At 45.5% G+C, this 57,671-nt stretch carries 48 protein-coding genes (1 of these 48 running past the window's edge); 22 read left to right on the forward strand and 26 right to left on the reverse strand.

The annotated features are described in order from the left end of the window. The coding region (locus tag GC093_RS15765; RefSeq protein WP_216624658.1) for a hypothetical protein at nucleotides 1-182 on the forward strand (182 nt) is incomplete at its 5' end. A gap of 316 nt (nucleotides 183-498) precedes the next feature. On the opposite strand, the gene GC093_RS15770 is transcribed toward GC093_RS15765, so the two are convergent. The 3 genes from GC093_RS15770 to GC093_RS15780 are packed head-to-tail and all read right to left on the reverse strand — an operon-like array spanning nucleotide 499 to nucleotide 3,839. Next, a complete protein-coding gene (locus tag GC093_RS15770; protein WP_312886543.1) occupies nucleotides 499-2,391 on the reverse strand; it encodes a CotH kinase family protein in 1,893 nt (630 codons plus the stop codon). Between the two features lie 14 nt (nucleotides 2,392-2,405). Next, the gene (locus GC093_RS15775; protein ID WP_171652854.1) at nucleotides 2,406-3,122 is read right to left on the reverse strand and encodes a DUF4956 domain-containing protein; all 717 of its coding nucleotides are present in this window, start codon (nucleotides 3,120-3,122) and stop codon (nucleotides 2,406-2,408) included. A 3-nt stretch (nucleotides 3,123-3,125) separates the two neighbouring features. Further along, entirely contained in the window at nucleotides 3,126-3,839 is a 714-nt protein-coding gene (locus GC093_RS15780; protein ID WP_171652855.1) for a polyphosphate polymerase domain-containing protein, read from the reverse strand. A 247-nt stretch (nucleotides 3,840-4,086) separates the two neighbouring features. Here GC093_RS15780 and GC093_RS15785 point away from each other — a divergent pair, with 247 nt between their 5' ends. Both GC093_RS15785 and GC093_RS15790 read left to right on the forward strand, forming a co-directional pair. Beyond that, a complete protein-coding gene (locus GC093_RS15785) occupies nucleotides 4,087-5,343 on the forward strand; it encodes a purple acid phosphatase family protein (RefSeq protein ID WP_171652856.1) in 1,257 nt (418 codons plus the stop codon). A 104-nt stretch (nucleotides 5,344-5,447) separates the two neighbouring features. Further along, nucleotides 5,448-6,170 carry a DsbA family oxidoreductase gene (locus GC093_RS15790; protein WP_171652857.1) on the forward strand — a complete coding sequence of 241 codons (723 nt, stop codon included), beginning with the start codon at nucleotides 5,448-5,450 and terminating at the stop codon, nucleotides 6,168-6,170. Between the two features lie 173 nt (nucleotides 6,171-6,343). Here the strand turns inward: GC093_RS15790 and GC093_RS15795 are convergent, their stop codons facing one another. Further along, nucleotides 6,344-7,651: a uracil/xanthine transporter gene (locus GC093_RS15795; RefSeq protein ID WP_171652858.1), complete on the reverse strand. Its 1,308-nt coding sequence runs from the start codon at nucleotides 7,649-7,651 to the stop codon at nucleotides 6,344-6,346. Next, nucleotides 7,652-8,113, reverse strand: a complete 462-nt coding sequence (locus GC093_RS15800) for a nucleoside deaminase (RefSeq protein WP_171652859.1) — start codon at nucleotides 8,111-8,113, stop codon at nucleotides 7,652-7,654. It lies immediately after the preceding gene. A gap of 210 nt (nucleotides 8,114-8,323) precedes the next feature. Here GC093_RS15800 and GC093_RS15805 point away from each other — a divergent pair, with 210 nt between their 5' ends. The 4 genes from GC093_RS15805 (at nucleotide 8,324) to GC093_RS15820 (ending at nucleotide 11,655) form a co-directional block, all read left to right on the forward strand. Further along, nucleotides 8,324-9,199, forward strand: a complete 876-nt coding sequence (locus tag GC093_RS15805) for a LysR family transcriptional regulator (protein WP_171652860.1) — start codon at nucleotides 8,324-8,326, stop codon at nucleotides 9,197-9,199. A gap of 268 nt (nucleotides 9,200-9,467) precedes the next feature. Then, entirely contained in the window at nucleotides 9,468-10,259 is a 792-nt protein-coding gene (locus GC093_RS15810; protein WP_171652974.1) for a transporter substrate-binding domain-containing protein, read from the forward strand. Nucleotides 10,260-10,280: 21 nt separating this feature from the next. Beyond that, complete coding sequence (locus tag GC093_RS15815) at nucleotides 10,281-10,940, forward strand: amino acid ABC transporter permease (protein WP_171652861.1); 660 nt, start codon at nucleotides 10,281-10,283, stop codon at nucleotides 10,938-10,940. Next, nucleotides 10,933-11,655, forward strand: a complete 723-nt coding sequence (locus GC093_RS15820; protein ID WP_171652862.1) for an amino acid ABC transporter ATP-binding protein — start codon at nucleotides 10,933-10,935, stop codon at nucleotides 11,653-11,655. Before GC093_RS15815 ends, GC093_RS15820 begins: the two co-directional genes overlap by 8 nt. 60 nt (nucleotides 11,656-11,715) lie before the next feature. Here GC093_RS15820 and GC093_RS15825 read toward each other — a convergent pair whose 3' ends face one another. From GC093_RS15825 to GC093_RS15840, 4 genes are all read right to left on the reverse strand, one after another. After that, on the reverse strand, nucleotides 11,716-13,221 hold the full coding sequence (locus tag GC093_RS15825) for a tripartite tricarboxylate transporter permease (RefSeq protein ID WP_171652863.1): 1,506 nt from the start codon (nucleotides 13,219-13,221) through the stop codon (nucleotides 11,716-11,718). 9 nt (nucleotides 13,222-13,230) lie between these two features. Then, entirely contained in the window at nucleotides 13,231-13,692 is a 462-nt protein-coding gene (locus GC093_RS15830) for a tripartite tricarboxylate transporter TctB family protein (protein WP_171652864.1), read from the reverse strand. A 54-nt stretch (nucleotides 13,693-13,746) separates the two neighbouring features. Next, on the reverse strand, nucleotides 13,747-14,718 hold the full coding sequence (locus GC093_RS15835) for a tripartite tricarboxylate transporter substrate binding protein (RefSeq protein WP_171652975.1): 972 nt from the start codon (nucleotides 14,716-14,718) through the stop codon (nucleotides 13,747-13,749). A 279-nt stretch (nucleotides 14,719-14,997) separates the two neighbouring features. After that, entirely contained in the window at nucleotides 14,998-17,286 is a 2,289-nt protein-coding gene (locus GC093_RS15840; RefSeq protein ID WP_171652865.1) for a helix-turn-helix domain-containing protein, read from the reverse strand. A gap of 303 nt (nucleotides 17,287-17,589) precedes the next feature. On the opposite strand from GC093_RS15840, the gene GC093_RS15845 reads away from it, so the two are divergent. The 6 genes from GC093_RS15845 (at nucleotide 17,590) to GC093_RS15870 (ending at nucleotide 28,671) form a co-directional block, all read left to right on the forward strand. Then, nucleotides 17,590-18,309 (forward strand): 3-ketoacyl-ACP reductase, encoded by a 720-nt coding sequence (locus GC093_RS15845; protein ID WP_171652866.1) that lies wholly within the window; start codon nucleotides 17,590-17,592, stop codon nucleotides 18,307-18,309. A gap of 26 nt (nucleotides 18,310-18,335) precedes the next feature. Further along, nucleotides 18,336-19,376 (forward strand): LLM class flavin-dependent oxidoreductase, encoded by a 1,041-nt coding sequence (locus tag GC093_RS15850; RefSeq protein ID WP_171652867.1) that lies wholly within the window; start codon nucleotides 18,336-18,338, stop codon nucleotides 19,374-19,376. 397 nt (nucleotides 19,377-19,773) lie between these two features. Next, on the forward strand, nucleotides 19,774-21,087 hold the full coding sequence (locus GC093_RS15855; RefSeq protein WP_171652868.1) for an ABC transporter substrate-binding protein: 1,314 nt from the start codon (nucleotides 19,774-19,776) through the stop codon (nucleotides 21,085-21,087). 166 nt (nucleotides 21,088-21,253) lie between these two features. Next, the gene (locus GC093_RS15860; RefSeq protein WP_246314509.1) at nucleotides 21,254-22,186 is read left to right on the forward strand and encodes a carbohydrate ABC transporter permease; all 933 of its coding nucleotides are present in this window, start codon (nucleotides 21,254-21,256) and stop codon (nucleotides 22,184-22,186) included. Between the two features lie 20 nt (nucleotides 22,187-22,206). After that, entirely contained in the window at nucleotides 22,207-23,019 is an 813-nt protein-coding gene (locus GC093_RS15865; protein WP_171652869.1) for a carbohydrate ABC transporter permease, read from the forward strand. Nucleotides 23,020-23,253: 234 nt separating this feature from the next. Beyond that, nucleotides 23,254-28,671 carry a glycerophosphodiester phosphodiesterase family protein gene (locus GC093_RS15870; RefSeq protein WP_171652870.1) on the forward strand — a complete coding sequence of 1,806 codons (5,418 nt, stop codon included), beginning with the start codon at nucleotides 23,254-23,256 and terminating at the stop codon, nucleotides 28,669-28,671. Between the two features lie 94 nt (nucleotides 28,672-28,765). Here GC093_RS15870 and GC093_RS15875 read toward each other — a convergent pair whose 3' ends face one another. The 4 genes from GC093_RS15875 to GC093_RS15890 all read right to left on the reverse strand — a co-directional run bounded on the left by GC093_RS15875 (nucleotide 28,766) and on the right by GC093_RS15890 (nucleotide 32,548). Continuing rightward, a complete protein-coding gene (locus tag GC093_RS15875) occupies nucleotides 28,766-29,128 on the reverse strand; it encodes a response regulator (protein ID WP_171652871.1) in 363 nt (120 codons plus the stop codon). 103 nt (nucleotides 29,129-29,231) lie between these two features. Then, nucleotides 29,232-30,929, reverse strand: a complete 1,698-nt coding sequence (locus GC093_RS15880; protein WP_171652872.1) for a response regulator — start codon at nucleotides 30,927-30,929, stop codon at nucleotides 29,232-29,234. Beyond that, a complete protein-coding gene (locus GC093_RS15885) occupies nucleotides 30,929-31,480 on the reverse strand; it encodes a heme NO-binding domain-containing protein (protein ID WP_171652873.1) in 552 nt (183 codons plus the stop codon). Before GC093_RS15885 ends, GC093_RS15880 begins: the two co-directional genes overlap by 1 nt. A gap of 27 nt (nucleotides 31,481-31,507) precedes the next feature. After that, nucleotides 31,508-32,548: an HD-GYP domain-containing protein gene (locus tag GC093_RS15890; protein WP_171652874.1), complete on the reverse strand. Its 1,041-nt coding sequence runs from the start codon at nucleotides 32,546-32,548 to the stop codon at nucleotides 31,508-31,510. Nucleotides 32,549-33,109: 561 nt separating this feature from the next. Here GC093_RS15890 and GC093_RS15895 point away from each other — a divergent pair. Further along, complete coding sequence (locus tag GC093_RS15895; protein WP_171652875.1) at nucleotides 33,110-34,081, forward strand: acetylxylan esterase; 972 nt, start codon at nucleotides 33,110-33,112, stop codon at nucleotides 34,079-34,081. 143 nt (nucleotides 34,082-34,224) lie between these two features. Here the strand turns inward: GC093_RS15895 and GC093_RS15900 are convergent, their stop codons facing one another. Next, nucleotides 34,225-36,849 (reverse strand): SLC13 family permease, encoded by a 2,625-nt coding sequence (locus GC093_RS15900; RefSeq protein ID WP_171652876.1) that lies wholly within the window; start codon nucleotides 36,847-36,849, stop codon nucleotides 34,225-34,227. Between the two features lie 191 nt (nucleotides 36,850-37,040). Beyond that, entirely contained in the window at nucleotides 37,041-37,319 is a 279-nt protein-coding gene (locus GC093_RS15905) for a hypothetical protein (protein ID WP_171652877.1), read from the reverse strand. A 131-nt stretch (nucleotides 37,320-37,450) separates the two neighbouring features. On the opposite strand from GC093_RS15905, the gene GC093_RS15910 reads away from it, so the two are divergent. The 5 genes from GC093_RS15910 (at nucleotide 37,451) to GC093_RS15930 (ending at nucleotide 41,564) form a co-directional block, all read left to right on the forward strand. After that, the gene (locus GC093_RS15910) at nucleotides 37,451-38,443 is read left to right on the forward strand and encodes a TRM11 family SAM-dependent methyltransferase (protein WP_376768658.1); all 993 of its coding nucleotides are present in this window, start codon (nucleotides 37,451-37,453) and stop codon (nucleotides 38,441-38,443) included. A gap of 34 nt (nucleotides 38,444-38,477) precedes the next feature. Next, on the forward strand, nucleotides 38,478-39,263 hold the full coding sequence (locus GC093_RS15915; RefSeq protein ID WP_171652878.1) for a helix-turn-helix transcriptional regulator: 786 nt from the start codon (nucleotides 38,478-38,480) through the stop codon (nucleotides 39,261-39,263). Nucleotides 39,264-39,440: 177 nt separating this feature from the next. Beyond that, a complete protein-coding gene (locus GC093_RS15920; protein WP_171652879.1) occupies nucleotides 39,441-40,301 on the forward strand; it encodes an AraC family transcriptional regulator in 861 nt (286 codons plus the stop codon). A gap of 172 nt (nucleotides 40,302-40,473) precedes the next feature. Then, nucleotides 40,474-41,085, forward strand: coding sequence for a TetR/AcrR family transcriptional regulator (locus tag GC093_RS15925; protein WP_171652880.1), 612 nt, complete (start codon nucleotides 40,474-40,476; stop codon nucleotides 41,083-41,085). Between the two features lie 17 nt (nucleotides 41,086-41,102). Then, the gene (locus GC093_RS15930; protein WP_171652881.1) at nucleotides 41,103-41,564 is read left to right on the forward strand and encodes a DUF2269 family protein; all 462 of its coding nucleotides are present in this window, start codon (nucleotides 41,103-41,105) and stop codon (nucleotides 41,562-41,564) included. 103 nt (nucleotides 41,565-41,667) lie between these two features. Here the strand turns inward: GC093_RS15930 and GC093_RS15935 are convergent, their stop codons facing one another. From GC093_RS15935 to GC093_RS15945, 3 genes are all read right to left on the reverse strand, one after another. Then, nucleotides 41,668-43,119, reverse strand: a complete 1,452-nt coding sequence (locus GC093_RS15935) for a DEAD/DEAH box helicase (protein WP_171652882.1) — start codon at nucleotides 43,117-43,119, stop codon at nucleotides 41,668-41,670. Nucleotides 43,120-43,237: 118 nt separating this feature from the next. Continuing rightward, nucleotides 43,238-44,239, reverse strand: coding sequence for an RCC1 domain-containing protein (locus tag GC093_RS15940; RefSeq protein ID WP_171652883.1), 1,002 nt, complete (start codon nucleotides 44,237-44,239; stop codon nucleotides 43,238-43,240). A gap of 18 nt (nucleotides 44,240-44,257) precedes the next feature. Continuing rightward, complete coding sequence (locus tag GC093_RS15945; protein WP_246314511.1) at nucleotides 44,258-45,217, reverse strand: phosphotransferase family protein; 960 nt, start codon at nucleotides 45,215-45,217, stop codon at nucleotides 44,258-44,260. Between the two features lie 257 nt (nucleotides 45,218-45,474). On the opposite strand from GC093_RS15945, the gene GC093_RS15950 reads away from it, so the two are divergent. After that, nucleotides 45,475-46,536, forward strand: coding sequence for a copper amine oxidase N-terminal domain-containing protein (locus tag GC093_RS15950; protein WP_246314519.1), 1,062 nt, complete (start codon nucleotides 45,475-45,477; stop codon nucleotides 46,534-46,536). Nucleotides 46,537-46,618: 82 nt separating this feature from the next. On the opposite strand, the gene rlmN is transcribed toward GC093_RS15950, so the two are convergent. From rlmN to GC093_RS15975, 5 genes are all read right to left on the reverse strand, one after another. Then, entirely contained in the window at nucleotides 46,619-47,698 is a 1,080-nt protein-coding gene (gene rlmN / locus GC093_RS15955; protein WP_171652885.1) for a dual-specificity RNA methyltransferase RlmN, read from the reverse strand. A 122-nt stretch (nucleotides 47,699-47,820) separates the two neighbouring features. Further along, nucleotides 47,821-48,657 carry a YitT family protein gene (locus GC093_RS15960; RefSeq protein WP_171652979.1) on the reverse strand — a complete coding sequence of 279 codons (837 nt, stop codon included), beginning with the start codon at nucleotides 48,655-48,657 and terminating at the stop codon, nucleotides 47,821-47,823. Between the two features lie 209 nt (nucleotides 48,658-48,866). Next, nucleotides 48,867-49,097: a TM2 domain-containing protein gene (locus GC093_RS35495; protein WP_216624661.1), complete on the reverse strand. Its 231-nt coding sequence runs from the start codon at nucleotides 49,095-49,097 to the stop codon at nucleotides 48,867-48,869. Nucleotides 49,098-49,385: 288 nt separating this feature from the next. Then, complete coding sequence (locus GC093_RS15970; RefSeq protein ID WP_171652887.1) at nucleotides 49,386-50,120, reverse strand: hypothetical protein; 735 nt, start codon at nucleotides 50,118-50,120, stop codon at nucleotides 49,386-49,388. 2 nt (nucleotides 50,121-50,122) lie between these two features. Continuing rightward, entirely contained in the window at nucleotides 50,123-51,268 is a 1,146-nt protein-coding gene (locus GC093_RS15975; protein ID WP_171652888.1) for an SPFH domain-containing protein, read from the reverse strand. A 196-nt stretch (nucleotides 51,269-51,464) separates the two neighbouring features. On the opposite strand from GC093_RS15975, the gene GC093_RS15980 reads away from it, so the two are divergent. Beyond that, nucleotides 51,465-51,914: a Crp/Fnr family transcriptional regulator gene (locus GC093_RS15980; protein ID WP_171652889.1), complete on the forward strand. Its 450-nt coding sequence runs from the start codon at nucleotides 51,465-51,467 to the stop codon at nucleotides 51,912-51,914. Nucleotides 51,915-52,004: 90 nt separating this feature from the next. Then, entirely contained in the window at nucleotides 52,005-52,739 is a 735-nt protein-coding gene (locus GC093_RS15985; RefSeq protein ID WP_171652890.1) for an SDR family oxidoreductase, read from the forward strand. Nucleotides 52,740-52,783: 44 nt separating this feature from the next. Here the strand turns inward: GC093_RS15985 and GC093_RS15990 are convergent, their stop codons facing one another. From GC093_RS15990 to GC093_RS16000, 3 genes are all read right to left on the reverse strand, one after another. Beyond that, nucleotides 52,784-55,459, reverse strand: coding sequence for a YhgE/Pip domain-containing protein (locus GC093_RS15990; RefSeq protein WP_171652891.1), 2,676 nt, complete (start codon nucleotides 55,457-55,459; stop codon nucleotides 52,784-52,786). Nucleotides 55,460-55,809: 350 nt separating this feature from the next. Further along, a complete protein-coding gene (gene opp4A / locus GC093_RS15995) occupies nucleotides 55,810-57,579 on the reverse strand; it encodes an oligopeptide ABC transporter substrate-binding protein (RefSeq protein WP_171652892.1) in 1,770 nt (589 codons plus the stop codon). A gap of 17 nt (nucleotides 57,580-57,596) precedes the next feature. Beyond that, nucleotides 57,597-57,671: the 3' portion of an ABC transporter permease gene (locus GC093_RS16000; RefSeq protein ID WP_171652893.1), read on the reverse strand. 771 nt of this gene lie beyond the right edge of the window; 75 of the gene's 846 nt are visible here — the last part of the coding sequence; its start codon lies off the right edge, out of view — the gene reads right to left on this strand; the stop codon is at nucleotides 57,597-57,599.

Consider the following 57,671-nt stretch of genomic DNA (forward strand, 5'->3'; position numbering starts at 1 on the left):
CTCTTGCTCTTGCTCTTGCTCTTGCTCTCGCTCTCGCTCTTGCTCTTGCTCTTGCTCTTGCTCTTGCTCTTGCTCTTGCTCTTGCTCTTGCTCTTGCTCTTGTTCTTGCTCTTGCTCTTGTTCTTGTTCTTGCTCTTGCTCTTGCTCTTGCGGAACGTCAGTGCGCTATTTTTCTTGCATAGCACCAAATTCATCATGTCACGGAAGTACGATGCTTTATTTCGTCTCACATTAGGCTAAAATGCCACATTTCAAACAAATAAGTGATTGTACTTCCGTTTCACTTGAATGTTCACGTGTGCACATCAAAATAGCGTATCCCAGTTCCTCATACCCCTGCCCATTTAGAGAATCGTAGGGAAAGCTCCTCGGCAGTTCAAAATGGGGGGAAGATTAGCCTACACCAAACCTCAAAACATAAATCATATATACCAAAAGAAAGAGGAGCTTTCGCCCCTCTTCTCTTTATATGACTTTAGTTATTAAATTGAGTCTGGCTTACAGCCGTTTGCGCTTGTAGAAAACAACAACTAAACAGCCTAGTAAGAGAACCAAGAGTGCAACACCGGATGCGATAGCTTCCGTTGCACTTCCCTGCTGCGTGGTTGGCCCGCCCGGGCCGCCTCCGAAGCCTCCCGGCCCACCGCCTGGGTCTCCTTGACCGCCCTGGCGATCCGGCGGCATCTGCCCAGCTTGGCCATTCGGCCCTTGCTGCACCCCGGCCTGGCCCGCTTGACCCTGCTGCGCCACGGCCTGGCCCGCTTGACCTTGCTGCGCCGCGGCCTGGCCCGCTTGACCTTGCTGCGCCGCGGCTTGGCCCGCTTGCCCTTGCTGCGCTGCGGCCTGGTCCGCTTGACCCTGCTGCGCAACGCCTTGGCCCGCTTGACCCTGCTGCGCAACGCCTTGGTCCGCTTGCCCTTGCTGCGCCGCGGCCTGGCCCGCTTGACCCTGCTGCGCTGCGGCTTGGCCCGCTTGCCCTTGCTGCGCCGCGGCCTGGCCCGCTTGCCCTTGCTGCGCCCCGGCTGGTGCAGCAAAAGCCTGCACCCTATCCTTCTGCTTGCCATCCTGCGCACCATTGCCACCGCCGCGCATACCGCCTCCACCCATTCCGCCGCCGCTTCCAGAGCCATCGCCGGAGGATGGGCTCGTTCCATCCAGCTGCTTAGTAATATTGCTAACCTGTGTAGACATAAATGTTGTTAGCTGAGACAGAGCCTGCTGATATTGAGCATACGTATAGAAAGCTGTAGGGTCCTTCTCCACATGAGTAGAGATCATGTCCGATAACTCCTGCACACGGGCTGCGAATGCTTCATTTGATAAATAACCACCAATGGCTTCTGCGATCAGTTGGTGATATTTTTCCTTGTAAGCATCAACCTTGAGCAGTTTATCTACTAAAGGACGGTCCGACAATGTGCCTTGAGTTGGCTCGTCGATCAGTAGGCTTGATCCACCAAGACCACCAAAAGCCATATTATAATCCCATGGCAATACAGAGAATTTACCATCATTCTCATACAGATAATAATTATGTTTATTGCCGCCCAAGTAGCTATCCATATTCGCTGTAACCGCATTGAGAACGATAAACTTCAACGCTTCATCGACATCCAGAACCTTTTCATAATCGGTTCCATTATTTAATTCATTGACCATATCAAGCAATACATTATCGTTAGTGGATTCAGATTTAAGCGTAAGTCCTGTGTAAGAATCGATGGTTTCCAGCCAATTCAATTCACTTCCGGTTCCTCCGTTGGCTTTATACAAAGCTCCGTAAGCATTGCCGAAATTACGTTTCAGGTATTCATCCCCTATTTGTTCTACAGCCAGGTAGAAGCCCTTAAGCTCATCATTGACATAAACATTAACGAAAGAATATTTGGGTGTAGGCAAGCCCATGCTTTCTGCAAGCTCATAGGCCAGAAATTCCCGCATATAAGAAGCATCGCTGTAATTGTTATTCAAATTAATCTTGGAAATACCATACAGTGTTTGGCTTGAAATATTTTCGTCAAAAGCTATTTTAAAGCTGTACCGGTCTGAGTCCGAGCTAACCACGCTTCTTAAGCTAAGATTGCCTTTCGTCCGCACAGCGACATTGTCGAAATGCTGTCCGTTGTAGTCAACAGAAGCCGTCTTGAATTCTTCGTTGCTGGCATTGTCCAGCATATCTTGAAAATCATCCGGGTCCAGCGTAATCTTTACATCCACTACTTTATCCTTAGGAAATACCTTCTCTTCTATATTCTGTGTGTTCTTCGAGACAGCTGAGCTCGCCTTGGCTGAAGTTTGAAAGCTCGCCAGATTATCAGTCAGCACACAACCTGTTACTCCAAAGATCAAGCAGATGCACAGAAGAAGCACAGCAGCTTTCGTTTTCATCATGAGCACCCTCCGTCTTAGGACACATAGTCGCCGCTGTAGCTGATGAGCACGGCATTTTTAACACCATTAAGTCCTGAAATTTGGTTAACAAAATTACCTTCATTGTCGTTAAGACGAACCTCCAAGGTAGTTTCGATGTTGCCATTTGTCACTGTTTTTTGCTTCACATTATATCTTTTCACCATTTTTCCGACTACGGCATGAATTTCTTTTTCACTGTCATCCCCATCGCAGTTGATAACGAGTAAATAAGGAGTTTCGAAGGATGTTTTTTTAATAAAGAAGAACATAATTAAGCCGATAATTACGGAACCTACTAGAGCCAGTGTATAGAAACCCGCCCCTGATACGATACCTGCGGCAGCAGCCCAGAACAGAAAGATCAGATCTGTCGGGTCCTTGATAGGTGTTCTAAACCGGACAATCGAGAGGGCGCCGACCATACCAAGTGACAATACAAGATTAGAATTGACAGCAATAATAACCATCGCAGTAACCATCGTCATGCCGATAAGTGAAATGTTAAAGCTTTTGGAGTATAGAACTCCGCTAAACACCCTTTTATAGAGCAGATAAATAAAGAATCCGATAAAAAAAGCAACCGCCAATGAAATGAGCATCTTGGATAGATCAATATCCGAAACAAAATTTTTAACGACCGAATTCTTTAGAATATCGGTAAAATTAGTTGTTGTGGCCGTCGTTGCGGCAGCAGCAGTAGTAGTATCCATAAATTAATAATCCTCCCACGTGTTGAATTTAAGAAATTTGCGGCAAATTACATACTTGGAAGCCGATTGGCGGTTCAGTCCTTCGAGTTGAAGGGCTACCCTTATATACTCCGGAATGTACTCGTCATACTTGACCTCAAGAATGATTAGGTTGTCATCGATCGCCCTCACCGGGTCCAAATTCTTATTGAATATATCAACCGAATGGAGACCAGTTCGCAGCTCCTTGTCAAAAGTGATTCTGACATTGCCGTTGTAGCAGACGTACGGCTCTCGGACATAGTCCACGATCACCTTGGGCCGCAGCAGATTATGGTTCATTTCATGGTATAATTCCATAAACAGCGGTTTATCCGGGTCATTCAATACCTCGAAGTTGCCTGCAACTATGGCTTCGTACATGTCTCTGGAAAGCGGCTCCTTCACTTTAGCGATAAAATCATTGCGTTTAATCTTTTTTTCAAAATGAATGACGTTATCTTGAATGTTGTAAATCCGAATCCGATACTTAAGCCGATCTCTGACTCCGCCCAGCTTCTCATGCAGCGCTTTGTTGCTGATATCATCAAAGTACAAGCTTCGAATATGGTATTCCCCACTCGGGCCAACATTCTCGTCCTGCTTCATCAAGCTTTTGAGTCTTTGGCGAATAATGTGGAATTGATGCTGGTTGATGAAAAATTTCAATTCATGTCGGTACTTTAGCGGCTTGCTCATCCCACACCTACTTTCTCTATGAAAAATGCGGATTATCCATTCCGTAGATTATTAGGAAGCTTTCACTTTGTTTGTTGTTCTGCCTTACAAACACATTGTATGATGTTTTCCTGAGGTCCTCCTTAGGAGGGACTGAATACGACCTGAATGTTTACACTGCGTTTACAATGTAAAGGGAATGTAAAAATCTAAGGGAGCTTCGCACTTCGCACGCAATTCCATCTACACAACCAAGGAGGTGCCGAGCATGAGAACGCGCAAAAAGTTTTCGCTGTATGCAACCCTAGCCGTTCTCGCAATAATGATTGCTGCCGCCGTTGGATTGCTATGGTATAAAGCACAGCAGACAGAGCCAATGAGTCAGCCCAAATCTTTAGTTACCACAATAAATGGGGATGCTCACACAAGTAGGTCATTTACTTGGTACACGGACAACCCGAACATGGCTACTGTCCTACAGCTGGTCAAGGGAGCTGAGGTAACCAGCTTTGACGGCAGCACTCATGTCCAAACCGTAATAGGCTCAACTACAACAATTGAAACGGGAAAGGGACAGGCTCAAGGTGTACATAAAGTGACCGTAACCAAGCTTGAACCAGGGACAGAATATTCATACCGGGTTGGCAGCGGCGAGGACAAGGGCTGGAGTGCGCCCGCTCAATTCCTTACAGAAGCTGTTGGCGTCCCTGCGTTTACTTTCCTTAATGTTACCGATTCTCAAGGGGTTGCTGAAGCTGATTTCACACTATGGGGACAAACCTTGGATCAGGCTTTCACCAAATTTCCAAATGCACGATTCCTTGTACATAATGGCGATCTAACGGAGGAACCGGAGGATGAGAAAGCATGGGACGCTTTTTTCGGCAAAACGCAGCACTGGTTGACGCGGATTCCACTTATGCCGGTTACCGGCAACCATGATGAAGTGGATGGCAAAGCCGATCGTTACACAGCCCACTTTAACTTACCGGATAACGGGGCAAAGGGATCTATTCCAGGCACCACTTACTCTTTCGATTATGGAGCGGCTCATATTGCTGTCCTGAATACAGAGTCGAATATAGACAAACAAACCGCCTGGCTCCGCAAAGATCTCGCCAATACCGATAAACCATGGAAGATTGTTGCCATGCATCGGGGTGCTTACGGGGGCAACAGCTACAAGAAGGTGGATAAGTGGGTAGAGGTCTTTGACGAGTTCCAAGTAGATCTGGTGCTGCAAGGTCATAATCATGAATATTCAAGATCATACCCTTTACGAAAGGGGAAAAAGACGGGGGATGGCGAGGGGATCACGACAAACCGGCAAGGGACGGTATATGTTGTAACCAATACGGCTGGACCCAAGTTTAATGATAAAAAAGAGGATCAGTTTTATCATAAGGTGCATTTTCAGAACAATAAACAGATGTTTGCGGGAGTCACGATTGAAGGGGATACCCTTACTTATCGAGCCTATGATGTAACAGGAATGAAGTTGGATGAATTTGCTCTCAAGCATTAAGTTGACTTCATATTCAGTTGTAACTATAATGATTACATCGAACAAATTAAACAGAACTGGCTCAAGGATTTGAGCTGATAATTATACTAATGGAGGTGTTTATTATGAAGGTTGAAATTTGGTCTGATATCATGTGTCCATTTTGCTATATTGGAAAGCGTAAATTTGAAGCGGCCCTTGAACAATTTTCGAATAAATCGAATGTGGAGGTTGTCTACCGCAGCTTCGAGCTGGACCCGAATTCCCCACGGGATGTGAATCATGACGTACATCAGATGCTCTCATCCAAGTACGGCATGAGCCGCGAGCAAGCTATTTCGATGAATGCAGATGTGGCTCGTCAAGCTTCCGCTGTGGGTCTTACCTTCAACTTCGACAGCATGATTCTGACCAACACATTCGATGCTCACCGTCTGGCACATTACGCTGCCCAGCATGGTAAAATGCACGAAATGACAGAACGACTGCTTCATGCCTACTTCACGGAATCGAAGCATATCGGCGATCACGAAGTATTAGCTGATTTAGCGGCAGAGGTAGGTCTAGACAAAATTGAGGCTGCTAAGGTGCTGGCTAGTCAGGACTATGCGAAGGAAGTCCGCGCCGATGAGCAGGAAGCTTCCACACTCGGCATACGCGGTGTTCCCTACTTCGTCATCAATCGTAAATATGCGATTTCAGGCGCACAGCCGAGTGAAGTGTTCCTTGGAGCGCTGCAGAAGGCTTGGGATGAGGACCAACCGCTCATCGTTCTGGGCGAATCGAACAGCCCTACGGCAGATGCGGCTTGCGCTGACGGGGTATGCACTCCAAACCCCAAAATATAAAGTATAGGTTCAGCCAAAGCTCCCCGCTGTGCCGTCCTCAAGGACGGTCATATCAAGGTGGAGCGAAGCAAAAAACACCATAGAGAAGAACCTGGACAAATGGCCAGGTTCTTCTCTATGTTATACCTCGAACGTTGAAGCATATAAGCTACGTGATTCAGACTCGCTGGCCCTTATTCGGGAGGGCTGACCAGCTTCTCTTTTACCCGTGACCTATTCGCGATCAATTCCAAAAAGACAGAAACAAGAATACCGATAACCAATCCGTTACTCGCCAAGGGCTGTATGTAAACCGGAAGCTCCGTGAACGTAATCGGAGGGGTATTCATAATGCTGACTCCAAGCAGAATAGGCAAAGCGAGACGGTATATACTTTTTGAATCGAATACATTTCCTTGTAAGGAACGAACCGCCGTGCCAAACATTTGGAGATACGCTACAAACAACACTGCGCTCCCGACACTAAGTGGAAGCCTCGCGAACAATTCTCCTAACGGAGGAATCAACCCGAGCATAAGAAACAAGCCACCCCCAATGGCCAAAGCCGAACGCTGCAAAATTTTTGTGCTTTCCAGCAGACCCAATGAGGAAGCAAATGTACCAAATGGGATCAGGCCAAAAATAGGCGAGAGCATGGTAAACAAGCCCGTTATAAGAAACGATCTCCGGTACTGCTTCTGTGTCGTCTTCTGACCATACAGCTTCTCAGCGGCGGTCAGAGCCGTCACCGTATTGGACATATTGATAAAACCAACGATAAACGAAGTCAACGCAATTCCGAAATCAAGCCGTGGCGGTCCCCATGGAAATAGAACCATCGGAGTATCGGTAAGTACTTGGGGGCTGCCTGATGAAGGAAAAATAAGGGCATAACCAATCCACCCAAACACTATACCTAACAGCAATGCAAAGTTACTGACCCAGCCCCGGCCTTTCAAAAAGGCAATACCTACAAACAAAGCTATGCCAATGGACAAGGCTGCAACGGGTGGGTCCATGAGACCATTTTCTTTAATTCCAAGCATACCTGTAAAAAAGTGCATCATCAGCTGGGCCGATAAAAGAAATAAGGAGACACTGATAACGATTGAATTGAACAGCTTCGTCAATACCTTAGCAAAGCCCAGACTGCCCAGCACAATCATCATAAGGCCAGACAATATAAACCCTGCAGCAAGACCACCTCCTACAGCGGTCAGGCTGCTTCCACCAAGTGCTGCCGAGGCTGCCAGGCTGAGCGTACATCCCCACCAAACCCCTGATGGACCATCCATTACTGCGTATCGATGACCCCAAAGAGCTTGAATGATACAGACAGCTCCTGTAAGCAAGAAAGAAAGCTGCAAGGTAAAAGCGATCTGACCGGAAGACAGATGAAACAGCTGACCTAGCGTGAGCGGTACTACAACCGTGTTCGTGAGAATGAAAAACATCCATTGAACACCGGCAAGCCCTATTTGAGGAGTAAGCTTCTTCTCCATTTATCGGCTTCGTTCCGCCCATAGAGTGTAGGGATGCTTGGATCCTTCTCGGCTAAGACGAATTAGCTTGATAGCCCTTTCTTCCGAAGGAAGCGCCAGCTGCTCATAGACGTATCGGGTGCTCATTCCGATTCGAGCGGCCTCCTCCTCAGTGAAGGCATGATACACCTCTTTGAACTTAGCCCAATAGATGGCACCCATGCACATGGGACAAGGCTCGCCGCTTGCGTACAATTCGCAGTCCGACAAGTCGGAGGTTTGCAGCAGCTCGCTCGCCTTGCGAATAGCTTGCATCTCCGCATGCGCCGTTGGATCATGAAGGGCCAGTACTTCATTGACGCCTTCGGCGATGATCTTCCCGTCTTTAACGATTACCGCTCCAAAAGGTTTTCCATGATCAATCTTCGTATTCTCATAAGCGATATCAACCGCACGTTGAATGAATGTTTCCGTATGCTTCATGCAATCGTTTCCTCTCCATAGGACAGATTAGGTTATTGTTTCCCGTCCCCATCCGTCTATCCTCCATGTTAGTAAATTAAAAGCAGCCAAGTAGGTGTTGAACAAGATGCTCAACTTATGTTATCACGAGAGTAGGTATATGAAAAATATCTAAATTCTCTGTCAATGATATAATTATCATATGGATTAAACAAGGAAGGAAGACCTGCCATGGACCTTAAGCAATTACGGTATTTTATGGTGATCGCAGAGGAGGGGCAGATCACTGCGGCAGCCAAAAGGCTGCATATGGCTCAACCACCTTTAAGCCAGCAGCTAAAAACGATGGAGAGCGAGCTCGGAGTTCATTTGTTCGAAAGAGAAGGCCGTGGAGTGCTGCTAACCGAAGAAGGAAAGGCACTTTACAGGCATGCGGTTAAAATCACTTCCTCGATGGAAGAAGCCCAAGAAGAAATCCGTGCCATCCGCAACGGCTGGTCAGGAAAGCTGACTATAGGGATTAATACATTGTCAGACGAGCGTCTTCCCCGTATATTAATGGCGTTTCGTCAAAGGCACCCTCAGTTCACTTTCAAAATTCAACAGAATGAATCAACCATGCTCTGCCAGCTGCTCAAGGATCGAACCCTGGATTTGGCTATTGTGCGCATGCCCGTACCGTTGGATGATTTTACAGTTTATGATATCAAATCGGAACCTTACTATTTCGTAACCTCGAAGAACAATCAGGATGAGAGCAGTCCGGTATCCTTTGAACGAATTCAAAATTACCCTTTGATCATCCCAAGCACCGAGGGTCTTGGCTTATATAATATGATCCAGGAAGAGTTCGCTAAGCGAGGGCTGGTACCGAACATTATTTGCGAATCCTCGGACATAACGACTCTCCTTCAGCTTGTATTGTCCGGCTTCGGTGCCACCATCATTCCGGGTGCTGTACTGAAGCTTCATCAAGCAGTCCCGGTGCGGCATCTTGAGATTGAAGGCAATTTGCCGTCCGCCCTATCCGGGGTAATCGGGCTTCGTAATGGCTGGCTGTCCAAAGCCTCCCAATTATTCATCGATACCTACCGAGGCGACATGTAATTCTCAGGTTGCAGCAACTTTATCACGTTTATTCAGAAAATTTCGAAGACATGACGCAGGTCAGTATAGAGATAGGTCCTTACAGAGCAAATTATAGATATTATTATGGAAAAGAGCCTTACGAATAGGGCTCTTTTTCTATATTCAGATATCTGCCGCCATTGGTACAAGAATATATTTCCATTAGAAGTCCCCTTATACTTTTTGATATATTTAAGCTTGCATGTTTTGCAGCACAGAACCTATACAACAGGAGTGAACTACAATGATGAAAAAAAATGGATTACAGCTTCTTGTAATATTACTTATCGGACTCATTACGCTTGCCGGATGCAGCGGAGGTAAAAGTCCTGCCGCTTCAGATTCTAAAGGATCTCAAGCCCCTGCCGCAGAGGGCAAAAAGACCCTCGTTATGGGAACATCGGCAGATTACCCACCCTACGAGAGTATAGATGCCAAAAATAACGGTGAGATTGTAGGCTTCGATATCGATATCGCTAAGGCTGCAGCGGCCCAACTTGGCTATGAGCTCAAAGTTCAAAGCATGGATTTTAACGGCTTGATTGCCGCCCTTCAATCCAAGCGAGTGGATTTCGTTATGTCAGCGATGTCAGTTACGGATGAACGCAAGCAGAATGTAGATTTCTCCGATGTTTATTTTGTAGCGAAAAACACCATTGTTTCGAAGAACTCAGCACCTTTTACAACGCTAGACGAAATCAAAAACAAACGGATCGGCGTTCAGCTGGGATCTACGCAAGAGCAGGTTGTTAGTGAATTAAAGGAAGCTCAAATTAAGAAGCTAAACCGGATCCCCGAGATCATTCAAGAGCTCAAAGCCAACCGGATCGATGCGGCCATCATTGAAGATGCGGTGGTTCAAGGATATGCGAAGAGCAATACGGATCTGAAATTTCAAGTGATCCCCGCTGATAAAGAAGAGGGTTACGCTGTAGCTTTTCCTAAAGGCTCCTCATTGGTAAGTGAGTTTAACAAAGCCCTGAAAGAGATCAGCAGCAACGGTAAAAAAGATGAGCTGATTAAAAAATGGTTTGAATAAGAAAGCAGGGATGGTTGAGAAATGAACTTAGATTTTAGTGTTCTTAACGGATATATTCCCTATGTAATGAAAGGGATTACGATCACTCTTATGTTTACGTTCGTATCCGCCTTATTCGGATTTGTATGGGGCACCGTGCTATCGCTTTTTAAGCTCTCAAGTATCGGTCCGCTCCGATGGTTTGCGACTGTGTATACTTCAATTTTCCGCGGGACACCGCTGCTGCTTCAGCTTTTTGTCATCTACTATGCTACCCCTCAGCTATTTAATTACGATATTTCTCCTCTGATGGCTGCTGGGCTTGCATTTGGACTTAACTCGGCCGCTTATTTGTCAGAAACGATCCGCGGCGGTATTCTATCTGTGGATCAGGGACAGCGTGAAGCAGCCTTGTCTTTAGGAATTCCTTATAGGACGATGATGATCAGCATCATTCTGCCGCAGGCGGTTAAAAATATTTTGCCAGCTCTTGTGAATGAATGCATTGCTCTACTTAAGGAGTCATCGCTCGTTTCGGTTATCGGGGTAGAAGATTTGATGCGCCGAGCCAATGTCGTAGGTGCCGATACATTCAAATATTTCGAACCGCTGGTTTTTGTCGGCGTCATTTATTATATCCTGGTGCTTCTGCTTACACTTCTTGCCCGACTTCTCGAAAGGAGGATGCGCCGTAGTGATTAAAGTAGACAATTTATCCAAATCCTTCGGAAAGCACAAGGTCTTGCATGACATTTCTACGACCATTAATCAAGGTGAAGTCGTAGCCGTCATCGGTCCATCCGGATCGGGTAAGTCCACGTTCCTTCGCTGCCTGAATCGGCTAGAAACGCCTTCCAACGGCCACATCACGATTAACGGCAAGGATATCACAGATCCGAAAACGAACATTGCGCAGGTCCGCCAACAGATCGGAATGGTGTTTCAGCATTTTCATTTGTTCCCGCATATGAGCGTGATAGATAATATAACTTTCGCTCCCATGAAGGTAAAGGGCTGGACTCAAGAGCAAGCCCGCCGCAAGGCTACGGAGCTCTTGGAACGGGTTGGGCTTGCCGACAAGGCAGATGCCTTCCCGAACAAGCTCTCCGGAGGACAAAAGCAGCGTGTGGCTATCGTAAGAAGCCTTGCGATGGAGCCGGAAATCATGCTGTTCGATGAACCAACCTCAGCACTCGACCCAGAAATGGTCAAAGAGGTGCTGGATGTCATCCGCGGCCTTGCCCAAACAGGCATAACCATGGTGATCGTTACTCATGAAATGAGATTTGCTCAGGAAGCTGCGGATACTATCTACTTCTTGGATAATGGCCGTCTCGTTGAGAAGGCTTCCCCTCAGCAATTTTTCAATAGTCCTCAGAACGAGCGCGCACGACAATTTCTGGAGAAGGTGCTTTAAGACAAAAAAAGCTGGATGGGTTATCCCATCCAGCTTTTTTGTCTGCTTGCTCACTCATTCTTACATTTCTACATCGGCAGCAAAGCCGCTGCGTTTTTTCCTAAGTCCCGAGATCAATCCAAGCAGGATAATGACTAGTGCCACGCTAAGCAGCGTACCGGAAATCGGCCGATGAAACAATCCCATGAACGATCCGTCAAGCAGTTTTAACGATTGCAGCAAAGAGCTCTCCATCATCTTGCCCAATACAAACGTCAATACAATCGGTGCCATTGGAATATCCGCTTTCTTCATCAGATAGCCAAGCACACCAAAAACAAACATGACGCCAATATCAAACAGATTATTGTTAGCCGTATAGGCACCAAGCGCTGAAATAATGAGAATGATCGGATACAGCAGCTTAGGCGGTACCATAGCTATCTTCGCCCACCAGCCAGCCAAAGGCAAGTTCATGAATAAGAGCATCAAATTACCTATAAACATGCTGCCGATAACGCCCCATACAAAAACCGGATTCTGCTGAAACAGCATCGGTCCCGGTGTCAAACCATGCATCATGAATGCCCCGAGTATAATAGCTATTGTCGGTGAGCTTGGAATACCTAATGTAAAGAGCGGTATTAAAGCCCCTCCGCAATACGCGTTGTTAGCCGTCTCCGGTCCTGCAACACCCTCGATTGCTCCCTTACCAAAACGCGAAGGATCCTTCGCCAGCTTCTTCTCCATCGAATAGGAGAGCATAGCCGGAATAACCGAGTTCGTACCAGGAATCAAACCGATGATAAATCCTAGCACAGTCCCTCTTCCAATTGATTTCATGCTGGGACCCCACTCATCTCTACGGGGCAGCATGCCCTTGACCTTCGGAGGCTTCTCCGACGTTGCCATATTCTCGATGCCCAGCAATATTTCAGATAAACCGAACAACCCCATCGCTACAATGGTGAAATCGATACCGTTCATCATATTCATCTGGCCGAACGTAAATCGTACCGCGCCTGATACCGGATCCATGCCAATCATAGCCAGATTCAAGCCTAGAAAAGCAGAGATCAATCCCTTAATTACGGATTTGCCCATGAGACCAATTACGGTTGATAAGCCCAATACCATCAGGGCAAAAAACTCCGGAGGTCCGAAACGCAGAGCCCATTCCGCAAGAGGCGGTCCGACAAAGATAAGACCAAGAATCGAGAAGGTCCCCCCAATAAAGGAGCCGATACCCGCAATACCTAGCGCAGCGCCTGCCCTTCCTTGCTTCGCCATTGGACTTCCATCCAGACAAGTAATAACAGAAGCCGCTTCTCCCGGCGTATTTATTAGAACAGAGGTAATCGTTCCCCCGTACATAGCGCCGTAATAAATACCGCACAGCATAATGATAGCGGAGACCGGCTCCATCCCAAATGTAATTGGAAGAAGAACAGCTACTCCGGTTGTCGGTCCCAATCCTGGAAGTACACCAACGAGCATCCCGATGGATACCCCGAGCAAACAATATAATAAGTTGTACCAAGTAAACGCCGTTTCAAACCCTTGTGCAATTACATCAAATGCTGGCATACGCAGTCATCACCCCATCCAATCCCATAAATCGCCAGTCGGCAGCGGAACATCCAATCCCATACTAAACGCCACATACAAAACCGCACTCGTTCCGACAGCTATAACCGCCGCCATGTACCAAGCATAGGAACGCATCAGCAGCAGCATCAACATGACAGAGCCTGCCACTATGAACCCTACCTGATCCAACAGCACCATAAATAGTACCACCGCGACCAATACCATAATGACATTTAGCAGGTCTCTGCCTTTGGGCAGCACCTCGCCCCACCGCACTTGTAAGCCACGAAGTGAGCTCGCAATGTACAGTACCGATAGCACCATTAGCGATGCGCTCAACCAACGAGGGAACAATCCTGGACCAGGTCCAAGGTCGCTATAGTAATCAAAAGAGAACGATTGCCAGAATATGATGCCTGAGACGATCAGGAAAAGGCTCCCTAGCCCTACGCCTACCTTGTTAAACATACGAATCCTCCCCATTTGAAAAAAAAGAAAGGCTGGGAAACCAGCCCTTGCTGCTTATTTTTTGCCAAGTCCAAGCTCTGGAATCAGCTTTCCGAATTGTTCATGGTTATCTTTCAAATGCTGTCCGAACGCTTTGGAATCTTTAACTTCAATCCCTAGCCCGTTTTTCTTCATATAATCCTTGAAGTCTTGCTCACCTGCACCTTTACTGAAGGCATCTGTCAGTACTTTCACAATGTCATCAGGCGTATCCTTCGGTACAGCCAGTCCTCTCCATGTTCCGGCAATATTGATGGACAAGCCTGTTTCCTCTTTCAATGTTTTGACACCAGGCAGCGCCTCGGAAGGCTTGCTGTCATTAATAGACAGCGTACGCAGTTTACCCGTGTCTACTTGTGCTTTTACTTCTGCAGGACTAACCGGTACAGCATCTACGTGACCTCCTAGCAGTGCTGTTATTGCAGGACCCGCTCCTTCAAAAGGAATATGGTTGAATTTCACGCCTGCACCCTTCTCCAAAGTAACGGCTCCCAGATGCCAGATAGCGCCTGTACCGGAGTTACCCAGCTTAAGCTCGCCTGGATGTGCTTTGGCGTAGTCTAGAAACTCTTTCATCGTTTTCCATTGGCTATCAGCCCGTACTGTAATCGCGGCAGGATCATAATTGATGAGTGCTACCGGTTTGAAATTTTCATAGGTTACTGGAGATAACCCCAGATGAGGTAAGGTTGTCAGTTCTACTGTAGCCATAGTAACGGTATAGCCGTCGTTCTTAGCATTTGCCCCTTCAGTCATACCTACAGCTCCGCCACCGCCCGTTTTGTTCACTACTGTAATCGGTTGGCCCAAATGCTTCTCCGCAGCTTTGGCAAGAGCCCGTGCCGTCGAATCCGTTCCGCCACCTGCTGCATAAGGAACTATTAACGTAACCGCTTTCTTAGGAAAGTCTACTTTCTTCTCTACTGGTGCTGCAGTTTTATCTGTCTTGCCTCCACAGGCTGCTAAAGTTGCTACACTAACAATCATCGAAACTGCCAATAATGTACGCCATCCCCGTTGTTTCAAAACCTATTCCCCATTTCATATAAAGTTATATTTTGCTGCCGGCTTCGTTTAAGTCAGTATTGTTGTGTGTGTCGGCTTCCCAAAGTATAGGCTGCCCTTGAGATACAGACAATCATCCGTTCTTCTAAAAAATCCACACATCCGCCAAAATCAAGGGAATTGGCCGAATTGAATACCTGTTGTCCGATTTGTAGATCAGCAAAAAGAGAGCTTCCCCCCTCATCAGAGGAAACTCCCTGCTCAGTATTGCTTATTAGCATCTCTGTACTTCCCTGGTGTCACGGACTTAAGCTTACGGAAGCTGCGTATAAAGCTGTTTTCATTCTGGTAGCCAACCTGAAGGGCAATATCCGCGATTCTCCGATCTGTCGTTGATAGCAGGTGGCAGGCGTGATCGATTCTCATCTTGGTCAAGCATTCGTAGATCGTATTGCCCGTTTCCATTTTGTACACGCTGCTGACAGATGATGTGCTAAGATTCATAAAATCAGCGACTTCCTGGAGGCCGATTTGCTCATGCAAATGCTCCTCCATAAATCGGGTAATACGCTGGGCTAAATGATATTCTTTAGTCGTTTTGTGAAGCTGGATTCCGCTAACAATAGCTTCCGCCACATGGAGCAGCAGCTGATGCAGATCATCCAAATCCATCATTCTTAATTGATGCTCCGTATAATTATCCAGCATAGTGGGTCTGCTTATTCCACGAAGCGCAATAATACGCGAGAAATCTCCAATCAGTTGATTCACGAAGGTATAGATCGACTCCGGAGCAAACTGCCGCTCACGGACCCACTCGGCCCAGCGCCCAAGCACCTGGCTGCTCATACTCACATCTGTGCTCTCCAGGCTTTCCATAATCTCTGCCTTCCATACATCAACATCCGTATCAAGTAGACTCTCTCTCTGCGTTACATCAGTGAAACGAATGGTCTTGTCATATCCTTCATACAGCCGATTTGCCAAAGCTGCCTTAGCTTCCTCGAACGAGTGGTGTAGGCTTGATATGGATTCGCAAGGCTGTCCGATTCCGACGGAAAGACTCATTTTCAAATACTTCGTGGCCGTCTTTGTCATTGTGCTAAGAGCATCCTGTAAGATCTCCCCTGAAGCTTGCTTACCGCCTTCCTTAGATTGAATCACAAGCATCAGATTCTCCTTGTCCAGCGGCACGCAATGGATGCGCCACTTCGTTTCCAGAAGCTCCGACACGATATTGACCAGAGCATACTTTAGGAGCAATTGATCCTCTTCACTATAACCCGAAGTCGAGAACCATTCCGTATAGCGGTTTATAGAGACAGCGGCTGCTATCAATTCATCGTTGGTCCATTGTACGAAATATGTTTCCCATTTGTTATGAAGCTCTTTGGAGCCTATACGGCCCATCAGCACATCTTGAATATACTTGGATCGAAGCTCCGGCAAGCTTCGCTCTGCAACGGAGGAGGTGGAATCGAACTCTTGGAGCAGCTTCTTCACCACAGCCTCCAGGTCATGCAAGTCAGTGTCAGAGCCCGATGAAACGGAATCATTAGATGCGAGCAGCTGCCGAATACGCTTGATCGGTTTGAATGCTGCAAAGTTGTAGAAGAAAATAGCCGCACTACCCACAATAATCGAGGCCAGCGACAGCAGAAATACAAGGTCCCGAACACGTCTTACATCCTTCAGCAGCTCATCCAACGGAATTAATGAAACCCAGCGCCAACCCGTCATATCGGAGAAGGCTTGATTCCCCAGATACGACTGCCCCTCCAGCTTTACCTCCGCGAAAGGTCGCACTCCCATCATTTCCACCGCTTTATAAAGCTCCTGCAAAGGCACTTCAGTCCCCAGCTTAGGGTATATAACATCACCTTCCAAACTGAAAATATACTGCGGGGTATCTAATTGAGGATAGATTTTAGAGAAAAAGCGGTCATAGTCCACATTCACGATAACAACACCGATAAGCTCATGGTCTTTTATGATCGGCCGATATAACGAGATCAATTCCACCGTGCCTTGTTTGTTCTCACTTCCTAAGCTCCGTCTTTTAATGAGCAGCGGCTTCGTCTTCATAGTTTCCACCCATGGTGCCCAAGTCTGATCAGGGAAGCTCGCCCAATCCAAACTCTGTGCCGATTTATCAGAAACGAGCAGCTTGTTCTTCAAATCTAATACATAGATGGAATAGATGTCTTCATTTAAAGCAATCGTATTCAAATAGGAGGACAGAAGAGACGCATCCTTCTGCTTAGCCGCGAGCTCTCCTTGAACATAATTAAGCGTGCTGGAATGGAAAGAGACCTTAACCGCTTGATCATCCGCTTCGCGAAAGGCACGATTGGTCACACCCAGATTGATTTGCAGCAGCTCCGTGTAGGGCTGATTCAAGTCTCTATCCAGAATGCCCTTATAATTTTCATATAAAAATAAACCTACAGACGTAATGAATATGAATACGAAAAACGTCAGGTAGATTATCAATTTTGTCTGTTTATTAGAAAATAATATTTTTGCCTTAACCCAAAATAAGTTATTCATCCTGTCACCCGGTCTATAAATTGCTGTCGACTTGCATTAGAAGAATACCACAAAATGAGCTTAAAATGAAAAAAGTTATTTTTGGTCACGACCTCCCGACATTTTACATACATAAATATACTAACTTACTAAAAGGTTAGGACTTGTTTTTAATCACAAAATAACTAATAATTATTAATAGTGACTTATTAATTGTTTAGTCATTCCATTTTTGAGGAAGCCTATACTGTGCTAATAAATGGGTAATCAGATAGCAAGGCTGCCCTACGAGATTAAAATAAAATTCAGATTGGAGAGATAACAATGGAATTGAAAAATAAAACGGCCATAATAACGGGAGCCGGAAAAGGTATCGGGAAAGCCACAGCCATCGCCCTGGCCAAAGAGGGCGTACACCTGGGATTAGTGGCAAGAAACAGTGCCGATTTGGAGTCCCTTCAAGCATTATTGACGGATACCTATGGAATCAAGGTTTATTACATATCTGCGGATATCTCTAATAAAACGCAGGTAGACCAGGCAGTAAAAACTCTAATCGAGAAGCTTGGATCCGTAGATATTTTGCTTAACAATGCAGGAGTGGCACAGTTTGGTTTACTCGTCGATATGGAGCCTGAACAGTGGGAGAGCATCATCCAAACCAATCTTATGGGAACCTATTATGTCACTCGTGCCGCACTGCCTACCATGCTGAAGCAAAACGAGGGAACCATCATTAATATCGCTTCAACCGCTGGAGAACGAGGCTTCGCTACCGGATCCGCTTACTGCGCTTCTAAATTCGCTGTTCTAGGCTTAACGGAATCCCTTATGCAGGAGGTTCGAAAATCTAACATCCGTGTAACGGCTCTCACACCGAGTACCGTTAATACAGAATTAGCGGTAAATGCCGGTTTGAAAATAGGTGATGAGGATCGTATGATGCAATCGGAGGATGTAGCGGAATTGATTCTAGCTACCCTTAAGCTGCCGCAGCGTGTCTTCATTAAAACAGCTGGAATATGGACGACAAATCCCCAATAACCATTATTTTAGGAGGCTGATCTAAGATGTCGGAAAACAATAGCGCCAATAAGCCAAGTAAAGGATTGCATGAGATTCTTCTATCCGTGCTGGATCTTGCCCCTATCGTAGTGGGTGCCACAGCGGCAGACTCCTTCCGTAATACACTGGACCTTGCACGCCATGCCGAAAAGTGGGGCTACCACCGGTATTGGCTCGCTGAGCATCACAATATGCCTGGGATCGCAAGCTCTGCCACATCTCTCATTATAGGACATGTAGCAGCGGGCACCGAGAAAATCCGTGTAGGCTCCGGTGGCATCATGCTGCCTAATCACGCTCCTCTTGTCATTGCCGAACAGTTCGGAACGTTAGAAACGTTATACCCTGGCCGCATTGATCTAGGGCTGGGAAGAGCTCCAGGCTCCGACCAGCCTGCGATGCGCGCTCTACGGCGCGGCTTGGGAAGCGACGGCAATGATTTCCCAGAGATGCTAAGCGAGCTTCGCGCTTACCTGAACCCCTCCTTGGGCGGCCGTCCACTAGGAGTACGAGCTGTTCCAGGCGAAGGTCTGAATATTCCGATCTGGCTGTTGGGTTCGAGCGGCTTTAGCGCTCAATTAGCTGGCCAGCTCGGTCTTCCATTTGCCTTCGCCAGCCATTTCGCTCCAGATTATTTGCTGCCAGCACTGGAATTGTACCGCAGCAATTTCCGTCCTTCGGATGCACTAGAGAAGCCTTACGTTATGGTAGGAGTGAATGTAGTGGTATCTGATACGGACGAAGAGGGTCGCAAGCTAGCTACCTCGATGGAGCAGGCTTTCCTTAATATTATCCGCGGCCGTACCGGTCTTCTGAATCCTCCTGTGGATGACATGGATTCTCTGTGGACCCTTCAGGAGCAAGCTGTTGTCCGCAAGCAATTAAGCTATGGCATTGCCGGGAACAAAGCAACCGTTCGGGATAGGCTGCAGAAGGTTCTGGATGAAACCGGAGCTGACGAACTTATTGTTACTTCCCAAATTTATGATCATCAAGCTCGATTACGTTCTTATGAATTGCTATCTGAGGTTGTTAAAGAAAATTGAGAACTACAGCCATATTGGCTGATTGAAGTCCCTAGTCCCGCCATACCTTGATTCTCTAACAGAGAACTGAACAATTCTCTGGTTGGCATGTATGCGGGAGGGGGGATCTATTTGGTTCCGACTCAATGGTTTTTTGATTGAGAAATAACCCTTGCCAGCAGGATGGGATATGTGTAAAATAAAGTAAAATATCATATGTAATCGGCTAGAGACTTGATGAGAAGCCACCTGCATACTTCCTTTTTGGAAGCGTTTTTATGCTGGTGGCTTCTTTTATTTTGCCGATTTTAGTAAGGGAGCGGCACTAGCGGCAATGAGTTAGCCTGCAAAACGTTTCCTGATGATATGAAAGGCTGGAAAGTAACGGAACACAATAAATTGTTGAGGGGGAAGTTGCATGAAAAAATTACTGTTGTTGATGGCTTCGTTGATTTTGGTACTTTCGGCTTGTAGCGGCGGCGGAACAGCTCCTAAGGAAAGCCCAAAGGGAGCAGAAGGTAAAAGCGGGAAGCCGGTGGAACTCCAGTTTTATTTTCCGGTAGCAGTCGGGGGGCCGATTACTCAAATTGTTGATAAATTAGCTAAAGACTTTGAAAAAGAAAACGCTAACATAAAAATCAAGCCGATTTATGGTGGTAGCTACCAAGATACAATGACGAAGGTGGCGACAGCCGTTCAAGGCAACAATTCGCCGGATATGGCGGTGCTTTTATCCACCGACTTGTACAGCTTAATATCGATGAAAGCCATTGAGGATTTAACGCCTCGGTTCTCTAAAGAATATTTCGCAGACTTTTACGAGTCATTCCTGGGTAACACTAGATCAGGGAACACCATTTGGAGTGTGCCTTTCCAACGAAGCACGATCGTGCTTTACTACAACAAAGACATGTTTAAAGCTGCCGGCCTCGATCCTGAAAAAGCACCTGCGAATTGGACTCAACTCCGTGAATACGCGCAAAAGCTAACGAAAAAGGATGCATCCGATAAAGTCACGCAGTGGGGGCTCGAAATTCCAAGCACCGGATACCAATACTGGATGTTGCAAGCCCTTTCACTTCAATCTGGCGACAACATTATGTCCAATGACGGCAAACAGGTATTTTTCAATAAACCTCATGTAGAAGAATCTTTACAGCTATATATGGATTTGGGTATTAAGGATAAGGTGATGCCAAGCGGTGCCATCGAATGGGCAACGGTTCCTTCCGACTTTATCAGTGGCAAAACAGCAATGATGTTCCATACGACGGGCAACTTGACCAAGGTGAAAACGGATGCGAAGTTTAATTTTGGTGTCGCTTTCCTGCCGGCTAACAAGAAATTCGGTTCACCAACCGGCGGCGGTAACTTATATGTGTTCAAGAACATACCGGAAGAAAACAAAAAAGCAGCCGTTAAATTTATCGAGTTCCTGACTAAACCCGATCGCGTAGCGCAGTGGTCAATCGATACAGGCTATGTCGGTACAACGAAAGCGGCTTACAATACCGATTTGTTGAAGAAATACATTGAAACCTTCCCCCAGGCAAAAGTGGCTAGAGACCAATTAGAGTATGCGGACAGCGAATTATCCACGTACCAGAACGGTCAGGTCACTAAAATTTTCAATGATAATATCCAGGCAGCGCTGCTTGGCAAAATGACTGCAAAGGAAGCATTGCAGAAATCGCAGGAGCAAGCAGATCAGATTCTTAAAGCCTTCAAGTAACATCGCAATAACTGTGGTTTTTTTCAGAAGACAACTACGGCTATAGACGACGAGAAGCCATGGTTGCATTATGAAGTCCCTGTCTGTGTTTCAGTGGGGTGCGTAATGTATCATGTGGCTTCTTCTTGTTATAAAAGCTCTCCATGTGAGGAAACGGGTGATTTCAATGACAGAACGAGTGCCTAATACAACAGCTAAAATTAAGCGGCAAGGATGGCTTCTAGCGAAAGGAACGGTCAACTGGAAGGAGAACGCATTCGCCTATGCGCTGCTGCTCCCTTCTCTGATTTTCCTAGCCTTATTTACTTTTTATCCAACCCTTAAATCCATTTATTTAAGCTTTTACAGCTCCAGTTTTGAAGCCAGTACATTTGTTGGCTTTGAACAGTATGCATCGGTTCTCCAAGACGAAGTTTTCATCAAAGTTATCAAAAATAACCTGTTGCTCGCTGTAGGCACGGTGCCAACGAGTATTTTTCTGGCTTTCTATATGGCTATTTGGGTCAATAACAAATTGAAGGGGAACGGCTTGCTGAGAGCGGCATTCTTCTATCCGACCATTATTCCAATGATCGCCATTGCGAATGTGTGGCTGTTCATTTACACACCGGATTATGGGCTGCTTGATAAGTTTTTGGGAGTCTTCGGTATTGAAGGCCCAAAATGGCTGGGAAGCCCGGATTGGGTTATGATCGCCATGATGATGATGGTGATTTGGAAGGAAGCCGGGTACTTTATGATCTTTTATCTGGCGGGCCTGCAAAGCTTGCCCCGAGAAGTGTATGAAGCGGCGAAGATCGAAGGCGCCAGTCCTTTTCTGACCTTCCGTAAGATTACGTTTCCTCTGATGATGCCCACGACATCGTTCGTCTTTATCATTGCCGTTACTAACTCCTTTAAACTGGTCGATCACCTGTACATTATGACTAAGGGCGGTCCCGATAACGCCAGCAACCTACTGCTTTATCACATTTATGAAACCGCATTCAGCTTCTGGGATATGGGAAAAGCCTCCGTATTGACTGTGATTCTGTTAGTTATTTTGCTTACCGTTTCGATCTTTAACTATGCTTATCTGGACAAAAAAATCCACTACTAGGAGAAAGGAGGAGCATAACCATGAATCAAGTAATCAATCGTACCTTCATCATCGTATTGGCCATTGCTTTTTTAATCCCGCTTGTGTGGACGGTATTCACATCTTTTACGCCTTCGGCGGAGATCATCACGCGGGCGAATCCATTTGCAATTGAGAATCCGACCTTCATCAATTATATCAATGCATGGAATACGATTCCCTTTCTTCAATACTATTGGAATACGATTTTCATTGTTGTCGGTATTCTTTTGATTCAGCTGTTTACGATCACTCTGGCCGCCTACGCATTTGCGCGTTTGAGGTTCATTGGTTCGGGAGTCCTTTTCATTATTTTCCTGACGCAGATTATGATTCCTCCGGACATTTTGATTTACCCCAACTATGCCATTATGAAAGAACTGGGCCTTGTGGATACCAGACTGGCGATTATGCTGCCCTATTGGGCTTCTTCCTTCGGTGTGTTCCAGCTGCGCCAGACGTTCAAACAGATCCCTCTTGATTTGGACGAAGCGGCCCGAGTGGATGGCTGCAGATGGTGGCAGACTCTGTGGTACGTGTACTTACCTGCTGCCAAACCGACATATATCGCCTTCGCCCTGATATCAATCAGCACACACTGGAGCAACTTTATGTGGCCACTTGTCGTAACGAACTCTGTCGAGTCCCGCCCGCTTACCGTAGGAATCGCCATTTTCGCCCAGTCCTTCGAAACGGGAGCCCAGTGGGGAACCGTAACGGCAGCTACGCTTATGGTGATCCTGCCGCTGCTCGCCGTGTTCTTTATTTTCCAAAGACAGTTTGTTGACAGCTTCATGCATTCCGGCATCAAGTAGGAGAGAGTTTAGCTGTTTCCACCGGTTCACCGGTGCTATTGGTAAATTCAATTGTATAAGGGTACGAGGTGTGGAGATAGCCCTTTATACAACAAACGGAGTGCATATGGTCGTTTGCTGTATAAAGGGTTTTTATATACTCAGGAAAGGAGACGAGGGTTACAAGAGCCTGCCCTGAACCGCTCGACCTAGTAAGAATCCTAGTTTACATGAAGGGAATGAAGTCAGTTGAAGATGTATTCCAAGCTTTTTCATGTATGGTTAGTTGCCCTATTACTAAGCAGTATCCTCCCGTTCCATGTATATGAACATCAGGCTTATGCGGCAGATGCAGCCAGAAAAACACTAAACGTTAACAAAACACTAGCAGCTCCAGTTATTGACGGAAAGTTGGAGGAGTCCTTTTGGGCAGTTGATCAGACTTTACAAGTCCAAACGGGCAATGGCCCTTTTAAGGATACAAAGTTTGGGATGCTGTGGGACAATAAGTATCTTTTTATCGGTGTGAAGGCCGCTGACGATACTCCCATCTATAATGCTCCGGGAAATTGGTTTGAACAAGACAGCATTAATGTTTTTGTTGATCCTACCTTGCACAGATCAGCGCCTTTTGCTGCGGATGACATGCAGATGGGTTTAGTTTATCAGCCAGAAACGACCACGCCTGAATTCCATTTCGGTGCAGCACTGAGCAATCATAGCGGCAAAGACGAAAAGAAGATCTTAAGAGCGATCAATAAGACAGCAGAAGGTTGGACACTGGAAATGGCCGTGCCTTGGGACATGCTGAATTTTGACCCATTATTGAAGAAGCAGCTGGGTTTAGAAATTACTGCCGGTGACCGCTATGGCACAGACTCCACTCAAAATAGATCGAGCGCTTGGAGCGCCTACAATGAATCGACATTTTGGAACAACACAGCTGGTTATGGAGTCATCACTTTGGTGGATGATCATCCGATTCCGGGGAGTGTAAATACAATACTCCTCCAGGAAAATTTCGATGGCATTCCGGCGGGGCAAATTCCTTATGGTTGGAAAACGGATGCAAGCGCGGGAAGCAATTCGTTTACCGTTGTAAAAGATACTTACGGGAACGGAAGAATATCCGTTGACGTGAATGGCACCAACAAACAGAGCCGAATTTTCGCTCCTGTCCAATGGGATAACTACATCATCGAAGCAGATCTGCGGTTTGAAAGCGTCCTGAACAGCGCAAGATGGGCTTCGTTGATATTCCGTGCGCCTTCCAGCGCGCTGCTGCCGTATAATCAGATGGCTGTAAGACAAAACGGCACTTACGAGATTGCCTACAGAAAAACAGATGGTAGTTGGTCTGTACCTGTGACCGGTACATGGGGCAAGACACTGGCATTAAATTCCTATTACTCAATGAAAGTAAGGGTGTTCGATAACAACGTCAAGGAGTATATCAAGGCAAAATCCGATACGAATTATTCTTTGCTGACAGATAAAAGTTTGACTGCAGAATTACTTGAAAGAGGGAAAATCGGGTTTCAGGCGGACCAAAGCAAGATATCGTTTGATAACCTAAAAGTAACGAGAATAACGGCCGACCGGCTGAATGCAGCGATTCCGACTACCGCGGAAGCTTTGACCGGTCCGATAAGTGTAACAGGCAGCGTCTATTATTCGGACGGAATAACGGATGTAGCGGCCTTTGACCGTGTTAAATTTTATTCCTCAGACGAAAGCATTGTTAAAATCATCAACAATAAGTTGTACCCGCTTAAACAAGGCAAGGCAAACGTGAAGGCGGTTTATTACAATGCGGAAGTGTCGCAGGAGGTAACCGTAACCCCTTCCTTGACTGGGGCTAAGGTGGTATCGATCAAGCATAATGAAGGTTATGCTCTGGCTGTCTCGGGTCAACCTCTTGATCTGAATAGCTTGTCGTTTCAAACGGAGCTAAATGACTTTTCATCCCAAACCCTGCCAGGTGGGCAATTATCGTGGACCTCCGGCAGCGGCGCCGTTGTCTTTGAGAATGGGACCTTCAAGGTTCAGCAAAAAGGGGTTTATCCGGTTACTGGGCAAAAGGATGGGGCAGCTGTTTCCATACTTTTCATAGTCAAAAACCCAGGTGATGCCGAATATGTACTCTATGAAGAAAATTTTGATGCCATTCCGGAAGGCACCCTGCCGCAAGGCTGGACAAGAAAACAGGGGACAACAGCCAGTGCAGCAACAGTGAAATCAGGAGCATTCGAAATGAATGCCTCTGCGGCTCCGGATAATCCATCCAGAGTGCTGCTCCCCGATTATTTAGGCTTGTTCGGCAACTACAAGATTGAGGCGGATGTAACTCATCTTACGGTGAACAACAATGCAAGATGGAATGCGATCATGTACCGAATTCAGAACAATGACTACCCTTATTACCAAATGGCTGTCAGGAAGGATGCGACGGCTGTTAATGGAGTTGAGTTTTCCGAGAGAACCCCTGCCAATGGCTGGAATGTCATCGATACAGGTTCATTCACAGAAGTGATCGATGCTGGGAGGCTGTACCGCTATACCGTCAAAGCATACGGAACCAGGGTACAGGAATCTATCGATAACAAACCGATCATCGACACCGATCAAGCAGCAGCTTATACGAAAGGACGCATTGGATTTCAAGCCGACGGCAGCGCCATGAAACTGGATAATATTCGGGTTACTCTGCAGCAGGAGCCCTTACCGCCTGTATCCAACGGCCATTTTGTTCAAGTTACTGAACCGGAAACCAAAATCTCGATGGCCGCATCTATAGCAACAGAGCTCAAAAGCTCTCAGGAGCTGGTCGATCTCACCGGTCCTACCCTGCCGGCAACAGTTGTTTTGCATATCGGTGAAGGTTTGAAGGTAATGGAACCGTCCCGTATGAAGGAAATGGGAAGTTTGGATTCGGTTCTATCCGCCATTGGAACACGTATGATCCCTGCCTTTTATGTGAAGGATGAGCAGACGGTTGACGAGCTGGTCGAATATTTGAAGAACAAGGGCATAGAGGATGCTGATGTTATTTCCGACAATGGAGAGCTTGTCAAAAGAGCCAGAACCGCTTACCCGATCATTCGCGGTATCGTGGATTTCAGTACGAGGGGCAGCTTGACTAAAGAAGATATGCTTGACGTTCGTAGAAAAACAACGATCAGCTTGGCGAAGATTGCACTGCTCCCCCAAAACGCCGCTTCCCCCGAGAACGTATCTTATCTCCAAAAACGGACGATCGTGGTCTGGGCAAAGGAAGCAGCAGCACAAAGGGAAAAAAGCGTTACTCTCCATCAATTGATTACGTCCGGAGTCGATGGGATCTTAACCGACTCGCCGAACACGGCATTTACTGCATTAAAGGTTTATTCCAATAATACAACTCTGATTCGCAAACCTTATGTGATCGGACATAGAGGAGTGCCTTCGAAAGCACCGGAGAATACGATAGAGAGCAACGAATTGGGTCTGGACTATGGGGCGGATTACATTGAAAATGACATCTACCTCTCCAAGGACGGACATTTGGTTATTCTCCATGACGGAGCGTTGGAAAGGACGACGAATGGTACCGGCTTTATTGAAGATTACACCTTGGCCCAGCTAAAGGCGCTGAATGCGAACAAACCATTCCCTGTGGGATTTCCCGATGTAAAAATTCCGACATTAGAGGAACAAATTGACCTTGCCCGGAAAAAAGGCAAAATGGTTATGTCAGAGATGAAAACCGACAATCCGGCAGCCGTTGATGCCTACGTCAAGCTAATTAAGGATAAAAATGCGGAAGATGTCATGGATACGATGTCATTCTCCGGCAATCAGTTGAAGCGGTTGGCTGAGTTAATGCCTGAAATGCCTTTGGGTTTATTGACAAGCGGGCTTGCCAGCGAATCGAATGTGAACAGCTCCTTGAGGAAAACGCTGAAACAGGTTCAAAGTCTGAACGTTACTTTAAATACGAGCTTTAGTGGATTAGGCAAAAACTTTATGGAGGCCTCCAAACACCGTGGTATTATCATATCGCCTTGGACCTTTAATGATAAAAAGAATTTCATTCAATTTTTTCTGTATGGCGCTTGGGGCTTGACTACTGATTATGCGTTCTGGGCGGCAGATTGGGCAATTGCAATCAAGCCGGAGAAAGCCAACCAGCAAATGATGAATGGTGGAAGCCTTACATTATCCGCTGAAATCGAAACCTATAACGGGACAAAAACGGCTATTACTCCGGAAATTGTCATGCTGGACGGTCAAGATTTGATTGAAGTGAACGGAAATAAAGCAACCGCAAAGAAACCGGGTACGGCAACTATCCTTTTGCGTTATACGGCTTCTATTGATGAGGCTAATAAGTACGACATCTATTCACAGCCAATATCTATCGAAGTAAAGCCTGTACCTAGAGATCATCGTCCATCAGGAGGTTCCTCTAACGGAAGCAACTTGAATCCAAGCGTCGGCAGCCAGGACGGCCAGCCTGGTAATGCGGTGATTAATGTAGTGAACAACGACAGGGTTGAGGTTGACGTATTAAGGGGGGCCTTCCAATCGGCATCCAAAGTAGAAGTGAATCATGCAGGAGAGAAGCTGCTGCTGCCTGCGGAGGGATTAGTTGATGCGGTCCTTAAGCCTGGTGCATTATTAGTGATTACAAGTGAGAACGTTACTTATCAGCTGCCGTTATCCGTTCTAAAGCTTGAAGAATTGCAGCGGCAATTGGGTACGATCCTGAACGACCTATGGATCAGCATCACGATCAAAAAGCTGATCGGCAGCGAAGCCGCCGCCGTGAGGGATGCCGTGGCTAAATCAGGCGGTACGCAAATAGCCGATACCGTAGAGTACGATGTTCAGGCGGTCAGCAATAACGGTAAATCGGCCCGCCTGACCTTCGGTTCCACCTATGTTTCCCGCAGTCTGGTGCTGAACAAGGCTGTCGATTCACTGAGAGCGACAGGCGTAATGTATATGCCTGAGACGAAGACGCTCCGATTCGTCCCCACTATCTTTGAAGCTAAGGATGGTAAGACTACAGCAACCATGCAACGTAATGGCAATAGTGTGTATTCGGTGGTTGAGAATAATAAGAGCTTTGTAGACATGACCAACCACTGGGCTAAAGCGGATGTCGAGTTGCTAGCTAACAAGCTTGTAATCGATGGAGTCAGCGACAACAGGTTCGATGGCGAACGCAATATCACACGCGCAGAATTTGCAGTGCTGCTTGCCCGCGCATTAAGTTTAAGCACTTCGTCCGGGGCAAAGAATGAGTTTAGCGATCTCGCCTCAACGGCTTGGTATGCCGGAGATGTAGCAGCAGCGACCGAGGCAGGTATGATCAACGGTTATGAGGATGGAACCTTCCGCCCGAACCGGGAAATAACACGTGAAGAACAAGCGGTAATGATTATACGTGCTTTGTCCTACGTAAATATGGATGTAAAGGTCTCCCAAGCCCAACAAGACGAGATCCTTGGACGTTACAAGGATGTTGACAAGATTGTTTGGGCAAAAGCAGAGGTTGCGGCTGCCGTTAATACCGGTTTGATAAACGGAATGACGACAGAAGCTCTCATGATGGATAGTTATTCAACCCGCGCCCAGTCCGCAGTGACTTTGAAACGACTTTTGTACAAAGTGAACTTTATCAACTAGCTTGTCTGAATACCAAGTATGTTTAAAAGAAAAAGAACCCTTGAGAAGATTAGAAGATTCAAGGGTTCTTTTTCTTTGATTGGAACATTTATTCTTACTTCAGAAATGCCTGTATCTTCCCCAACAGCCGATCCAGTTCGACGGGCTTCGTATCGAAGTCATCGCATCCCGCCTGAAACGCCAGCTCCTTATCACTTGCCATCGCATGAGCGGTCAGAGCAATGATGGGAATCGCTTGTGTTCCCGATTGCGCCTTGAGCTGCCGAATGGCTTCCCACCCATCAAGCACAGGCAGGCTCAAATCCATAAGAATGAGCTCTGGATTCTCTGATCTTGCCATAGCAACACCCTGCTCTCCATCGACAGCTATAATAACTTCGAAGCCTTTGCGAATCAAGCGCCGGGAAAGCATGTCTCGGTTCATCTCATTATCTTCCACCAAAAGTATTTTGTGCATCCTCGTGCTCCTTCTTACTGCTTTGAGCTTCTTGAACGTCCTTAGCGCTCATGCCGCAGCTTAAGTGTTGTTCCTTATTTCATCGGGTCTTGCTTCAGTCGGTTTATTCGATCCGGTCAATGGAATCAGCAACCAGACTGCTAACTTCCTTGAGCAGCGCTGCGCGGTCCAACGCACCCTTCTGAATAATTTTCTTTACGTAACCATTCAGCCTAGCACGATCTTCTGCTGTAATCGTTTTTGCCGTTACAACGACAATTGGAATCGTGCGCCACCCTTCTTTTTTACGCAGCTCCGAAACGAACTGGAAACCATCCATTTCGGGCATCATTAAATCGAGCAGGATTAGCTTAGGTACTGACTTTGCTATACTTTTCAAAGCAATGCGCCCATTTCCGGCCTGAGTTGCTGTATAGCCTTCCTTCTCCAGCAATTTCGTCATCATTAAGCTTGTCGTCACATCGTCCTCGATAACAAGCACTGTATTGGTACTTCCTTTAGGAACATACTTACCTAAAACAGCGATCAATTGCTCACGATGGATGGGTTTCGTCATAAACTCGGAGGCGCCTAGGGCATATCCCATCTTTTTATCATTAGTCAATGATAAGATGATGACCGGAATCTCCGCCAGTTCAGGATCATTCTTTAGTTCGGTCAAGACCGACCATCCATCCATACTCGGCATTAAAATATCCAGGCATATGACGCTCGGACGCAGCTTCTTAGCTAATCTAAGCCCTTCCTCGCCGCTTCCTGCAACCGCCACCTTCCAGCCTTCTTTGCCAAGATAGCGTTCAATCAGCTGCAGATTGGCTGGCTCATCGTCAATAACGAGGACAGTGACCTCGCCTTCCATTTTCTCCGTCGGCCGTTCCTGCAACTCATCGTGGGATTCCTTCTCCCTCTCAGCAAGAACAGGGAGCCAGCAAGTAAAAGTGCTGCCTTGACCGTATACACTATCCACTTCGATCTTCCCGCCTAATATCGTACAGAAATGCTGACTAATTGTAAGCCCAAGGCCAGTGCCTCCATATTTACGTGTCGTTGATGAATCGGCTTGAGTAAATGGCAAGAATAGCTTATCGATTTGCTCCGGCGTCATACCAATCCCTGTATCCGCAAAGCTGAATGTGAACCCTGGTTGACCTCCCCGTTCTTCCTGAATGACACTTAACCCAATCGTTCCTTCTTTAGTAAATTTGCTGGCGTTACTTAATAAATTGAATAAGATTTGCCGCAGCTTCGTTACATCCGTGTGCATTTCACCTTCGATGTAGGAAACCTCGATCCGGTTGCTGTTCGCTTCCACCAGAGGCTGCACTGTTGTGAGTACATCCTGAATTAACTCCGGTACATTGCAGGCTTCAAGATACAGGTCCATTTTGCCGGCTTCAATTTTGGAAATATCCAAGATATCATTAATAAGTGCAAGCAAATGCTTGCCTGCTTTATTTATTTTTTGCAGATCATCGACAAATACGGGCTCACCCATATCTTCGGCTTCTTCTTTAAGCATTTCACTGTATCCGATAATCGCATTCAGGGGTGTTCTCAGCTCATGGCTCATGTTGGCTAGAAACTGGCTTTTGATCATATTCGCTTCGATAGCTTCATCGCGAGTCTTCGCAAGCTCGGCCGTTCGCCCCTTGACCATTTCTTCCAAGTGGTCGTTCAACTGCACCAATTCCTGATTGATATAAAAAATTTCTCGTGTCTTCAGCTCGGCGATTTTTTCCGCTTCTTTGCGAGCTGCTTTCTCTCTTTCCAAATGCCTTCGGAGGACGTCCAGCTCGGTCATTATATGGACTCCTGATGGGTCAGAATAAAAAGTGTCGCCGCTCCAGTACTGTCCGTAAAATCCTCACGTTTAACATCGACGTTTTCACCGTAATGGCTAATACATCCGAGAATCAACCCCTCAGCCAAATCAGCGAATGGACGCGAGGAGCGGTATATCATTTTCAGCGTTCTTGGGATCGACGTATCGCATTCGAATCCTGGCAGCTCTGCATCCGGGTACAATTTGCGTACTTCAACATGAATATAACCGTCAATTTTTTGCAAAAACTCAAATATCGTAAGCTCCGAATCCACAAATTGCGGATACAACTCAACAAGCTGTCCGAACAAATATTCTCCAAAGGCCCGAACCAAATCAGCAACCGGAATACCCGTCTGTCCGCTCAACTGAACAACAAGTCGGATTATTTCATTATGGTCATACGTTCCAACCGCCGTGTAGCTGCCACCGGATGGCAAATTGGAAGCTTCGATAATTTGATCCGCAATTTGTAATGAAAACTTACTTTCAACCATTTCAATAAATGCCGTAAATACGATTCCTTTCATTAAAAGCACCCTCCCTCACTAATTTATTTATGAAACACCCATCTTTTGCACGATGCTTTTGAATGCGTCCACAACCTGAGGATCAAAATGCAACCCCCGCTGGTTATCAATTTCAGAGAGTGCTTCGCTTACAGTCCAAGCTCTTTTATAAGGTCGCTCATGTGTCAATGCATCGAAAAAATCAGCAAGAGCCACGATACGTGCAGCAAAAGGAATTTCCTCACCCTTCAAACCCTTCGGGTAACCGGTACCGTCCCACTTCTCGTGATGCGCCAGAGCAATCTCTTCTGCAACCTTCAACACCGGAAACAGGCTTCCTTCCAAAATGCTAGCACCAATCGAAGTATGTGATTTCATATATTCAAATTCTTCTGGGGTAAACCGACCCGGCTTCAGTAGAATTTCATCGGGGATACCGATCTTACCTAGGTCATGCAACGGCGCGGCACGGCGAATCAATTCAACCTCTTGCTCGGGAAGATCCATAGTTTGGGCAATCATTCCTGCCATTTCTCCAACCCTATTCGTATGCTGCCCCGTCATATCATCGCGGAACTCTGAGGTACGTCCTAGCAGATGTAAAATTTCAACTTGTGCCTTCTCCAGGTCGGCCGTTCGTTCGCGCACCCTTTCCTCCAGATGCTCATTTTGATGCTGCAGTTGTAAATGAAGGTGTCGTGTTTTCAGCAAATTGTTAATGCGCAGAATAACCTCTGTTTTATCAAACGGCTTGGTTAGAAAGTCATTAGCGCCTTCTTGAAGCGCTTTCTTCTTAGCCTCCGGCGTTACATCAGCAGTTAGCACAAGAATCGGCAAATAGCTTCCGGCTTTATCCATTTCCCTCAATCGTTTTAACGCCTCGAACCCATCCATCCCCGGCATATGTAAATCTAGCAATATGATATCGGGTGCAATCTCTTGAAAAAGCGGTTCAATCTCCTGTGAGTTCATAGTACTATGTAAGTTAGAAAACCCAGCTCGGCGCAGAATTCGATCTAGTAAAGTTATGTTATATTCCTGATCATCTACAATCAGAAATTTTGCAAGTTTTGACCAAGTTCCATCCATATTTAAAACCCCAATCTAATCTATCATAACGGATAGTTAAATTTTGCTATAGGTTAAGTTTATTGTCAATTATTATCAATAAACTAACAGAAATATTAATATCAAATACAATTTCTGCAAAACGACTGAAGCTCGCTATGTACATTCGGGGCATATCTTGGAGCTGCAATCCGAATGTGGCTTCTGTTAACAGCTAGAGCCACATCATCGCCGTTTCACCCGGCACTGTGACCATCACTGCAAGATCAACGGATGGCGCTTCCGTGCCAATGCAAGGTGACGATCACCAACTCATCTGATACAATTGTTGATGGAAGAAACGTGTCCGTGAATAAAGCCTCTCTATCCCTCAAGGTTGGAGAGCATGGTACCATGTTCGGTAAAGGTAACATAGGGTAACACACAGCAACATACGGCAACGCTTACATCTCTTTCGTTACTTGGAACAAATATGCGCCGACAACACTGATAGCTCGAACCGAAGCGGCTGCTACCATCGTAAGAATGCTGGACTCTAGAAAGTAATTCCTCTTAATCCATACAGTTGAAGGAGCACTCAGAATGAATCCTAACTATCCAAACGCTATTCAGAAGAAAATTGAGGATCTGAAGAAATTAAATCCTCCCTTGACCGCTAGAGAGGATTTATCGAGCTATTGGGAACAAACTTTAAGCCGATTCAGCTCCAAGCCATTGAATGATTCAAGGGAGAAGATCCTTGGACCACAAGCTTTTGTTGACGCTTACAGAGTAAGCTATGAGGGCTTCGATAATACTCCGATCAAAGGCTGGTACCTGCTTCCTAAATTTGTCCCTCAGCAGAACTTACCATGTGTAGTTATCTACCATGGCTATACCGGAAGCAGTGGATATCCAGAGGATTACAGTCAATGGCTGCTGATGGGTATCGCCGTATTTGCAGTCGATGTTCGGGGTCAAGGCGGGGAAACGGGCAATCTGCTGCCACAAGCCTACGGTATGACAAAGGGTTGGATGTCACAAGGAATTCTGGATAAGGATACCTGCTACTATAAAGCCATTACTATCGACAGCATTAAAGCTGTGGATTGGGTGTATGCACAGCCGGAGATCGACACCTCCCGGATTGCCATTGTCGGCAACAGCCAAGGTGGGGGATTAGTCCTGATCACGGCCGCCTTAAGTGATAAGCCCGCGCTTGCTATAGCGAATATTCCCAACATGTGCCATATGGACCACGGTTTATTGAACTCCACCGGTTCTCTTACAGAGGCGGCTGCCTTCGTCGCGCGTTACCCAGACAAGCTGGAGCCGATTTTAGAGACGCTCAGCTACTTCGACATCTTGAATCTGGGAGAGCGCATCCGCATACCTGCTATGCTATCTGTCGGTTTGAAGGATACCGTATGCCTCCCCGAAACGGTGTATGCTGCCTACAACCGAATAACAAGTGATAAGGTTATTCATACCTACCCTTTCTCCGGTCATGAAGTCGTCTCTCATCACAATCGTCTTATGTTGGATTATGTGTTGACTCGATTCTCCTTAAACTAGAGCAAGTCTTAGTCACCTCGACCTTATCGCTCATCCACGCAATTCGGTAGGATCACCTCCGAGCTTGCCTCAAACTCTTGGCAGTAAGGGCGGCCAATTCGCCCTTCGCCTGTTCTCCGCAACCGTACCCACAGCTATTCCCACTAGTGAATCAACCCCAACCATTTCCAATAGGGGATACAACCGACTGCAACCAGCCACACAGCAGCCGCGTATCCGATAGCAACAATTTGACCTTGACGATGGCTGAAGGCCTTTTCTTCCGAGCTGTAGTAGGCCGTCAAATAGGTTGGTGATTGATAACTGAAGAAAAAGGGATCCGTCGATAACAAAATGATAAAAACTAAGATCCACGGATGGATTCCCACCGTCTCCGCTAGTGGGAGCAGCGCGGTAACCAGAAGTATGACCGCCGGATCATCTCTAACAATAAGGGTCACCACGAAACACAGCACCACAACTGCCGTTAGAAAAATACTGGGTGAGGAAAGAAATACAGACATATGAGTATTGAGGAATCCGGTTAACGACTCCACAATACCTAGCTCCTTAGCCGCATTAGCAAAGCTAAATGCAACCCCGAGGAACAACAAGAATGTCCAATCAATACCTGTCGTAAGCGTCTGCCGATCCAATACTCCGCATATGACGAGAACTGAGAAACCTAACAGCATAACCCACGTACTGTCAATTCCATGTAAGGGCTGAAGGATCATAAGCACAATACAGCCAAGCACCGTGCATACGGAAATACGCTCCTCTCTGGATAAAGCCCCCAACAGCCGCAGCTGCTCATCAAGAACTTTGGCGGAAACCTGCTTAACCGATGGCGTTCGCCGAAACATAACCGATAATACGGTAACCATAATTGCAGCAAAAACTATAAAAGCAGGAAAGGCGTACAGCGCCCATTCTATCCAGGTGATAGGCTTATCTGACGAGACAAGGCCGTAGGCCATAACATTGGTATAAGATCCTGTTAACACAAAGGGAGCTGTAAACCCGTAAAAGATCATAGCGGCAAGCCCCAGCCCCGCAGCGCCATGGCTTCTTTCCTTGAACCCCATAGATTCTGAAAGGGTCTGGGCAATGGGGACTCCTAGCGATACTTTGGCTGAAGAGGATGGGATCAAGGGATTAAGAACGATACCGCCTACAATAATCCCCCACAGCTGCCCCCGGTAATGGGGGGGAAACCGTTTGAGCGCATGCAAGGAAAGCCGATATAAGATGCCTGATTTCGTAATAACCGCACTGAGCGCCATAATAAAAATCATATACAGCCATGTCGTCGAAGCGAAGCCCGATAACGCAACCTCTGAGCTGACTAAACCACCTAATACCCACAGCATAACCATGCCTAGGGCAACGATGTAGTCCGGTATTATGTTGACGATCCATAGAACGACCGCAGCGATCCCAATACCTATAAATACCATTCCATTGTGGGATAAGCCAGCAATAGGCGGAATGTAGTAAAAGATAAGGATCGCTACCAAAGCCGCAACCACCGCCAACCCTCTTGACCATTGGCTGGGCTTAATTAGCCGACTTGCCCGTTCTGCGAAAAACTGACTTTTTCTAATGGTTAGCTTTTGTTGGGCAAGCTGAACGACCCGGTCGTCATCCTGTTCGGCTGAAGTATTCTCCGACAGGGATCGAGCAATAGCCTCGGCCCTTTGCAAATAGATAAGCGCCGATTGTTTATTATGAAGCAAGCGGCTTAATTCTGCGCCCCATTCGTAGACGGATAGGAGCTGCCCGGAGGTAAACACAGATTCATCTTGCTTCAACACTTCTTCCACAACAGCAATCCCCGACTCTGGCGCATACTTCAAGCATAATTGAACATAGGTTTCCAACGAAGCATAGCGCGAACCCATCCTCATAGCCTCGGAATAACGTCTAAGCAATCGGAAAATTTCTTCCTCCTGACGATCGGATAGCGTGTTCTCGACGGTATGCCTAATAGCATCATGAACCTTCTCCCAGTCTTCCTCCTCCGCGTATAGCGCAATTAAGGCATGCCAATCACCGCAGCCTCTATAGAGGGCGGCAGCCTCCTTCACCCACTGGTCTCTTTTGCTGTAGCCGTATTGCGCGGTAGCCATTTCCGAAAGTGCTGACTTGAACGCCGACTTTACGCTGAACCACTCTCGCTCTTGAAAGTCATAGGATAGGAACCTCGTAAGTACAGGAGATCCCTTTAACTCCTCAGATACGGAAAGCTGGAAGGTATGCTCGACCAACATTGGGCTGATTATCGGTATCTGGCTGCACCATAAGATAAAGTGAACGAGCCTGTCTGGCAGCTGTTCCAATTCATGCAAAATCCACTGTGACTTCGTTTCCTTGGAGGCTTGCAAACGATCATTGGTCATGATCAGCCTCTGTGAAAGCAGTCGGATAAAATAAGTAGAAATCGACGGATGCTCCGAAGTCAGCTGGTCGAAGATTTCCCTATCTATCTCCAGCAATACCGAATCAGCCGTAGCTACTGCCGAAGCCGACCTAACCTCTCCCGTCAGTAGGGCCATCTCCCCTATACTATCCCCTTCATTTAGGTAAGCAAGAGACTGTCTGGTCTCATTGTTTTGGAAGAAGAGCTCTATGGTCCCTCTTTCAATAATATACATGCTATCGCCGGGATCGCCTTGCTCGAACAAGGTCTCACCTTGAGGAAGATGCTGCCTATCCAGCCTTCCTAGAAGCTTCGCCAGCATAATATTAGAGAGACCCTTGAACATCTCTATATCTGTTATTTTCATTTAATAGTGTCCTTTTTTAATAAAGAGATATGGATTCATTGTACAAAACAAACCAAGATTTGTAAGCAGAAACTTATAAGAATAATCCCAATAACTAGGTAAATCCCGGTAAAAAAGCCTCTTTTACTCATAAAAAAACGCACAACCCCATTTAGCGGGATCATGCGCCAGCTTGCTCATTTATTTATCTATTAATCTATGTAGCCTGCAAGTCCTTTTTCCATCAAGTAGTCCATCTCTGCGTCGAGAATTTGCTCAACGGTCAGCTCGTCCAATTTAACATCAGACCGGCTCACGACATAATCAACCAGCTCGTCACTATCAATATCTACCTCACCCTTGGCATCTGTCTTTGCATTGTTGATAAATGCCTCTTCATGCTTTAAAACAAGCTGTATACTTGGCGCTGCAACATTAGTTTTACTTGCTATGTATTGGACAAGCTCCTGCACATTGATTTGTTCACTCATTTGTATTCATCTCCTAGTTGTGATCGTACTGCCATTGTAACATAACTTACCGTTAACGTTTCTTTTGCTTTTTTATACTTTTACGGATATGGTTAGGGTTGATAAATCGGATACTATAAATGAGAGCTCAAATGGGGCTTTTTGAACAACCTCTAAAGGACGTGACTAGATTGGAAAATGATAATCAACTGCCAGCATTTATATATACTTATGCGTGTCGTGAGGACGAGCTCTCCTTATGTCAATTAGAAACCCGCTCTTTTTTTGGAAAGCAAGCTCAAGCTAACATCTTAAAAAGCACCATCCAGATAGAGCCTGATCGCAGTCCATTTATTAAAGAACGGATCGAAGTCTTATATCACGGAGACAGTCTGCCACATATTTTGGAACAAGTATCGCATATACAGATGTTTGAAGCAACGTTTAAAGTCATTTTCGTTAAAATTAATGATTTGGAGCCTGCTGATAAAATAGAGTACGATGAGCGGCGTGCGATTGAGCGGGAAATTGGCATGCACATTGAAGGGGAAGCCGATATCCATAAACCGGACCATGTGTTTGGCATAATCGCCTTGGGTGGGCGATGGTATTTCGGTAACTATATGAGAAATAAGGCCGTATGGCTTCATCACATGAAAAAGCCCCGCAATTATTCCATTGCCCTTAGTACCCGTGTAGCCAGAGCCGCTGCCAATATTGCCGTGCCTGATCCATTAGGAGTCAAAGCGATTGACCCCTGCTGCGGGATAGGAACTGTGCTGGTAGAAGCACTCTCCATGGGGATCGACATCGTTGGTCGCGATATCAACCCTTTTATTGCCCGCGGGGCACGGGAGAACATCGCTCACTTTGGATTTGAAGGCAATGTTACTTTGGGAGACATCTCGGATATCACAGCAAGCTACGATGTAGCGATTATTGATATGCCCTACAATCTATTTTCTACGACCACACCCGAGGAGCAATTCTCAATTCTCCAGCATGCTCGCCGCATTGCAAGCAAGGTAATCGTTATTACGATTGAATCGATTGATGAAATGATTGCAAATGCCGGACTTACAATTGCAGACCGCGGTGTTGCCAAGAAGGGGTTATTCTCCCGGCAAATTCTCGTTTGTACATGATGACGAAATCTAACCATAAGAGGGCTAGGCGATTATGAACTTTCAACAACTCATTACGATGATTCCGGTCTTGGAGCAGGTTGATTCCAGCTGTATGTCTCAAACCATCGACTGCTCCGCTGGCAGCCATGTCTTGATTGTTGTCCTTCGCGGGCATATTACCATTTCGACGAAAGAACAAGCATCACATGTTATTACTCAGGGCTTTGCCTGTCACCCACAGTACGGCCCCTTCTACATACAGATACCCAAAACGAAAGAAGCCGAATATGTCGTCATCTCCTACCGCATGCTCCCCGAGAACAACAGCTGGACGCTGAATGGCCCTCTCCGTACGCTCAGTGAAGTGAAAATTAAATACATGCTGGACGAGCTCATCCGCACTATCCACGAAATCCATACCCATTCGCCTGAGGAAGAAGCTGCCCAGCAATTCAGAAAACGTCTATTAATGGAAAGAATCCTGTTCATTTATATATATGAAACTAACATGAGGCAAGAGGATAAATCCTCTGCCATCTCCATGGAAGAGTCCCTCTCTTATATAAATGAACATTATATGCTTAAACTCACTCTCCCTATGCTCGCCGAACGGGCTGGAATGAGTATCGGACACTACACAGTTCTGTTCAAAAGCCATGCCGGCAAAACCATGACCGGTTATTTGCGCAGCCTTCGGATCGATAAAGCCAAGGAGATGTTTCTGCAAACTCAATTGCCTGCCAAAGAAATTGCTCAAAGAGTCGGATTCGTGGATTATTTTCATTTTAGCCGGATATTTAAACAGGAGGTTGGCTATTCGAGCGGGAGGTACCTGTAGGCATCATGACCGCTATCATAGGCGCTCCTTATTTCGTCTGTTTACTACGCAAGGAGCATGCCCGTAAAATGCGATAATTCTTGATATAGGTTAAAAGCCTGTCAAATCAGAGCACAGATTAACAGGCTTTCCAGATAAGAAAGTGATAAGATCATCTTATTAAAGGAGGTGACGAGCTTGGAATGGCTTTTGAGGATGAAGGATGCTCTTGAACTGATCGAGCGGAATATGGAAGAACAGCTAGGTATCGAAGAAATTGCCAAAGCAGCTTATTCCTCCCCGTTTCATTTTCAACGGATGTTTCATATGTTAACTGGGATCACAGTAGCCGAGTATATCCGAAAACGCAAATTAACACTGGCCGCTCAAGAATTGGCCATATCTTCAACAAAAGTTCTCGATGTAGCGCTTAAATATGGCTATGACTCACCTGAATCCTTCTCCAAAGCCTTCCGTAAGGCGCATGGGATTACACCTTCGGCTGCGCGCGAGCCGGGGGTTAGGCTCAAAGCCTTCCCTCGCATCTCCTTCCATCTATCACTGAAGGGAGATAAGGAAATGGATTACACAATCATAGACAGAGCCTCTTTCACAGTTATCGGAAAGTCTATTCAAGTATCTACCAAGGACGGAGAAAATCTTCGGAGAATTCCAAAGTTTTGGCAAGAGTGCTTTGAAGATGGAACCAGCGTTAAGCTAAGCTCTATTGGGATTAACGAAAATCTGCTGGGAATCTGCCTAGATATGGAGCATGACAAAGAGCAATTTAGCTATATCATTGCAGTAGAGGGAAAAGCCGGGATTGAGGCTGACGAATTCACAACGAGGCACATTCCTGCTGCCACTTGGGCGGTATTTACATCTGTTGGAGCGCTGCCTGGGGCTATTCAGAAGGTATGGGGGAAAGTTTTTCAAGAATGGTTCCCAGCAACAGGTTATGAACACGCAGGGGGACCGGAGCTGGAGGTATATCCGGCAGGAGATACAACTGCAGAGGATTACCAGTGTGAAGTATGGGTACCCATTGTCAAAAAGTAAAAGATCAAGGGCCGGCTGCTGAAGTCGGTCTTTTTTATAGTTTACGTGTGTTAAAAAATAATTTTCAAGAATAGCCACCTGCTCATTTACAAACCGATGGTCGGTTTATATAATTAAAAATACAAATACTGAAAACATCCAAATAAAAGCAGTACGAAAGAGGCTACCCCTTATGAAACGAGAACTGAAACGAGAGCAGACAACCAAGCTTTTGCTGGATACAACCCAAGCGTTAATTAGTGAGAAAGGATGCAGTAAAACAACCTTGAGTGACATTATGGAACGTTCAGGGCTATCGAAAGGGGCGATATTCCATTATGTTCAGGGAAAGGATGAGCTGCTGGCGCTAGTTCTAGAGGCGAGGCTTGAGGCGATCAGTGCTCGGTTTTTCGATGCTGTGCATCAAGAAGACACCCCTCAATTCAAAGCGCCGATGCAAGAGATTACAAACAGCCTATCCATACTGAGTGATCCAAGCGACGTCACCAATCAAATCCTGATGTACTTGCTCAGTAAAAGCGATCAACCGGCTGTCAGCGAGGTGATTCAACGATTCTACGAGCAGGCGGTTAGTGCTTCGAAGCAATGGATACTGGCAGGACAGCAGCATAACGTGATACCTGCAGCAGTAAATGCCGATAAAACAGCCGAATTATTTGTTCTGCTCTCTTATGGGTTTCGCATGCGTGCAGCTACCGCCCCCCAAGCTATCTCGTTTGGCATTTCCGACTTCTCCGAATTAATAATCAACATTTTACAGCCTAACTCTAACTCTAAATTCTAAAGAAAGTAGGGATTAAAATGAAGTTCCTGTTATTCTTGCATGTGTTGGGGGCCATCCTTCTAGTTGGCAATATTTTCACAGCTGCTTTTTGGAAAGTAAAGGCTGATATAAAAGGGGACTTGGCTGCCATTCACAGTGCTACGAAAAACGTGATGCTGGCCGACTATATTTTCACAATCCCTGGATTGATATTAATTATAGTTACCGGTAGTCTAATGGCGCTTAAAGCCGGATACTCGATGTCAGGCTTCAATTGGCTCACGCTCTCTTTAACCTTATTTTCCTTGACCGGCCTAATCTGGTTGGCCCTGCTGCTGCCTTTGCAGCGAAGCATGATTCGTCATAGCGCTCAATCTCTGGAAGCCGGCACTCTCTCAAAGGCATATCGAAAGGCTAGTCTATACTGGGCGATCTTCGGAACGATTGGAACGTTAATTCCGGTTGTGGTCTTGTACCTCATGATTTCTAAACCCATGTAACTAGAGAGGGATTGGTAGGGCTCCATTTGTGGTGCTTGTCACATCCTTAGCAGCTGTTCTTAAACGTGAAAAGGGTACCTCGCTAAAGGTACCCTGGCATTCCCTAGCCTTGTGCGTTAGCCTCATAAACCTTTAGCAGCTTGCCCTTAATGGTCGTATTCTTCATAACCTGCAAGACAAGAGGACCTTTGCCGTTCAATATATCCACATAGGTAACATTGTCCTGTATCGTAATAATGCCAATATCATCCGCAGTTATGCCTTCGATTTTGGCGATGGTACCCACGAAATCTACAGCCCTGAGCTTCTTTTTCTTGCCGCCATTAAAATACAGCTTCAAGATTCCTTTATTTAATTGCTCACTTTTATCCTTCTTGATAACGGGCTGAGCGCTTATTCTCACTTCAAAGGCGGTCTTAGCACCTGCAACTTCTTCCTTGGAGGGAGCTTCTCTTCTAGTAATTTCGAACCCCAGATAGCTCTCAATATTGGCTAAAAATCTATCCTCGTTAGGTGTAACGAAGCTGATCGCTTTTCCTGTCTTGCCAGCACGTCCGGTTCTCCCGATTCGATGCACATAGCTTTCTTTTTCAACAGGAAGGTCGTAGTTAATTACATGGGTGATATTACTAATATCGATGCCTCTGGCAGCTACATCCGTTGCTATCAAATAGCGGAATTTCCCTCTTCTAAACTCATTCATGACACTAAAACGATCGTCCTGCTCCATACCGCCGTGGATTTTGTCACATGGATAGTCCTGTTCCATTAACTGCTTGCATACCTTCTCCACCTGTTCTTGGGTGCGGCAGAAAATAATACAGCTATCGGGATTCTCGACAACAGTTATGTCCTTAAGTAGACTGAATTTAGAAGCTTCTTTCACTACAAATAGGGAATGCTCAATCTGTGCCGTCGTTTTCTCCGCTGTGTGGATTTCGATATCCAATGGGTTGTTCATATATTGATGACAGAGCTTCTCTACATCCTTCGGTAAAGTAGCGGAGAACAGCAGCGTCATTCTGTCTTCAGGCAGCTCCTCGATAATCGCCCCCACTTGTTCGATAAATCCCATATTAAGCATTTCATCGGCTTCATCAATCACAAGGTATTCCACTCGCTCCAGGTCGAGCGTTCCTCTTTGAATATGATCCCATACACGTCCCGGTGTACCGACAACAACATGGCATTTTTGATTCAACTCTTCTTTTTGCTTAGCAAAAGGCTGCTTTCCATAAACAGCGGTTGCTTTGATTCGTTTGAATCTTCCGATATTTTTGATATCATCCTTCACTTGATCCGCCAGCTCACGCGTTGGTGTTAATATTAAGGCTTGCGGCTTATTCTCTTCCCAATCGACCATCTCACAAATTGGAATCCCGAAGGCCGCCGTTTTGCCGCTTCCCGTCTGTGACTTTACTGTGAGATCTTTCCTCTCCAGCGCAATGGGTATGACTTCACTTTGAACATCCGTTGGCTGCTCGTAGCCCAAGCTTTCCAACGCCCTGAGTATATCTTCACTTAACTTATAATCTTTAAAGCTCTTGCTGCTCATATTAGAACCCCTTTTAGTGTGTATACCTTTAATTCTAACATACTTCGGCATCCCTCACAGACCTTCATGCTTCGGAGTTCGCATTCCCCAGCATTTACAGTAGGAAGGCCGATTATTGTTACAGAATCTTGCGCGGCTCCATGCCTGTTTGCCAGAACCATATGCCGCCATCTCTAGTTTTAACAAGCGTCACATCTTTTCCCGCAGCAGCAGCCACTACCTGATCCATCACTTGATGGGGCTTTGTGCCTTCGTTTGCCCCCCATATCCACAAGGTACCCTCTTCTTTTATGGCAACAGAGTGAGAAGAGCCTGTAGCAATATGCGAGGCACCCGTAAATATTACGCCCCATGTTATTGCCTTATCCCCCAGTCCATGCGTACTGAGAGGACCATAGATGTTTCCGCCAGTCCCAAGCACATCCCCATTTGTTTGGAGTAAAATGACATGCCCAGTATGTCCTTTGACTTGAGTGGCATCGCTCGCTACCTTGATAAAATCCTTCGTGCTTTCCAATCGGCCGTCTCCATATTGCCCTCGATGAGCGAGCCCTCTGGCGAACACTTCTCTTTGCTTGGTGATGTAGTAATCGGTTCCGTCGCCAATGCTTGAAAACACAACGTCCTTGGCTATTTCCACCCCTGTTTGGTCTGGAGAGTCGTACCTCCATAAAGCTCCATCGTTTTTTATGGCAAAAACTCCGGTACGACCGGCAGAAAAGCTCGCAATGTCTTTAGCCAAATAAACAACAGCTTTGGGATCTTCGGTCCATGCAATCAATTGTCCGTCTCTTAACAGAGCATAGCTCGTCGTATCGCCAACTCCGATTTGAATGGCATCATCCATCATGATCTGAGGCTGGTCATTGTCCGTCCAACCGTAAACGGCTCCATCCTTAATGGCCAGATGACGATTATAATACGATGCTACCTCACCCGCTGTGCCTAGGGGCTTAAGCGGAAGAGTATCATTAGCTTCTGTTAACTCGACAGGAGGAGCAGAGGGGCTAGGATTCGAAGATTGTACAGGCTGTTCGGTCGCCCCCTTAGGTGCGGTTTGATTCGAACATCCGGATAGTGACAGCATTACTGAAATGAATACTATTCCAATGATTTGCACATGTTTCAACCCTTCTCATCATTTATGATTCATATCGTCACTATGGCTTGAAACACGCTCCACAAGACTTGCCATATACCTATCTATACGTTCCACCATCAGTGTATCCGTTAATCCTGTAACGCCAAGCGCCGTCCAGCCTTGATACACCGTGGGCGGCCCGAAGAGGATATCGACTAGCGATAAGATATCCCAATAGGGAGAATAGCTAAACTCTGTTCCCGCGTGACTCAGGTAAGCGGATAAAAACTGGTCTGCCGACTGCACACCTAACAGCATGGCCAGATTCAACCGGCAATGGCCTATATCAATACCGGCCGGGCCGCGGCAAGCATTCACCCAATCGACTACACCGCTAACGTAGTTCCCCGTCCACAATACATTGGTGGGGTGATAGTCCCGATGAATAAAGCACGGCTTGAATTTCGGCTTCGGCCCTCTAACGATGTCAAGGACTCTGCTCCATAGTTCCGGGGAGCTCGACCACGATGGGATTTCCAAAGTGTCTATATCGTTGTAGGTGAAATAGGCCCACGGGAAGCTATCCGCTTCCACTGCGTGAATCTTCACAAGTGATTCTGCAAGTCCATTCAACCACAGGTCATAATTGGCTGGATTCAGAACTACGGAGCCCTCAAGTCGTGTCATGAGTACTGTCGGAACGCCACACTCCCTTCCCGATTCATTAAATGCAATGATCTGCGGGGCGCATAAGCCATTCCCATATGCCCAACGAAGACTCTCCGCCTCATGAAGGGCCAAGTCAGGTTCATCTTTCAGCCATTCCTCATTATCGAATTGCCTTACCACAAATTCTCTGACTTCTCCATGGGTTCGCAGAGACACGCTGTGAATGATGGACGATATTCCTCCTTGCAGCCGACGAGTTGATTGGACAGCAGCTAGCGGGTCTACAGAGTTAACAACCCATTTCAGAACACGATCAGGGGGTGTATGTTCAGATTGGGGGATCATCATATATATCCATCCTTTATCGATTTTCTATTTACTATTTTCTACTCTTATTCTATCATAATCAGGCCTATCCCCTTAGCGGAAATGATGGGATAAACTAATAAAACCCTCTCTTCCCTGTAATCCAAACAACAGAATCGACAGGTTACCTTCTGTGAACAATTGGCTCAAGTGCAACATAATTGAAACCTGCCTCGTTAAAGATACTGACAACTCAAATACATTACACACAGAAGGGAACTACACTAATGAAACCTCTAATGAAAAAAAGCTTAGCTGTTCTAACACTATCTACGATGATGACAACTGGAGCGGCTTATGCCTCAACTGATAATGTACAACCCATAAAGGCCTTAACACCAGTGACCATCCAAGCTGCTATGTCAACCATTACTATTAATCTAAACGGCGAATCACTTACAGAAAACGGCTATCAATCACCTAATGCAGCTGAACCTATGCTGCCTCTCCGGGCTGTTGCAGAAAAACTAGGCTATACTCTAACCTGGAATCAAGAGACCCTATCCGTTGATTTGAACAAAGGCCCCCTTTTTACAACTGTTAAAACAGGCGAAGATCGCTATGGTATCAATAAAATGATTACAACTCTTGGTACAGCACCTGATCTGTCGGATAACAAAATGTATGTGCCTGCATCCTTTGTAAGCAAAGTATTGAATGAATCCGTGACCGTACAAGGAAATTCAGTTTCCATCACCTCTGTCACACTCACCGAGCAACAAAAAAAGGTTCAAGCGACTGGAGTCATTACGGCTATTAGAACTGAGGGAAAATACTCATCCGTTCAAATTCAAGGTATTGGGACGGAAGGGCTAGTGCTTAATGTAGGAGACGAAACCCTGTACCAAATGCTTGACGGTACCAAGCTAAGCCTCTCTGATCTTCATGTTGGCTTGACTGTAGTAGCTGAGCACTCACTTGCTGCTACACTAAGCCTACCGCCTCAAACACCTACATCCAAAATTACGGTTCTGGATCCAGCGAGACAAGCAGATCTGTTAGGAACTGCGGGTCAAATTGAAGAGGTTCGCAGCAGTGAAGATGGGAAAACTAGTATCTTAATTAAAGGAACGAAACTAAGTGATTCGTCACAAAGCGAAATCGTTCTTCAATTAACAGACGAAACTTCAATAATTAATAAAAATGGGGAATCCGTTGAAAAAGCTCAACTCGTAAAGGGTGCCCAAGTAGTAGGCTTCTATGGGCCAGCAATGACTAGAAGCTTGCCTCCTATGGGTAAAGCTTGGAAGGTTGTTGTGGATTTAAAAGAAGAACAAGCTGAGGCTGCTCCACAAATGTAGTAAATATAGTATTGCGAACAGACCTTCCATCATGCGATGGAAGGTCTGTTTGATGTATGATGAAAATAAAAAAAAGCAGGGACTAAACGCTCCCCTGCTCTTGCTTATTTTCTTTGATTTGTTTGCTTCTTAACTGACCGCAAGCAGCATCTATATCTGTCCCATGTTCAAGCCGAACACTACAGCTAATGCCTTGCTTCTTCAGCGTATCATAAAACGCTCGCACCGTTTCATGCTCACTTCTTTGATATTGATCGAGCTCATCCACTGGATTATACGGAATTAAATTAACATTTATCAGCTGCCGTTTATCTTGAATTAAGTTAGCGAGCTCCAGAGCATGCTCCCTGCGGTCATTCAAATCCTTAAGCAGAATATAGCTGAGCGTAATCCTCCGATTCGTCTTCTCCAAATAGTAATCGATAGCCTGCATTAGCTTCTCAATTGAATAAGCACGGTTTATTTTCATAATCTGTGTTCGAAGCTCGTTATTGGGCGCATGTAAGGAAACCGCCAAGTTAACGGGCATTTGAATATCGGCAAACTCCATAATTTTATCAGGAAGGCCACTGGTCGATACCGTGATATGCCTTGCGCCAATAGCTAGTCCTTTGTGATCTATAATAACCCTCAAAAAATCCACCGTATTTTTAAAATTATCAAAGGGCTCGCCAATCCCCATCACTACAACGTGGCTTACCTTTTCATTTTGATTCGCTTGATCAAGATGAAGTTGGACCTTCATAATTTGTTCCACAATCTCACCGCTAGATAGATCGCGGCTCTTGGTTAATAACCCGCTCGCACAAAAGCTGCATCCAATGTTACAGCCTACTTGGGTAGTTACACAAACCGACAACCCATATTTATGTCTCATCAATACGGTTTCAATTAGATTACCATCCTTCAAATTAAACAAGAACTTAATCGTTCCATCTGCTGATTCCTGCTTCAAGTGTTCATTTAAGGTTTGAATGGCAAAATGATCGGCCAATAATTGAATACACTCTTTATTAACATCAATCATCTCTGAGAAATCCGTTACCCGTTTCCTATAAAGCCAATCCCAGACTTGTAAGGCTCGAAACTTTTTATGTCCATATTCCATAAGCCATGCTGTCAATTGATCCAGCGTCAGTCCATAAATGGAATCCTTATTCATTCGTAACCCTCTTTTCAAAAACTATAAATTCAGACCTGTTCTCTGTAACCAGCCGAAGCTAACATTCTGTTTATGATTGTCCCAAAATTCTTCTATTAAAGCAAGGGGACTTGTCGTCTTCATCACTTCGTAATATCAATAAACCCTTCTCCAAACACATCACGCACATCATGAATCGTTATAAACGCATTTTTATCGGTTGCCCTAACAATCTTCTTGAGCTGGCTCAATTCCTGTTTGCTAATAACAATATACAGAATCTCTTTAGCCGTTTTGGTGTAGTAGCCATGACCATAAATAACGGTAACGCCTCTGTCCATCAGCACATTTACTTGTTCGGCAATCTTACTCTGTTCATTCGATATTATAGTAACGGCCTTTTTCGGGTTAAGCCCTTCTATGATGAAATCCATAACTTTGGTGGCCACATATAACATCACAATAGTAAGCATTACACTCTGAGCCCCAATGATAAAATACGAAGAAAAGACAACTACCAAATCAAATAACAACAGGGCATAGCTGACATTCCAGTCGAGATACTTGTTCGCGATTCTGGCTAGAATGGTCGTACCCGCAGTTGTACCGCCAACTCTAATTATTAAACCTAAGCCTATACCAGTAAGCACTCCCCCGAACAGTGCGTTTACGATTAATTCATCGGAAGAAATACGCCAACCCTCCGTTAAATATAAGAAAAGAGAATTGAAGGCAACCGCAACAATCGTGTAGAGAGTGGTCGTCTTATCCAAAAATTTAAAGCCTACTAGTAATAAGCAGGAATTTAATATCAAACTTACTAATCCGGGGGACCATTGAAAAAGGTAGTAGAGAATAATGCTTGTTCCAATAACCCCGCCCTCACCAAATTCATTAGGAATCACAAAAAGATTTATAGCCAAAGCAAAGAGCATCGCTCCAACAATTATAATACAAATATCCGCTGCCTTTTTTTTCATATCCATGTACCTTTCTCAGCTCAAAGTTCGGCCTCTCATTAGTAATACGATTTAGTATATCACCTCTTGAACGAAAAAACAGGGCATCCATATGGACACCCCAAGAAAGCCCAAAGGGGCAGTCCGTAAGTCTATAAGACTTGAGACAACCCCTTGAACAAGCTAGCTAATAGTATGGGCGACAATCCCTTTTGATCCGTCAAAATAACTTAGCTTCTACCATACTTCATGTTGAATGATTCATCACTCGAAGCGAGATATATAATTCCTTCAATAAAGCCAATAAGAGCCGGGATATAAGTCCAACAAAAAAGTAAGTAAACAATGCCCCAGCCTACTTTTCCTAGATAAAACTTATGAACTCCTAATCCACCAAGTAAAATTGCGAGTATACCTGCAGTAGTCTTGCTTTTTCTGGGAACATACACGTTGTTGTTCATGTTGTTGTTCATATTATTCATGTTGTTGGCATTATTCACGCCATTCATCATTTCATTCATTTCACTCACCATTTCATTTACCTTGGTAATGGATTCCGCAGAATTCACATTAGAAGTGGTATGGGTGGTGGTTTGTGTGAAGGAATTAAACTGGGCTTGAGGTTGTGGCTGTCTGACAGCTAAAGCTTCCCCGCAATATTTACATTCCGTCGCATTCGGTGCAACGGGTGCCCCGCAGGCCGTGCAGTTATTTGTGCTCATAAGACTTTTCTCCCTTACTTTAAATATTTATCTCACATTTAATGCTTCTCTATTGACAATAAGACTTCGTGTTTCATCAATCAGATTCTGAATGTCAACGATATTTTTGTCGATTGAGTTGGATCGAATATGTAATTGTATAAACTCCAAATTATCCCGTATTGTGTTTTCCAGTTCATAAACTGCACTGTTTCCCGTAATTCTTCCAAAAGGGGTTGAAGCGTTTATCCGCTCTTTTAACATTTTGAAGGAATGAATGATGGGTAATATCCCTTCATTATTCTTTTTCGCATTTAGCGAAGCTTCAATAATCATTAGCTGCATATTGATGTTAGTCTTTTCAGACTGCTCCAATTCGGTTGTGTCCACTGCTTCCCGATTCGAAAAATAAGTAAGAGTTGACAATACACCAATCAGAATCGCAAAAACAACCAGTTCCCAGCAAATATACCAAACCATATTTCCCATAATAAAAATAACCGAGATGAGATTAGATACAGCTAAATAGATTATGGACACAACAACAATCGATATGGGATAAGCAATACTGCCTCTTCCGAATAATAGCTTGGGAAAAACTACAGCACCACTGAAAAACAAAAGTCCTACAAACAAAACTATGGACATTATGACAAGCTTTAAAGGCGCCAAAATAAACAAAGCGGAAAAGATTGAAAAGAAACCCAAGACAATTGCAATGTCAAAAACCAGAGCTGCCAGCAACCTATAAAGTCCGAAATTGGAAAAATTGAAGTATCTCATATTCACTCCTCCAGTTTAGTGCCGCAGTCCGCACAGAACTTGGTTCCTGGTTTATTCTCTTTGTGACATCCGGGACATATCTTTTTCATCATGGAGCTGCCGCAGTTCGAGCAAAACTTCACATTCTCATCAATTAAAGTACTGCAGGAGTAGCAGGCAATTTGAGCAATGATAAGCTTTTCACCGCAGTTACAACAAAATTTAGATCCTGCGTCATTCATTTCCCCACACTTTTTGCAAGCTAGCCCTTTGGGATGAGTATTCATGTCACTGCCTGGCATATTGGCAAATGTATTTCCCATAGCTGCACCCGCTCCAGCACCAAAGCCTAAACCCAATCCAGTCGCCGCTAGACCTCCTGCACTCTCATTGCCAGCCACGGTTTCCATCACATCAAATTTACGTTTAACTGTGTAACGATTATCCCCTATAATATCGAAGGCTGCTTTTTCGCCTAGTAATTTGTTAATAGTTTCGAAATCTTCATCGGGAAAATTAATAGATGACAAATAGAAATTAACAACTTCTATGCCAAAGCGTTCAAACTCATCAGATAGACTTCGCTGGGAAGTCTCTGAGATTTCCTCCAGTCGAGGAGCTATTTCAAGGACAGAAATTTTTTGATTAATAATGATATCTGCAATAATAGTTTTAACCTTTGTGACAGTAACACCTTTGAAATAGTTGATTACGGTATCATATTTAACAATCTGATCATCGCCCACAGCACCTATGAGTTCTGTCAAAAATACGCGAAAATCAGAAATCTTCATTCCAAATTGCCCAAAAGCGCGCACTCTTAATCTCACCGCATATTTAGGATCAATTAAGCTGATCGGGTCACTGGTTCCCCATAAAACATCCAGCTTTACTGTTTTGTTTATAAAAAATACTTCTGCGGTAAAAGGAGTCCTTCCACCGAAAGGAATATTGATTAGCCCTTGTAAAATAGGAATATTTTTTGAATTGAGGGTGTGGGTTCCTGCCGAGAAATAGTCGAGAGCCTTCCCCCCTTTAACAAAAACAGCTATCTGACCCTCACCAACAATAAGTTGTGTACCAAAGACAAAACTCTCGCCTGGATAACGGTAAACCAACCAATTTCGGCTGGCTATCCCATTAAATTTTATAACATCAATAATAGCCAAACCTATCCCTCTCCCACTCTATCAATTCCAAACTTTGTCTCCTAATTGTATTATACCTTCTCTCTTTTAATCAAATATTATTTAAAATATGCCAAATTATGCAGACTCAACCTTATCTTTCAATAGGGTAAAAGGGAATGGACAGAGTTGAATCGAATGTACTTGTAAAATCTATCAGTAAAGGAATCAATGCGATATGGAAGATAGATGGGAATTGCTTTATACGAAGCTACAAACAATCTCTCCTATTCCTCGGGAGGAATGGATAGTCTTTAAGAGGTTAGCGGCCTATAGAACCGTTTCAAAGGGCAGCCATTTTGTTAGGACGGGGGAGTTTACAGACTCTATTGGTATATGTGTAAGCGGGTTATTTCGTTTATATTACACCACTCCGGAGGGGAATGAGTTTAATAAAAGCTTTTGCACCCAGCATGATTTCGTTGTTTCTTACAGCTCCTTGCTGCAAAATGCCCCTTCGTTTTTCTCCATTCAATCGTTGATGGACAGTGAGCTGATCGTCATCGGTTATCGAGATTTTCAATCGCTTTATTCCCGGCATGTATGTTGGGAGCGGCTGGGCCGCATCCTTATCGAGCAGCTATTCCTCAATACCATATTGCCTCCTATCTTGGGATTACTCCGGTAGCTTTAAGCCGAATTCGCAGAAAATTAACCTAGGTTAATGCAGAACTCCCCCTTCCTGCTCTACATTGAGTATAGGAAAGGGGAGATTGAATTGGAAGTTACAGGTCACACCATACTAATAACAGGCGGTGCATCGGGGATTGGGTTAGCCTTGGCAGAACGATTCATTCACAACGATAATCAAGTCATTATTGTAGGACGGAATGAAAATAAACTGAACCGGTTGAAATTACAATACCCGAACATCACTACCTATGCTTGTAATATAGGGGTAGAGGAGCAACTGAACCTGCTAGTCAAACAGCTATATGATAACCATCCTGAACTTAATATTCTCATCAATAACGCTGGAATCCAGCATAATTACTCGTTTATGGATACATCGAATCATTCTGATCGAATTGCAGAGGAAATTGCCGTCAATTTAATATCGCCCATTCAACTCATCTCCAAGCTGCTTCCGCTACTTGCCCGTCAGAAGCACGCCGCAATCGTTAACGTTTCTTCCGGCTTAGGCCTTGTACCGAAGAAGTCTGCCCCCGTGTACTGTTCGTCCAAAGCTGGCCTGCACATCTTCACCAAAGCTCTTCGCTATCAGCTAGAGAATACGAATATCAAGGTATTTGAGATCATTCCGCCTGTAGTGGACACCGATATGACGAAAGGTAGAGGGAGGAATAAAATCTCTCCCGATGAGCTTGCTGCACAGTTCCTGACTTATTTTCAGAAGGATCGATTGGAAGTCCCCATTGGCAAAATCAAATGGCTTACATTTATTAATCGTTTGTACCCGGCTCTTGCAGAAAAAATTTTGAAAAATAGCTAACCTCTATCCTCTACCCACAAAATTTTCCGACTCGCTCGTTGCAATCAGGCAATAATCTTCGTTTTCTTTGCATTCGCCGTTGATTTCTTAATAATCCCGCTAAGCGGACGTTTCAGAGCAAGAGCGACGAACAAGCTGAGGCCGATGAATCCGAACAGGTACAAAATATCCCTAATCGCTGTTTCCCAAACAATGCCTCCAACCCCTTCTCTCAACAAGCTGATCGCATAGGTGAATGGCATAAACGGATTCAACATCTGAAAGAAACGTGAAGTCATGCTAATGGGAAATGTACCGCCCGAGCTGGAAAATTGGAACACCATAAAGATGATCGCGATTCCTTTGCCCACATTGCCGAAAACAGACAGAAGCGTGTAAGTAATCGTAACGAACACCGCGCTAACCAGCATGGCGAATAAAACAAACTCTATTTTGTCAGCCACGAAGGCATTCAGTATAAAGAAATCCCCAAGCGTAATACACAGCGCCTGAAGCAGCCCGATCGTCAAGAACGTCGCCAATCGACCTAAGTATAATTGATACGGCTTGAAGCTCCCCTCCGGATTGTCGGCCTCTGCCTTCAATAATGAAATCAACAACGTTGCGCCTACCCATAAGGATAATACGCAATAAAATGGAGACATCGCTGAGCCATAATTCGGAATCGGATATTTCCGGTTCTCTATGATCTGCACAGGACTGGCCATAAACTCGCTCTCTTTCTGAATGTCTCCGCGTAAGAGCTTAGCCAGGTCTGCGAAGTGGTTGTTCCCTTCAACCTCCCTGAGCTTGTTCGCTGCTTGGCGAACAGCCTGCTCAAGCTGAGGCAAGTCGTTACGAACGAGTCCCGCGATTTTATGGACGCCGTCCTCGACCTCCGGAAGCTTATCACGTACGAAATCAGCTAGCTTGGAGAGCTCCTTCTCCGCCTGAGGCAAGTCATTCTCAATGAATGAAGCCGCGTCGTTCAGCTTCCCCCCAATTGTGGAGAGATTGTTCTGAACGAAAGGCGCAGCGATATCAATCGCTTTGGAGAAAGCATCCACTTTACTCTGAAGCGATTGCGCCAGCTCATGGACCTTCGCACGAACCTGCGGCATCTGTTCCTGAATCTGAATCAGCTCCGCTTGCCCGAATTCCAAGCCTGTCTTCGCATCCTTAAGGATTGCTTCTATATTCGGGAGCTTATCTTTAGCCGCCTGTAGTTTATCGGAAGATGCACCCGCGATTGTCCGCAGCTTCTCGATACCTTGAGCAATTGAAGGAACAATCTCGCTATCGTATCTGGAGAGAATGCTGCCTAATCCGGCACTCGTGTTTTTGGACAGCTCATTTAATCGTTCAATCAAATCCTTCGCAGGTGTATTTCCATTTGCCAGAGAGGTTGCAATCGTGCTTAATATCGCAACCTGCCGGTTCAAATTATTTTCTATCGTCTGTAGGCGTTCAATTTCTGCATTCAAGGGTTGGCCCGGAATGTAGCTGTTAATGCGTCCAAGCAATGACTTGGTATTTTCAACCACACTTATGAGCTTGGTAAGTCTGTCTTTAACAGCCGTTACCTCTGCTGCCGTAGGCAAGACCTTGGGATCTATGCTCAATAATCGGTCTGTGAGCAGTGCGATGGAATCATTCACATGCTGCACTAACGTCAAATTTTCCTTTATCAACGGGGCTATCGTCTCGAAGGCATCCTTGTTCGCAACCAGAAATTCATTTAATTGATTAGCGAATGCGGTGCCTTTATCAGCAAGCTCAGCAATTCGGGGCAAGGCATCTTGCGCAGCCGTAACGATCTGGATCGCCTTATTTGCCTTGTCCACGGCAGCAGTAATCGTATCCGCTACTTTGTCAAAATGCTGATCCAGCTCCTGGATTCGATCTGCTGCTTGCTGAATTTCTGGAAGCTTCTTCTGAATCTCGACGATCTCCGATAAAGCCTCGCTGATTTTGGGCCAATTGCTTTGAATTTTCAGCACATACTGAGCGGCCTGATTAATCTCGGGAATTCTCTTCTCCACTTCCGGTATGATTTGAGCTTTCTCATGGATTGCAGGCAGCTTCTCCTCTAGCTCCAATACCTTCTGTGCTGCGGCTTCAATCTCAGGCAGCCTGCTTTCGAGTTCAAAGATGCCGTTCTCAACTTTGCGAATAGTCGGCAGTTGTTCCTCGATTTGAATGCCGATCTCCGCAAGCTTCGTAAGCAAGGCTTCGCTAACCGCTTGTGTAAAGCTCTCATTGATCTGCTTAGTGATCGCAGAGACACCGGATGAGGTGACCTTGGGAGCAACCGCATTCACTTTCTCGTTCACCGTATAGATCACCTCCGGCTTGTCCAGGTTTCCGGTGATAATCCCAGTTATTTTGGAAGAGAAGTCGGACGGAATCAAGATACTGGCATAGTAGATCCCTCTGTCCACCCCTTTCTCTGCCTCTTCCTTGCTGACGAAAGTCCAACCAAGCTTCTTGTTGCTCTCCAAGCTTTTAAGCAGATCACTCCCGATATTGATGTCTTTATCGACAACTTTAACTCCTTGATCCTCGCTTGTAACCGCTACTTTAACTCCAGAGGTATTGGCATAAGGGTCCCAGACCGAGCTGATATTAACCCAATCGTATAAACATGGCAGAAGAATGATCGCCACAATCAGAAAAATTCCCGTAGGCACCTTAAAAATATTTAACCAATCTGTTTTGTAAAACCGCCATATTGAACGCATGTATATCCCACCTACAGTTTAATAATGAAATGAATAGAAGAACAACCACACATGATAGTTGCCATGAAAGGAACGACAAGGAAGGTCAACTGCGTCCATTGTATTATCGTTCCTTAATTAGGTAATTTTATTACTATAACATTTCATTAGTAAAAAAACTTCCCCCTAAGAAGAGGTACGGCTAGCCCTACGCAAAAAAAGAAGCTGTCCCTGCCATATATAATGGCTTTGGGAACAGCCCCTTTTGAAATTCATGAAAAATAGAGCAGCGGTTAAGCTGCCCCTCTAATTTCCAGCTAAAATGTTTTTATTCATAATTCCTCGTCATTCATTAATCAATAAGCCTATTCTTACTCCACTTCCGGCTTCTCCGAAGTGATACTGACGTCTTTCCAGGTTAATTTAGAGCTTGGATCAACCGTTAAATTCTTCACACGATTGTTCACTGCATAAATCTCAGCGCGGTATAAGGTCGGAATCACAGGTAGCTCTTCACTCATTAATGCTTGCCACTGGTTATAAATATCCTTGCGGTATTCCTTATTAAAGGCTTGTTCGGAATGGCCCTTTTCTAATAACTCATCGTTTTTGGCATTGACCCAATGCGTGTAGTTGAACATAACGTTACGTCCATATAATCCGTATGGATCGACATCTGAACCCGTTGACCACGCTGCCGCAAATATGTCCACTTTAGGATCATCCTTTTGCACCCTATCGTAGAACGAGTTGAATTCTGCTAACCGGCCATCGACAAGCTGTACATCCAGACCAACCTCTTTCCAGCTCTGCATATAAAATTTGGCCAGTGGTTCAGCGATATCACTTCCGCTCATCATAAGGAAGTTGATCGTAAATTTCTTTCCATCCGGATCTTCACGTAGTCCGTCCCCGTCTTTATCCTTGTATCCTGCTTCTTCTAACAGCTTTTTCGCTTTTTCAGGATCATGCGTGTATCCCTTCGCACTCTTGTCGTGATATCCCATGAAGGATGGCGGGATTACAGTTGTGGCGGGAAGGCGCAGGCCATGGTAGAGCTTATCTCCGACTGACTGATTATCCATTGCATAAGCCATAGCTTGCCGAAGCTTTTTGTTTTGGAATTTTGGATTATCCATTACACTTTCTTCTTTTTGCGCGTCCCAATGACCGAGCTTGAACCCGATGTACGTGTAGGCTGAGTCAATTTTGCCGATAAATTGAAGGTTCTTTGTGCCTTTTGCCGTTACATATTGATCCGTCGGAAATTCAGCCAGATCAACTTCACCTTTTTTCAGGGATTGCAGCACAACCTGTGGGCTGACCACTTTGACAATAACACCCTTTAAGCTCGGCTTTCCTTCCCAATAATCCTCGTTGCGAACGAATTCGACCGATTCCCCAGGAACGATCTTGTTCAATTTAAACGGACCAAAGCCAATGGGGTTTTTACGAATTTTATTGGACTGTGCCATTTGATTGATTGGAATGTCCTTCAAATAATGCTTGGGAAACGGGGCTGCCCACACTCCTGTTAATAAGGATGGATTAGCGTCTTTCCATGTAATGGTTAATGTCTTGGCGTCGATAACTTTAATTCCTGTAATATTTTGCGCCTTCCCGCTATGGTACTCTTCCATCCCCACTATGTCTTGAAAGAGAGAACTTCCGTAGCGAACACCTGTATAGTCCTTGTTACCAATCACCAGGTAGGCATATTCCAAATCCTCGGCTTTTACAGGCTCCCCGTCATGCCATTTAATATTATCTTTGATTTTGATGGTCATCGTTTTTTTATCATTGGAAAGCTCGAAAGTGGCGGCTCCATCATTCGTAATTTCGTAATCACCATTCGTGCGGAAGAGCGATTCATCAAAAAATTGCATAATCTCCGCATCCGGCGTCCCTGTGTAAAAAGCTGTGTTAAGTGTCCCTTCAAACGGAGTACTGGATACTAAGGCGTAATTCAGCACTCCTTCAACGGACTTACCGTCGTTTTTGACAGCCAACGGAAAGCTTTCGATGCTTTCTTTTTTGACTTCTGGTTTCTTGTTGGAACTACTTGTCACGCTGCTCTCACACGCCGATAGCACAAGCAAAAGACCGACCAGCACACTAAAAAGCTTCCCATACTTGCCCATTCGCTGCTTCCCCCTTATTATCCTAATCGTTGTCTTGCATCAGCCGCACGTTTCAAGACTTGGCCGATAAAATTGATACACAACATCATCAC

Origin of the sequence: Paenibacillus foliorum, from assembly GCF_013141765.1 — a bacterium.
In the GTDB taxonomy this organism is placed as follows: Bacteria; Bacillota; Bacilli; order Paenibacillales; family NBRC-103111; genus Paenibacillus_S; species Paenibacillus_S foliorum.

What these genes read in the sequence shown, in the direction of transcription:
- GC093_RS15770 (WP_312886543.1), bottom strand. Translation starts at nt 2,391, where the DNA reads ATGATGAAAACGAAAGCTGCTGTGCTTCTTCTGTGCATCTGCTTGATC.
- GC093_RS15775 (WP_171652854.1), bottom strand. Translation starts at nt 3,122, where the DNA reads ATGGATACTACTACTGCTGCTGCCGCAACGACGGCCACAACAACTAAT.
- GC093_RS15780 (WP_171652855.1), bottom strand. Translation starts at nt 3,839, where the DNA reads ATGAGCAAGCCGCTAAAGTACCGACATGAATTGAAATTTTTCATCAAC.
- GC093_RS15785 (WP_171652856.1), top strand. Translation starts at nt 4,087, where the DNA reads ATGAGAACGCGCAAAAAGTTTTCGCTGTATGCAACCCTAGCCGTTCTC.
- GC093_RS15790 (WP_171652857.1), top strand. Translation starts at nt 5,448, where the DNA reads ATGAAGGTTGAAATTTGGTCTGATATCATGTGTCCATTTTGCTATATT.
- GC093_RS15795 (WP_171652858.1), bottom strand. Translation starts at nt 7,651, where the DNA reads ATGGAGAAGAAGCTTACTCCTCAAATAGGGCTTGCCGGTGTTCAATGG.
- GC093_RS15800 (WP_171652859.1), bottom strand. Translation starts at nt 8,113, where the DNA reads ATGAAGCATACGGAAACATTCATTCAACGTGCGGTTGATATCGCTTAT.
- GC093_RS15805 (WP_171652860.1), top strand. Translation starts at nt 8,324, where the DNA reads ATGGACCTTAAGCAATTACGGTATTTTATGGTGATCGCAGAGGAGGGG.
- GC093_RS15810 (WP_171652974.1), top strand. Translation starts at nt 9,468, where the DNA reads ATGAAAAAAAATGGATTACAGCTTCTTGTAATATTACTTATCGGACTC.
- GC093_RS15815 (WP_171652861.1), top strand. Translation starts at nt 10,281, where the DNA reads ATGAACTTAGATTTTAGTGTTCTTAACGGATATATTCCCTATGTAATG.
- GC093_RS15825 (WP_171652863.1), bottom strand. Translation starts at nt 13,221, where the DNA reads ATGCCAGCATTTGATGTAATTGCACAAGGGTTTGAAACGGCGTTTACT.
- GC093_RS15830 (WP_171652864.1), bottom strand. Translation starts at nt 13,692, where the DNA reads ATGTTTAACAAGGTAGGCGTAGGGCTAGGGAGCCTTTTCCTGATCGTC.
- GC093_RS15835 (WP_171652975.1), bottom strand. Translation starts at nt 14,718, where the DNA reads ATGATTGTTAGTGTAGCAACTTTAGCAGCCTGTGGAGGCAAGACAGAT.
- GC093_RS15840 (WP_171652865.1), bottom strand. Translation starts at nt 17,286, where the DNA reads ATGAATAACTTATTTTGGGTTAAGGCAAAAATATTATTTTCTAATAAA.
- GC093_RS15845 (WP_171652866.1), top strand. Translation starts at nt 17,590, where the DNA reads ATGGAATTGAAAAATAAAACGGCCATAATAACGGGAGCCGGAAAAGGT.
- GC093_RS15850 (WP_171652867.1), top strand. Translation starts at nt 18,336, where the DNA reads ATGTCGGAAAACAATAGCGCCAATAAGCCAAGTAAAGGATTGCATGAG.
- GC093_RS15855 (WP_171652868.1), top strand. Translation starts at nt 19,774, where the DNA reads ATGAAAAAATTACTGTTGTTGATGGCTTCGTTGATTTTGGTACTTTCG.
- GC093_RS15860 (WP_246314509.1), top strand. Translation starts at nt 21,254, where the DNA reads ATGACAGAACGAGTGCCTAATACAACAGCTAAAATTAAGCGGCAAGGA.
- GC093_RS15865 (WP_171652869.1), top strand. Translation starts at nt 22,207, where the DNA reads ATGAATCAAGTAATCAATCGTACCTTCATCATCGTATTGGCCATTGCT.
- GC093_RS15870 (WP_171652870.1), top strand. Translation starts at nt 23,254, where the DNA reads ATGTATTCCAAGCTTTTTCATGTATGGTTAGTTGCCCTATTACTAAGC.
- GC093_RS15875 (WP_171652871.1), bottom strand. Translation starts at nt 29,128, where the DNA reads ATGCACAAAATACTTTTGGTGGAAGATAATGAGATGAACCGAGACATG.
- GC093_RS15880 (WP_171652872.1), bottom strand. Translation starts at nt 30,929, where the DNA reads ATGACCGAGCTGGACGTCCTCCGAAGGCATTTGGAAAGAGAGAAAGCA.
- GC093_RS15885 (WP_171652873.1), bottom strand. Translation starts at nt 31,480, where the DNA reads ATGAAAGGAATCGTATTTACGGCATTTATTGAAATGGTTGAAAGTAAG.
- GC093_RS15890 (WP_171652874.1), bottom strand. Translation starts at nt 32,548, where the DNA reads ATGGATGGAACTTGGTCAAAACTTGCAAAATTTCTGATTGTAGATGAT.
- GC093_RS15895 (WP_171652875.1), top strand. Translation starts at nt 33,110, where the DNA reads ATGAATCCTAACTATCCAAACGCTATTCAGAAGAAAATTGAGGATCTG.
- GC093_RS15900 (WP_171652876.1), bottom strand. Translation starts at nt 36,849, where the DNA reads ATGAAAATAACAGATATAGAGATGTTCAAGGGTCTCTCTAATATTATG.
- GC093_RS15905 (WP_171652877.1), bottom strand. Translation starts at nt 37,319, where the DNA reads ATGAGTGAACAAATCAATGTGCAGGAGCTTGTCCAATACATAGCAAGT.
- GC093_RS15910 (WP_376768658.1), top strand. Translation starts at nt 37,451, where the DNA reads ATGGGGCTTTTTGAACAACCTCTAAAGGACGTGACTAGATTGGAAAAT.
- GC093_RS15915 (WP_171652878.1), top strand. Translation starts at nt 38,478, where the DNA reads ATGAACTTTCAACAACTCATTACGATGATTCCGGTCTTGGAGCAGGTT.
- GC093_RS15925 (WP_171652880.1), top strand. Translation starts at nt 40,474, where the DNA reads ATGAAACGAGAACTGAAACGAGAGCAGACAACCAAGCTTTTGCTGGAT.
- GC093_RS15930 (WP_171652881.1), top strand. Translation starts at nt 41,103, where the DNA reads ATGAAGTTCCTGTTATTCTTGCATGTGTTGGGGGCCATCCTTCTAGTT.
- GC093_RS15935 (WP_171652882.1), bottom strand. Translation starts at nt 43,119, where the DNA reads ATGAGCAGCAAGAGCTTTAAAGATTATAAGTTAAGTGAAGATATACTC.
- GC093_RS15945 (WP_246314511.1), bottom strand. Translation starts at nt 45,217, where the DNA reads ATGATGATCCCCCAATCTGAACATACACCCCCTGATCGTGTTCTGAAA.
- GC093_RS15950 (WP_246314519.1), top strand. Translation starts at nt 45,475, where the DNA reads ATGAAAAAAAGCTTAGCTGTTCTAACACTATCTACGATGATGACAACT.
- rlmN (WP_171652885.1), bottom strand. Translation starts at nt 47,698, where the DNA reads ATGAATAAGGATTCCATTTATGGACTGACGCTGGATCAATTGACAGCA.
- GC093_RS15960 (WP_171652979.1), bottom strand. Translation starts at nt 48,657, where the DNA reads ATGAAAAAAAAGGCAGCGGATATTTGTATTATAATTGTTGGAGCGATG.
- GC093_RS35495 (WP_216624661.1), bottom strand. Translation starts at nt 49,097, where the DNA reads ATGAACAACAACGTGTATGTTCCCAGAAAAAGCAAGACTACTGCAGGT.
- GC093_RS15970 (WP_171652887.1), bottom strand. Translation starts at nt 50,120, where the DNA reads ATGAGATACTTCAATTTTTCCAATTTCGGACTTTATAGGTTGCTGGCA.
- GC093_RS15980 (WP_171652889.1), top strand. Translation starts at nt 51,465, where the DNA reads ATGGAAGATAGATGGGAATTGCTTTATACGAAGCTACAAACAATCTCT.
- GC093_RS15990 (WP_171652891.1), bottom strand. Translation starts at nt 55,459, where the DNA reads ATGCGTTCAATATGGCGGTTTTACAAAACAGATTGGTTAAATATTTTT.
- opp4A (WP_171652892.1), bottom strand. Translation starts at nt 57,579, where the DNA reads ATGGGCAAGTATGGGAAGCTTTTTAGTGTGCTGGTCGGTCTTTTGCTT.